Origin of the sequence: Paraburkholderia sp. J76 (genome assembly GCF_905220295.1) — a bacterium.
Classification (GTDB): domain Bacteria; phylum Pseudomonadota; class Gammaproteobacteria; order Burkholderiales; family Burkholderiaceae; genus Paraburkholderia.
In genome coordinates this window covers 170,771-226,398 of sequence record NZ_CAJMZJ010000006.1, presented here as the reverse complement: position 1 = coordinate 226,398, position 55,628 = coordinate 170,771, and the positions used below count along the sequence as shown (strand labels likewise).

The 55,628-nt window shown below is 65.6% G+C and carries 55 protein-coding genes (1 of these 55 cut by a window edge); 23 read left to right on the top strand and 32 right to left on the bottom strand.

What is annotated here, in order from left to right:
* Positions 1–95 precede the first annotated feature (95 nt).
* Positions 96–1,100, top strand: coding sequence for a LysR family transcriptional regulator (locus U5768_RS14220; RefSeq protein ID WP_322031039.1), 1,005 nt, complete (start codon positions 96–98; stop codon positions 1,098–1,100).
* Between the two features lie 196 nt (positions 1,101–1,296).
* The gene (locus U5768_RS14215) at positions 1,297–1,566 is read left to right on the top strand and encodes a DUF4148 domain-containing protein (RefSeq protein WP_322031038.1); all 270 of its coding nucleotides are present in this window, start codon (positions 1,297–1,299) and stop codon (positions 1,564–1,566) included.
* Positions 1,567–1,734: 168 nt separating this feature from the next.
* Here the strand turns inward: U5768_RS14215 and U5768_RS14210 are convergent, their stop codons facing one another.
* The 4 genes from U5768_RS14210 to U5768_RS14195 are packed head-to-tail and all read right to left on the bottom strand — an operon-like array spanning position 1,735 to position 5,540.
* Entirely contained in the window at positions 1,735–2,640 is a 906-nt protein-coding gene (locus U5768_RS14210; protein ID WP_322031037.1) for a cation diffusion facilitator family transporter, read from the bottom strand.
* Entirely contained in the window at positions 2,637–3,704 is a 1,068-nt protein-coding gene (gene selD / locus U5768_RS14205) for a selenide, water dikinase SelD (protein WP_322031036.1), read from the bottom strand. The genes U5768_RS14210 and selD overlap by 4 nt, the downstream gene beginning before the upstream one ends.
* 40 nt (positions 3,705–3,744) lie before the next feature.
* On the bottom strand, positions 3,745–4,509 hold the full coding sequence (locus U5768_RS14200; RefSeq protein WP_322031035.1) for an alpha/beta hydrolase: 765 nt from the start codon (positions 4,507–4,509) through the stop codon (positions 3,745–3,747).
* Positions 4,506–5,540, bottom strand: coding sequence for a M14 family zinc carboxypeptidase (locus tag U5768_RS14195; RefSeq protein ID WP_322031034.1), 1,035 nt, complete (start codon positions 5,538–5,540; stop codon positions 4,506–4,508). The genes U5768_RS14200 and U5768_RS14195 overlap by 4 nt, the downstream gene beginning before the upstream one ends.
* A gap of 269 nt (positions 5,541–5,809) precedes the next feature.
* Here U5768_RS14195 and phnC point away from each other — a divergent pair, with 269 nt between their 5' ends.
* The 4 genes from phnC (at position 5,810) to U5768_RS14175 (ending at position 9,497) form a co-directional block, all read left to right on the top strand.
* Entirely contained in the window at positions 5,810–6,637 is an 828-nt protein-coding gene (gene phnC, locus U5768_RS14190) for a phosphonate ABC transporter ATP-binding protein (RefSeq protein WP_322031033.1), read from the top strand.
* Positions 6,638–6,691: 54 nt separating this feature from the next.
* Positions 6,692–7,669, top strand: coding sequence for a phosphonate ABC transporter substrate-binding protein (gene phnD / locus U5768_RS14185; protein ID WP_322031032.1), 978 nt, complete (start codon positions 6,692–6,694; stop codon positions 7,667–7,669).
* Positions 7,669–8,505, top strand: coding sequence for a phosphonate ABC transporter, permease protein PhnE (phnE, locus tag U5768_RS14180; RefSeq protein ID WP_322031031.1), 837 nt, complete (start codon positions 7,669–7,671; stop codon positions 8,503–8,505). The genes phnD and phnE overlap by 1 nt, the downstream gene beginning before the upstream one ends.
* A 155-nt stretch (positions 8,506–8,660) precedes the next feature.
* The gene (locus tag U5768_RS14175; RefSeq protein ID WP_322031030.1) at positions 8,661–9,497 is read left to right on the top strand and encodes an EamA family transporter; all 837 of its coding nucleotides are present in this window, start codon (positions 8,661–8,663) and stop codon (positions 9,495–9,497) included.
* 15 nt (positions 9,498–9,512) lie between these two features.
* On the opposite strand, the gene U5768_RS14170 is transcribed toward U5768_RS14175, so the two are convergent.
* Positions 9,513–11,156: a PLP-dependent aminotransferase family protein gene (locus tag U5768_RS14170; RefSeq protein ID WP_322031029.1), complete on the bottom strand. Its 1,644-nt coding sequence runs from the start codon at positions 11,154–11,156 to the stop codon at positions 9,513–9,515.
* Between the two features lie 128 nt (positions 11,157–11,284).
* Between U5768_RS14170 and gabT the strand changes: the two genes are divergently transcribed.
* Positions 11,285–12,577: a 4-aminobutyrate--2-oxoglutarate transaminase gene (gene gabT, locus U5768_RS14165; RefSeq protein WP_322031028.1), complete on the top strand. Its 1,293-nt coding sequence runs from the start codon at positions 11,285–11,287 to the stop codon at positions 12,575–12,577.
* A 120-nt stretch (positions 12,578–12,697) separates the two neighbouring features.
* Positions 12,698–14,149 (top strand): NADP-dependent succinate-semialdehyde dehydrogenase, encoded by a 1,452-nt coding sequence (gene gabD / locus U5768_RS14160; RefSeq protein ID WP_322031027.1) that lies wholly within the window; start codon positions 12,698–12,700, stop codon positions 14,147–14,149.
* Between the two features lie 85 nt (positions 14,150–14,234).
* Here the strand turns inward: gabD and U5768_RS14155 are convergent, their stop codons facing one another.
* The 6 genes from U5768_RS14155 to cyoA form a co-directional block, all read right to left on the bottom strand.
* Positions 14,235–14,852, bottom strand: coding sequence for a hypothetical protein (locus U5768_RS14155; RefSeq protein ID WP_322031026.1), 618 nt, complete (start codon positions 14,850–14,852; stop codon positions 14,235–14,237).
* Positions 14,853–15,168: 316 nt separating this feature from the next.
* Positions 15,169–16,371 (bottom strand): 3-oxoadipyl-CoA thiolase, encoded by a 1,203-nt coding sequence (pcaF, locus tag U5768_RS14150; RefSeq protein WP_322031025.1) that lies wholly within the window; start codon positions 16,369–16,371, stop codon positions 15,169–15,171.
* 238 nt (positions 16,372–16,609) lie between these two features.
* Positions 16,610–16,930 (bottom strand): cytochrome o ubiquinol oxidase subunit IV, encoded by a 321-nt coding sequence (cyoD, locus tag U5768_RS14145; RefSeq protein WP_322031024.1) that lies wholly within the window; start codon positions 16,928–16,930, stop codon positions 16,610–16,612.
* Entirely contained in the window at positions 16,931–17,542 is a 612-nt protein-coding gene (cyoC, locus tag U5768_RS14140) for a cytochrome o ubiquinol oxidase subunit III (protein WP_322031023.1), read from the bottom strand. It lies immediately after the preceding gene.
* A complete protein-coding gene (gene cyoB / locus U5768_RS14135; RefSeq protein ID WP_322031022.1) occupies positions 17,542–19,551 on the bottom strand; it encodes a cytochrome o ubiquinol oxidase subunit I in 2,010 nt (669 codons plus the stop codon). The genes cyoC and cyoB overlap by 1 nt, the downstream gene beginning before the upstream one ends.
* A gap of 5 nt (positions 19,552–19,556) precedes the next feature.
* Positions 19,557–20,453, bottom strand: coding sequence for a ubiquinol oxidase subunit II (gene cyoA, locus U5768_RS14130; protein WP_322031021.1), 897 nt, complete (start codon positions 20,451–20,453; stop codon positions 19,557–19,559).
* Between the two features lie 647 nt (positions 20,454–21,100).
* Between cyoA and U5768_RS14125 the strand changes: the two genes are divergently transcribed.
* Positions 21,101–21,925: an IclR family transcriptional regulator gene (locus U5768_RS14125; RefSeq protein ID WP_322031020.1), complete on the top strand. Its 825-nt coding sequence runs from the start codon at positions 21,101–21,103 to the stop codon at positions 21,923–21,925.
* A gap of 42 nt (positions 21,926–21,967) precedes the next feature.
* Here U5768_RS14125 and U5768_RS14120 read toward each other — a convergent pair whose 3' ends face one another.
* From U5768_RS14120 to phnF, 4 genes are all read right to left on the bottom strand, one after another.
* Positions 21,968–22,897, bottom strand: coding sequence for a LysR family transcriptional regulator (locus U5768_RS14120; RefSeq protein WP_322031019.1), 930 nt, complete (start codon positions 22,895–22,897; stop codon positions 21,968–21,970).
* An 84-nt stretch (positions 22,898–22,981) separates the two neighbouring features.
* Complete coding sequence (gene phnN / locus U5768_RS14115) at positions 22,982–23,533, bottom strand: phosphonate metabolism protein/1,5-bisphosphokinase (PRPP-forming) PhnN (RefSeq protein WP_322031018.1); 552 nt, start codon at positions 23,531–23,533, stop codon at positions 22,982–22,984.
* The gene (locus U5768_RS14110) at positions 23,530–24,255 is read right to left on the bottom strand and encodes a DUF1045 domain-containing protein (RefSeq protein WP_322031017.1); all 726 of its coding nucleotides are present in this window, start codon (positions 24,253–24,255) and stop codon (positions 23,530–23,532) included. Before U5768_RS14110 ends, phnN begins: the two co-directional genes overlap by 4 nt.
* Positions 24,252–25,007, bottom strand: a complete 756-nt coding sequence (gene phnF / locus U5768_RS14105; RefSeq protein WP_322031016.1) for a phosphonate metabolism transcriptional regulator PhnF — start codon at positions 25,005–25,007, stop codon at positions 24,252–24,254. The genes U5768_RS14110 and phnF overlap by 4 nt, the downstream gene beginning before the upstream one ends.
* A gap of 220 nt (positions 25,008–25,227) precedes the next feature.
* Here phnF and phnG point away from each other — a divergent pair, with 220 nt between their 5' ends.
* The 9 genes from phnG (at position 25,228) to U5768_RS14060 (ending at position 33,711) form a co-directional block, all read left to right on the top strand.
* Positions 25,228–25,737 (top strand): phosphonate C-P lyase system protein PhnG, encoded by a 510-nt coding sequence (phnG, locus tag U5768_RS14100; protein ID WP_322031015.1) that lies wholly within the window; start codon positions 25,228–25,230, stop codon positions 25,735–25,737.
* Positions 25,734–26,384: a phosphonate C-P lyase system protein PhnH gene (gene phnH, locus U5768_RS14095; RefSeq protein ID WP_322031014.1), complete on the top strand. Its 651-nt coding sequence runs from the start codon at positions 25,734–25,736 to the stop codon at positions 26,382–26,384. The genes phnG and phnH overlap by 4 nt, the downstream gene beginning before the upstream one ends.
* On the top strand, positions 26,384–27,508 hold the full coding sequence (locus U5768_RS14090; protein ID WP_322031013.1) for a carbon-phosphorus lyase complex subunit PhnI: 1,125 nt from the start codon (positions 26,384–26,386) through the stop codon (positions 27,506–27,508). The genes phnH and U5768_RS14090 overlap by 1 nt, the downstream gene beginning before the upstream one ends.
* Entirely contained in the window at positions 27,505–28,434 is a 930-nt protein-coding gene (locus U5768_RS14085) for an alpha-D-ribose 1-methylphosphonate 5-phosphate C-P-lyase PhnJ (RefSeq protein ID WP_322031012.1), read from the top strand. Before U5768_RS14090 ends, U5768_RS14085 begins: the two co-directional genes overlap by 4 nt.
* A complete protein-coding gene (gene phnK / locus U5768_RS14080) occupies positions 28,431–29,201 on the top strand; it encodes a phosphonate C-P lyase system protein PhnK (protein ID WP_322031011.1) in 771 nt (256 codons plus the stop codon). The genes U5768_RS14085 and phnK overlap by 4 nt, the downstream gene beginning before the upstream one ends.
* Positions 29,202–29,211: 10 nt before the next feature.
* On the top strand, positions 29,212–30,012 hold the full coding sequence (gene phnL, locus U5768_RS14075; RefSeq protein ID WP_415913899.1) for a phosphonate C-P lyase system protein PhnL: 801 nt from the start codon (positions 29,212–29,214) through the stop codon (positions 30,010–30,012).
* A gap of 27 nt (positions 30,013–30,039) precedes the next feature.
* Positions 30,040–31,173, top strand: coding sequence for an alpha-D-ribose 1-methylphosphonate 5-triphosphate diphosphatase (locus U5768_RS14070; RefSeq protein ID WP_322031010.1), 1,134 nt, complete (start codon positions 30,040–30,042; stop codon positions 31,171–31,173).
* 409 nt (positions 31,174–31,582) lie between these two features.
* A complete protein-coding gene (locus U5768_RS14065; RefSeq protein ID WP_322031009.1) occupies positions 31,583–32,350 on the top strand; it encodes an ABC transporter substrate-binding protein in 768 nt (255 codons plus the stop codon).
* A 242-nt stretch (positions 32,351–32,592) separates the two neighbouring features.
* Positions 32,593–33,711 carry a succinylglutamate desuccinylase/aspartoacylase family protein gene (locus tag U5768_RS14060; protein ID WP_322031008.1) on the top strand — a complete coding sequence of 373 codons (1,119 nt, stop codon included), beginning with the start codon at positions 32,593–32,595 and terminating at the stop codon, positions 33,709–33,711.
* A gap of 86 nt (positions 33,712–33,797) precedes the next feature.
* Here U5768_RS14060 and U5768_RS14055 read toward each other — a convergent pair whose 3' ends face one another.
* Positions 33,798–34,031 (bottom strand): hypothetical protein, encoded by a 234-nt coding sequence (locus U5768_RS14055; protein WP_322031007.1) that lies wholly within the window; start codon positions 34,029–34,031, stop codon positions 33,798–33,800.
* Between the two features lie 179 nt (positions 34,032–34,210).
* Here U5768_RS14055 and U5768_RS14050 point away from each other — a divergent pair, with 179 nt between their 5' ends.
* Entirely contained in the window at positions 34,211–35,380 is a 1,170-nt protein-coding gene (locus U5768_RS14050) for a porin (protein ID WP_322031006.1), read from the top strand.
* 158 nt (positions 35,381–35,538) lie between these two features.
* On the opposite strand, the gene U5768_RS14045 is transcribed toward U5768_RS14050, so the two are convergent.
* On the bottom strand, positions 35,539–35,880 hold the full coding sequence (locus tag U5768_RS14045) for a zinc ribbon domain-containing protein YjdM (protein ID WP_322031005.1): 342 nt from the start codon (positions 35,878–35,880) through the stop codon (positions 35,539–35,541).
* Positions 35,881–36,047: 167 nt separating this feature from the next.
* Here U5768_RS14045 and U5768_RS14040 point away from each other — a divergent pair, with 167 nt between their 5' ends.
* The gene (locus U5768_RS14040; RefSeq protein ID WP_322031004.1) at positions 36,048–36,494 is read left to right on the top strand and encodes a DUF6232 family protein; all 447 of its coding nucleotides are present in this window, start codon (positions 36,048–36,050) and stop codon (positions 36,492–36,494) included.
* Between the two features lie 31 nt (positions 36,495–36,525).
* On the opposite strand, the gene U5768_RS14035 is transcribed toward U5768_RS14040, so the two are convergent.
* Positions 36,526–38,979, bottom strand: a complete 2,454-nt coding sequence (locus U5768_RS14035; protein ID WP_322031003.1) for a glycogen/starch/alpha-glucan phosphorylase — start codon at positions 38,977–38,979, stop codon at positions 36,526–36,528.
* A gap of 561 nt (positions 38,980–39,540) precedes the next feature.
* Between U5768_RS14035 and U5768_RS14030 the strand changes: the two genes are divergently transcribed.
* Positions 39,541–40,893, top strand: coding sequence for an MFS transporter (locus U5768_RS14030; protein ID WP_415913898.1), 1,353 nt, complete (start codon positions 39,541–39,543; stop codon positions 40,891–40,893).
* Positions 40,894–40,963: 70 nt separating this feature from the next.
* Here U5768_RS14030 and ltaE read toward each other — a convergent pair whose 3' ends face one another.
* Both ltaE and U5768_RS14020 read right to left on the bottom strand, forming a co-directional pair.
* Positions 40,964–41,968: a low-specificity L-threonine aldolase gene (gene ltaE, locus U5768_RS14025; RefSeq protein ID WP_322031001.1), complete on the bottom strand. Its 1,005-nt coding sequence runs from the start codon at positions 41,966–41,968 to the stop codon at positions 40,964–40,966.
* 169 nt (positions 41,969–42,137) lie between these two features.
* Positions 42,138–42,866, bottom strand: a complete 729-nt coding sequence (locus U5768_RS14020; RefSeq protein WP_322031000.1) for a peptidoglycan DD-metalloendopeptidase family protein — start codon at positions 42,864–42,866, stop codon at positions 42,138–42,140.
* Positions 42,867–43,141: 275 nt separating this feature from the next.
* Here U5768_RS14020 and U5768_RS14015 point away from each other — a divergent pair, with 275 nt between their 5' ends.
* Positions 43,142–43,462, top strand: coding sequence for a hypothetical protein (locus tag U5768_RS14015; RefSeq protein ID WP_028202694.1), 321 nt, complete (start codon positions 43,142–43,144; stop codon positions 43,460–43,462).
* A gap of 130 nt (positions 43,463–43,592) precedes the next feature.
* Complete coding sequence (locus U5768_RS14010; protein ID WP_322030999.1) at positions 43,593–44,414, top strand: DUF2968 domain-containing protein; 822 nt, start codon at positions 43,593–43,595, stop codon at positions 44,412–44,414.
* Here U5768_RS14010 and U5768_RS14005 read toward each other — a convergent pair whose 3' ends face one another.
* From U5768_RS14005 to U5768_RS13950, 12 genes are all read right to left on the bottom strand, one after another.
* A complete protein-coding gene (locus U5768_RS14005; protein WP_322030998.1) occupies positions 44,415–45,338 on the bottom strand; it encodes a dihydrodipicolinate synthase family protein in 924 nt (307 codons plus the stop codon).
* A gap of 14 nt (positions 45,339–45,352) precedes the next feature.
* Positions 45,353–47,080, bottom strand: coding sequence for an IlvD/Edd family dehydratase (locus U5768_RS14000; protein ID WP_322030997.1), 1,728 nt, complete (start codon positions 47,078–47,080; stop codon positions 45,353–45,355).
* Positions 47,081–47,397: 317 nt separating this feature from the next.
* Positions 47,398–47,724, bottom strand: a complete 327-nt coding sequence (locus tag U5768_RS13995; RefSeq protein ID WP_322030996.1) for a DUF4148 domain-containing protein — start codon at positions 47,722–47,724, stop codon at positions 47,398–47,400.
* Positions 47,725–47,936: 212 nt separating this feature from the next.
* Entirely contained in the window at positions 47,937–49,346 is a 1,410-nt protein-coding gene (gene gndA / locus U5768_RS13990) for an NADP-dependent phosphogluconate dehydrogenase (protein ID WP_322030995.1), read from the bottom strand.
* Positions 49,347–49,477: 131 nt separating this feature from the next.
* Positions 49,478–50,092, bottom strand: a complete 615-nt coding sequence (locus U5768_RS13985; RefSeq protein ID WP_322030994.1) for a DUF938 domain-containing protein — start codon at positions 50,090–50,092, stop codon at positions 49,478–49,480.
* Positions 50,093–50,106: 14 nt separating this feature from the next.
* Positions 50,107–50,724 (bottom strand): pyridoxamine 5'-phosphate oxidase family protein, encoded by a 618-nt coding sequence (locus U5768_RS13980; protein WP_322030993.1) that lies wholly within the window; start codon positions 50,722–50,724, stop codon positions 50,107–50,109.
* Between the two features lie 28 nt (positions 50,725–50,752).
* Complete coding sequence (locus U5768_RS13975; protein WP_322030992.1) at positions 50,753–51,604, bottom strand: NAD-dependent protein deacetylase; 852 nt, start codon at positions 51,602–51,604, stop codon at positions 50,753–50,755.
* Between the two features lie 33 nt (positions 51,605–51,637).
* On the bottom strand, positions 51,638–51,871 hold the full coding sequence (locus tag U5768_RS13970) for an oxidoreductase-like domain-containing protein (protein WP_322030991.1): 234 nt from the start codon (positions 51,869–51,871) through the stop codon (positions 51,638–51,640).
* 104 nt (positions 51,872–51,975) lie between these two features.
* Positions 51,976–52,740 (bottom strand): SDR family oxidoreductase, encoded by a 765-nt coding sequence (locus U5768_RS13965; RefSeq protein ID WP_322030990.1) that lies wholly within the window; start codon positions 52,738–52,740, stop codon positions 51,976–51,978.
* A gap of 51 nt (positions 52,741–52,791) precedes the next feature.
* Complete coding sequence (locus U5768_RS13960) at positions 52,792–53,745, bottom strand: transporter substrate-binding domain-containing protein (RefSeq protein ID WP_322031184.1); 954 nt, start codon at positions 53,743–53,745, stop codon at positions 52,792–52,794.
* A 223-nt stretch (positions 53,746–53,968) separates the two neighbouring features.
* On the bottom strand, positions 53,969–54,862 hold the full coding sequence (locus U5768_RS13955; protein WP_322030989.1) for a LysR family transcriptional regulator: 894 nt from the start codon (positions 54,860–54,862) through the stop codon (positions 53,969–53,971).
* Between the two features lie 134 nt (positions 54,863–54,996).
* Positions 54,997–55,628: the final stretch of a DUF2252 domain-containing protein gene (locus U5768_RS13950; RefSeq protein ID WP_322030988.1), read on the bottom strand. It continues 778 nt past the right edge of the window; the window shows 632 of its 1,410 coding nt (coding positions 779–1,410); the start codon falls outside the window, past its right edge — the gene reads right to left on this strand; its stop codon occupies positions 54,997–54,999.

Genomic DNA, 55,628 nt, shown 5'->3' with positions numbered 1-55,628 from the left:
ATTCGGCGCACCTGAACAATCTGTCTCCTCTTTCTGCGCGGGCGTTTCCATTCAACGCCGCGCGCCGTGCGACCGAAGCTTTTTGGAGAGTGGCAATGGACCGCCTTCAGGCCATGCAGGTGTTCACCCGCGTCGTCGATACCAACAGCTTCACGCGCGCAGCCGAAACGCTCGACATGCCGCGCGCTTCGGTCACGACGATCATTCAGAACCTCGAAGCATTTCTCGGCGTGCGCCTCATGCATCGCACCACGCGCCGTCTGTCGCTCACGCCGGACGGCGCCGCGTATTACGAACGCTGCGTGCGCATTCTCGCGGACGTCGAGGAAACGGAAACCACTTTCCAGGATCGCAACCGCAAGCCGCACGGCAAGCTGCGCATCGACATGCCCGGCTCGATCGGGCGGATCATCGTGATTCCGTCGCTTTCGGAATTCCACAGCCGCTATCCGGACATCGACCTGCAACTCGGGCTCTCCGACCGCCCCGTCGACATGCTGCAGGAAGGCGTGGATTGCGTGGTGCGCGTGGGCGCGCTGCAGGATTCGTCGCTGGTCGCGCGGCGCATCGGCCTTTTCGAAGGCGTGTCGTGCGCGGCGCCCTCGTATCTGGAGCGCCACGGTACGCCGCAAACGCTCGAGGAACTCGCCGAACACCGCGCCGTGAATTATTTCTCCTCGCGCACGGGGCGCGTGATCGACTGGGCGTTTCTTGTCGACGGCAAGGAAGTGGAGATCAAGCTCAAGAGCATGGTCTCGGTGAACGACGCCGACGCCTACGTGACCTGCGGCATCGAAGGTTTCGGCCTTATTCAGGGCCCGCGCTACATGGTGTTGCCGCATCTGAAGTCGGGCGCGCTCGTCGAGGTGCTGCCCGATTTCAAGCCGCTGCCCATGCCCATTTCGGCGGTGTATCCGCACAGCCGCCATTTGTCGCCCAAGGTGCGCGTGTTCGTGGACTGGATCGCCGAAGTGTTCGACCGCTGCCCGCTGCTTTCCGGCCGCGCCTCGCTCGACAAGGCCTGCACGCTGCGCACGCTCGAAGAGCGCGAAAATGCCCCGGCGCTCGAAACGCCGGTGATTTCGGAATGGGCCGCATAGGCTGGAGAGCGTAACGCCGTAGCGCCGCTACCTCCTCGAAACCGCGCCCGCAAATGCTTTCGCGGGCGCGGCCAGCGATTGTTCCGGAATTTCGACAATTGCTTTCGCGTTCCGGCCGTTTATCGCAAACGGCTGCGCAACTACATTTGCTCCTGTCGCCGCGACCCACGCGGCACCAGTAGAAAAGGAGCAGATGATGAAACGCACTCTCGCAACCGCCATTGGCGCCACGCTCGTTCTCTCGCTCGCCGTTAGCACGTCGGCTTTCGCGCAGGACAACAGCGCCCCGAAAACCCGCGCCGAAGTGAAGGCCGAAATCGCCGCCGCGTATCGCGACGGCACGCTGCCTTCGCTGAACAAGACAAGCTACCCCGAGCAAAGCCTGATCGGCCGCACGCAGGCGCAACGCATCGCGCTGCAGGAGAGCCGCGCGCAAGCCACGAGCGTAGCGCGCGCCGGCGACTGATTCCGTCCACCAGATAATCAGGAGTCCATCATGAATCAGACCGTACCTTCCGAACTCGAACAGTGGGGCAACACCACGCCGGTGTGGACGCCGTTCCGTCATTGAAGATCGAAGCGCGCGCGGCAACGTGAAAAGGCCCGGCGGTTTTACACCCGCCGGGCCTTGGCGTTATCGATTCACGAAATCGGGCTCGAAAAACACCCAGCGCACCACGGGAAAATGCGCCTGCAAATCGGCTTCGATCACGTTGATGGCTTCGACCATCGGGCGGCTATGGTCGAAATCGATCATTTCGCATTGCACGGCAACCATGACTTCCTTGCCCCATTGCAATGTAATCAAACTAATAATGCTGCGAATCTCCGGGCGCGCGCGCAGAAACAATTCGATTTCATGGCGCATTTCCGGGCTCGCCGATTCGCCGACGATCATCGACTTCACTTCGCGCGCGATGAACCACGCAATCAGCATGAGCAGCACGCCCACGCCAATCGATCCGCACGCGTCCCATGCCGGATTGCCCGTGATGACCGTGAGCAGCACCGCGGCGAACGCAATGGCGAGACCGGCGAGCGCCGCGATATCCTCGCCCGCCACGACGAGCAAGTCCGAGTCGCGCGTTTCGCGCGCCCAGCGCCATAGCGATTTCGTGGGCGCGCCCTTGCGTATTTCGCGTATTGCGCCGTAAAGCGAAAACGCCTCCAGCACCACGGAAATGCCGAGCACGACGAGCGCGACATACACGAATCGCAGCGGTTCGCGCGCGATCAGCCGATGCACGCCCTCGTACACCGAGAACGCGCCGCCCACGAAAAACAGCAGCAGCGCGACAAGCAGCGAATAGAAGTTGATCGCGCGGCCCGTGCCCATGGGATGCAGCGGCGTAGGCGGCTCGCGCGACTGGCGCAGGCCGAACAGCAGCAACAGTTGATTGCCGCAATCGGCCGTGGAGTGAATCGCCTCCGCGAACATCGAACCCGAACCCGTGAACGCGGCGGCCGCGTACTTGCAGATGGCAATGCCGAGGTTCGCGGCCAGCGCGTAGAAGATGGCTTTCGGCGACTCCCCGCTCATAGCGCCTCGACGCGCGCCGGGCCTTCGCTCAGTTCGCCGATCGCGCGGGCGTCGGTGAAGCCTTCCGCGCGGAAGATCGCGAGCACTTCGTCCACGCTTTCGGGCGCGCAGGCGACGAGCAGACCGCCTGAGGTCTGCGGGTCGGTGAGCAGCGTACGCGCGCTTTCAGGCAGGCTGGGCGAGAGCGTGACGGCGTCGCCGTACGAGGCCCAGTTGCGGCCCGAGGCGCCCGTGAACACGCCCTCGTCCACGAACTTCTGCACGCCGGGCAGCCACGGCAGATCGGCGTAGCGCACGCGCGCCGTGAGATTCGCGCCGCGTGCGATTTCGAGCGTGTGGCCGAGCAGGCCGAAGCCCGTCACGTCGGTCAGCGCGTGGACGCCTGGCAGGTCCGCGAGCGCCGCGCCCGGCGTGTTGAGCATCGTCGCGGCGCTCACCATCGCCTTGTAGCCCGCATCGCCGAGCAGTTCCTTCTTCAGCGCGGCAGAAAGCACGCCCACGCCGAGCGGCTTGCCGAGCACGAGCACGTCGCCGGCTTGTGCCGAAGCGTTGCGCTTCACGCGCCCGGGATGCACCACGCCGATGGCCGCCAGGCCGTAAATGGGCTCGACGGAGTCGATCGAATGACCGCCCGCCACGGGAATGCCCGCCGCCGCGCACACGTCCTCGCCGCCGCGCAGCACCTGCGCGATCACGTCGTGCGGCAGCACGTTGATGGGCATGCCCACGAGCGCGAGCGCGAGAATCGGCTTGCCGCCCATGGCGTAGACGTCCGAAAGCGCGTTGGTCGCGGCGATGCGGCCGAAGTCGTACGGGTCGTCCACGATCGGCATGAAGAAGTCCGTGGTCGCGACGATAGCCTGCTCGTCGTTGAGCTTGTAGACGGCGGCGTCGTCGGCGGTCTCGGTGCCGACCAGCAGGTTCGGAAACGCGGCGGTGAGCGGCGTGCTGCGCGCGAGCAGCGCGGAAAGCACGCCCGGCGCGATCTTGCAGCCGCAGCCGCCGCCGTGCGAAAGGCTCGTGAGGCGCGGCACGGCCGCGCCGATGGCGGGTTGATCGTTCATGTCTGGAAACCGTCCTGAAAGTGCCGGATGAGTTTTCGTATTATGGGGCAATCGCCGGACGGGCGACGCGGGCGTGGAGCGTGTCGACCAGCCATTGCGGGTCGTCGTGCGGCAGATCGTGCCCCGCCCACGGATGCTCCACGTGCGGCGCTCCCCACGCGCGCGCGAGGCGGCCCGAGCACACGGGATTCACGAGCCGGTCGCCGCGCGACGACACCACGAGCACCGCGCAGTGCGGCACGCCGCACGCCTTGAAGCGCGCGGCGGCCCCTAGCTGGCGCAGCGCGTTCGCGCGGCTCACGTGGGCGCTCTCGCGGATCGCGCGCCACGTTTCGAGATCGGCGGCGAGCGTCTCGCGCCGCGCGCAGGTAAGGCCGTGGATCAGCGTCTCGGCGATGCCTTCGTCATCCTGCCCAGCCCAATGCCGCGCTACGCGCGCGAGCGTGGCCCACGCCGAGGGCCGCAAACGCTCGTACACGCGGCCATGCGGCCGCATGCTCGTATTCACGAGCACGAGGCGCTCGATCTCGTCGGGATAGCGCAGGGCCCACGCCGTCGCCACCATGCCGCCCAGCGACATCGCCAGCACGCGGTATGGCGCGCGCGCGCCGCGACGCTGCGCTTCGGCGCGCAGCGCGTCCACGTAGGCGTCGACTTTGAACGGCGAGCGTTCGGCTGCCATCGCGCCATTGCCCGGCAGGTCGATGGGCAACACGCCTTCGCGCGCGGCGAGCAGCGCGGCAAACGCGCCCCAATGGCGCGATTCGCGCGTGAGGCCGCGCAACAGAAGCCACGGCGCGCTCATACGCCGGGCCTGCGATACCAGTGCGCGATTGCGCTTTGCAGCACCTGTTCGCGCGTCACGCCCTCGGGCAGCCAGCGTTGCGACGAATACGCGGCGCGCGTGAGGAAGTCGAACAGGTTCGCGTGACGCCTCAGGACGCGCGCCGTGCGATGCGCCAATTGCGGATTGAACATGCCTTGGCGCGAGAAAATCTGCCGCGGATTTTTCTTGATCCACAGCCACGAGCCCAGTTCGAGCGTGAGCGGCAGGAAGATGTTGCCGGCGGGCGCGCGATCGTACGCGCAATCCCACAAGTCGCCGTGCAGCAGATATTGATGGCTCTGCGGCTCGAACGTGTAGCCGTGATGCGGATGCGCGCGCTCGAACATCGTCTTGAGCACGTACATTTCGGGCAGATGGCGCATGAGGCGGCGCGTGCGCGCGTATGGGAACCAGATGCTGTCGCTCCATCCGTAGCCCGAATGGCAATCGAGCGCGAACGAGAGCGGGCGCTGCGAAAGTTCTTCGTCCACGATTTTCAAAAGCGCGCTCGCCTCGGTTTCCATCGGCGCGCCGCGCCTGCCGCGATACCACGGCAGCCACGATCCCACACGCTGGCCGCCCGCGAGAAAGGGCACGCGTTCGTCGGCGTCCTGCGGCGCGTTGCGCATGAGATCCACGCCGTTCGGATTCGCACGCGTGGCGAGCCACATTCCGCCCGGATTGACGATGGGCGCAAGCACGATGCGCACGGATTCAAGCTGGCGCATGAGCAGTTCGTCCCACGCGAGACGCCCCACCAACGCGCGCATGTAATCGAGCACCAGTTGCGAGCCGATTCGCTCGAGCCCGTGAATGCCGCCGAAAAAACCGATGGCGGGCGCGGACGGATCGCGCGAGCCGATTGCCGCGACATGCAGCGCAAACGCGCGGCCGCGCACCTCGACTTCGCCCGCGCTGCGAATGTCGAACCAGCGCGCGCCGGCATCGAGGATCGCCTTGAGGTCCTCGTATTCCGCGAAGCTGTCGGGTAGGAAGCTCAGTGCCTGCATATGGCGCCGGGTTTCGTCGCTCGTCAATGAGTAGTCGGCAATATGTCGGGAAAACCAGGGACAGCACGTGTTGCCATCAATATAGCCGCTTACCTCCCTATTGAGCGTGACAGATATTTGGCGTCACGCGGCTGTCACATCCCACGCGTTTTTTTTCTTCGGCGCGAGGTGTCGCTAAACATGTAGTCGTCTAGACGTCGCGACACCTTCACTCAACCGTCACAGTCGCTTCCTAGAATGACCCCTCGACTACACAGCGACGGATTGTTATGGACGCCATACGCATCGAACGCCTCTCGAAAAGCTTCGACAGCGGGCGCAAGGCGCTCGACGAGATCAACCTGCGCGTGGGCGTTGGCGAGATGGTCGCGCTGATCGGCGCATCAGGCTCGGGCAAATCGACTTTGCTGCGCCATATCGCGGGATTTACGGCTTCGGACCCGCAGCCTTCGCGCATCGAGATCCTTGGTCGTCCTATTCAGCAGGACGGGCGCATCGTGCGTGAAGTACGCCGCATTCGCCGCGACATCGGCTTCGTGTTTCAGCAGTTCAATCTCGTGAATCGCCTCACGGTCGAAACGAATGTGCTGATCGGTGCGCTATCGCGGCTGCCGTTGTGGCGACGCCTCACGGGCCGCTTTCCGCGCGCCGAACGCGAGCTGATGTTTGCTGCGCTCGGCGAAGTGGGCATCGCGCACAAGGCCGCCGAGCGCGCGGCGAATCTCTCGGGCGGCCAGCAGCAGCGCGCGGCGCTCGCCCGCGCACTCGTGCAGCGCGCGCGCCTCATTCTCGCGGACGAACCGATCGCCTCGCTCGACCCCGCCTCGTCGCGCCGCGTGATGGACATGATGCGCATGCTCAATCGCGATCACGGCTTGACGGTGGTCGTCTCGCTGCATCAGGTGGATATCGCCATGGAGTATTGCCCGCGCACCGTCGCGCTGCGCGACGGACGCGTGGTGTACGACGGCGCTTCGGCTGCGCTCACGCCCGCCCTGCTGCAACAGCTTTATGGCAGCGCCGCGCGCGAATTGCTCGAACCGGACGCAGCGCCCTCCGCCGCAAAGCGCTTCGGCGCGCAGCCTCGTGCGGCGTGACGGGCTGCGCTTTTTTTTCAACCCGCAACGTTTTCCTTACCCCGGACCGCCCCAATGAAACTGCTCCGCTCCATGCTCTCCTGGTGCGCCGCCGGCGCCGTCGCGTTTGCCTCGCTCGGCAGCGCGGCCGCCCACGCGGAAGACCTCAGCTTCGGCATCATCTCGACCGATTCGTCGGCGGTGCTCAAGCAACGCTGGCAACCGTTCATCGACGACCTGAACAAGCAAACCGGCCTTAACGTGAAGGCATTCTTCGCTACCGACTACTCGGGCATCATCGAGGCGATGCGCTTCAACAAGGTGCAGATCGGCTACTTCGGCAATGCTTCGGCCATGGAAGCCGTGGACCGCTCGAATGGCGAAATCTTCGCGAAGGTGCTCTACGCGAATGGCGACAGCGGCTACAAGTCGGTGCTCATCACCAACGTGAACAGCCGCGTGAAGACGATCGACGATGTATTCAGGAACCCAAAGGATCTCACGCTGGGCTGGGGCGACCCCAATTCGACCTCGGGCACGCTGATTCCGGGTTACTACCTCTTCGCGCAGCACGGCGTTTCGGTGAACGCGACAAACTTCAAGACCGTGCTGCCGTCGAGCCATGAAGCGAACCTGCTCGCCGTGGTGAACAACAAGGTGGATATCGCCACCAACAACACCATCGAGCTTTCCACGCTTCAGGCGAAGCATCCGGATCGCTTTGCCCAGGTGCGCGTGCTGTGGACGTCGCCGCTCATTGCGTCCGATCCGCTCGTGTACCGCAAGGATCTGCCTGAAGCGACGAAGCAAAAGCTGCGCGACTTCTTCTATCACTACGCGAAGACCGATCCGCGTGAGAAGAAGATCATGGCTGACATCACCGGCTATGCAGGCTTCGCGCCCGCGAGCGACGCACAGCTCCTGCCGATCCGTCAGGTCGCGCTGTTCCAGCAGAAAGAGAAGATTGCCGCAGATACGCATCTCTCGGACGACGACCGCAAGAGCCAGATCGCGGCCATCGACGCCAAAATCGGCGCACTCGCGAAACAATAATGGGCGCAATGGATTTCGACAGCTCGCGCGCGGTGCGGCAGGCAGAAGTCGCCAGTAACGTTACGCGAGGCAAGCACGCAGGCAAACGAAGCTGGTCCTCGCTCGCGCTCTGGGCCATTGTGTTCGTGCTGCTCGGCGTGGCGTGGCGCGGGGCCGACATGCGCCCGCTCGACCTCTTCTCCGACTCCGCGAACATGGGCACGTTCGCGCGCGGCTTCTTCCCGCCGGACTTCACGGAATGGCGCACCTATGCCCACGAAATGTGGGTCACGGTCGCGGTGGCGCTGTGGGGCACGGCGCTCGCCATCGTCTGCGCGGTGCCGTTCGGGTTGATGTCGGCGCACAATCTCGCGCCCGCATGGGTGCTGCACCCCGTGCGGCGCTTGATGGACGCGTGCCGCGCCATCAACGAAATGGTGTTCGCGATGCTCTTCATCGTGGCCGTGGGGCTCGGGCCGTTCGCCGGCGTGCTCGCGCTGTGGGTGCACACCACGGGCGTGCTCGCGAAGCTCTTCGCGGAAGCCGTGGAAGCCATCGACCCGCGCCCGGTGGAAGGCGTGCGCGCCACGGGCGCCTCGCCGCTCGACGAGATCATCTATGGCGTGCTGCCCCAGGTCATGCCGCTGTGGATCTCGTACACGCTCTACCGGTTCGAGTCGAACGTGCGCTCGGCGATGGTGGTGGGAATGGTGGGCGCGGGCGGTATCGGCGTCGTGTTGTATGAGGAGATCCGCTCGTTCGACTATCAGCAGACGAGCGCCGTCCTCGTCATGGTGATCGTCGTCGTCACGGCCATCGATCTCATCTCGGCAAGACTGCGTGCGCGCGTGATCTGACGCACTCCCAACGCCGCGCGGGCCGCCTGGCAACACGACAACGGCTCGCACGGCTTTTCGCTATTTCTGGCGGCCACCCGCGTTCGCTGGAATAATCGCACGATTGCGGCCGCAACGGCCCGCATCTTCAACACACCCTTCGATTCGCAATCCCAATGGCCAGTTTCGTCGTCCTGCTGGTCCTGCTCTCGGCACTCATGCACGCGAGCTGGAACGCCTTCCTCCATCTTTCGGGCGACCGCCTCTGGCTGCTCGGCATGTTTTCGGTGCCGTACATCGTCGTCAGCGCGATCGCCGTGTGCGTGCTCCCGCTTCCCGCGCAGGCAAGCTGGCCGTATATCGCCGCGTCGGTGGTGCTGGAGTTCGCGTACTGCTTCACGCTCATCCGCGCGTATCGCAGCGGCGACTTCGGGCAGATCTATCCCATCGCGCGCGGGCTCTCGCCCATGCTCGTGTTCTTCGGCGCGCTCGTGTTCGCGCACGAAGCGCTGCATGCGCTCGCGGCTACGGGCGTTGCGCTCGTTTCGCTCGGCATCATGTCGCTCGCGTTCCGGCGCGGCATGCGCTTTTCGGGCGAGAGCGTGCCGTATGCGCTGCTCACGGGCCTGTTCATCGCGATGTATTCGGTCATCGACGGGCTCGGCGCACGCCTCGCAGGCAACGGCCTCAGCTACGTCATGTGGGTGTACCTGCTCTGGAACGTGCCGCAGTTCCTCGTGGTCTGCAAGCTGCGCGGCGGCGCGGCAAAGATGTTCACGTCGACCTCGGCGGTCATGCGCGGCATGCTCGCGGGCGTGCTCGCGCTCACGGCGTATTGCCTCGTGATCGAGGCGTTCCGCTATTTGCCGATTGCGATGGTCTCGGCGCTGCGCGAACTGTCGTCCATCTTCGCCGTGCTGATCGGCTGGCTTTTCATGAAGGAGAAGCTCACGGCGCGGCGTGTGGTGGCTTGCGTGCTGGTGACTTGCGGGGCGGTGTTGATCCGTATGTGATTGCCTCGAAGTGGCTCACGCGAACGCGGGCAACGTCGTATCAATCGCCTCAGCCAGCGTGTCGAACGCTGGCGCAATCTCCTCGTCGGGCACGCACGCATAACCGATCAGCAAGCCCGGGTTCGCGCGCTCGCGCGACGAGTAATACCCCGAAAGCGGCCGCACCACGATATTGCGCGCGAGCGCGGCTTCGGCCACGGCGCGGTCGTCGCTGCCGTCGGGCAGTTGCATCACCACGTGCAGGCCCGCGTCGCCGCCCATGGCGGGCAGCGCGTCGCCGTAGCGGCGCGAAACGGCGTCGAGCAGCACCTGGCGGCGCTGGCCGTAAAGCGCGCGCATCTTGCGGATATGCGAGGTGAAATGCCCCTCGGCGATGAATTCCGCGAGCACGGCCTGCTGCAGCAATTGCCCCTCGCGGTACAACTCCGCGCTCGCGGTCGCGAAGCTTTCCGCGAGCGCTTGCGGCGCAACGAGATAGCCCACGCGCAAGCCCGGAAACAGCGTCTTGCCGAAGCTCCCCACATAGATCACCTGGCCTGCCGTATCGAGTCCCTGCAATGAGGCTAGCGGACGGCTGCCGTAGCGGAACTCGCTGTCGTAGTCGTCCTCGATGATCCAGCACTGATGCTGGCGCGCGTACTCGAGCAACATGCGGCGACGCGCGAGGCTCATCACCATGCCGAGCGGATACTGATGCGAAGGCGTCACGAGCATGAGGCGCGGCGGCGGCGCGGCGAAGTCGGCGGCCGACGGGTTCAGACCTTCGCTGTCCACGGCGACAGGCCGCGTGTTGAGGCCGGAAACGTGCAGCACGCTGCGCACGCCCCAGTAGCAGGGGTCTTCGGTCCAGATGGTGTCGCCGGGGTCGGAAAGCAGACGCACCGCGAGATCGATCGACTGATGAATGCCCGTCGTGATGATGATCTGCTCCGGCGAGCAACGCACCGAGCGCGAGGTGCGCAGATAGTCGGCCAGCACGTGGCGCAGCAGCGCGAGGCCGCCGCCGGGCGCGTACGTCAGCAGATCGGGGCGCAGGCTGCGCCAGTATTTGTTATGCAGGCGCGTCCAGACGCGCGCCGGGAAGCGCGAGACATCGGGCACGCCGGGCATGAACGCGCCGCCCTGACGCTTCGATACGCCCGCGCTTCCGATCAGGCGCGTGCCGCGAACCGAAAGTGCGCGCGCCGCGGGACGCTGCGTGTGGGAGGCGGCAATGTTTTCCGGGCCGCTCGCCGTCGAGGCTTCCGGCGCCATGGCTGCATGTGCCCTCGTGGGGTCGGCGGCTGGGCTGTTAGTTGCAACTTCTGGGGCGGACAGCACGGCTCCTGAAACATCGATAGTTTTTCGCGTTTGCAGAGAGCCAATTTCCGTCGCGCCGACAATCTCATCGGGCGACGTATCCGCCACGAACGTGCCGCGTCCCGTCGCCGACGTCACATAGCCTTCGAGCACCAATTGTTCGTAGACCTGCGTCACGGTATTGCGCGCAATCCCCAGCTCGGCCGCCAGCAGCCGCGAGGACGGCACTCGCGCCCCCGCCGGCAGTTCGCGCGAAAGAATCGCGTGCTGTAGCAGCTTGTGGAGTTGCCGGTACACCGGCTGGGCGCTGCCGCGGTCGAGCCGTTGGGCCAGCCAATCTGACAGAACACTCGCACGCATCGAAATTGGCTCCTAAATATTGCACTGAATGGCTCTGAAATTTAGAGCCAAACGTGAGTATAGTCGCGACATGGACTGCTTGCCGGTCCGCCAGCCAACTTTAGAACCGACACCGAATTCCACAGGAGATGAACGTGAGCAAGAACGCCGACCTGCAAAGCCGCAAGAACGCCATTACCCCGCGCGGCGTGGGCGTGATGTGCGACTTCTACGCCGAGCGCGCCGAAAACGCCGAGCTTTGGGACGTGGAAGGCCGCCGCGTCATCGACTTCGCAGCCGGCATCGCCGTGTGCAACACGGGCCACCGTCATCCGAAGATCGTCGCCGCGATCAAGGCGCAACTGGACCGCTTCACGCACACGGCCTACCAGATCGTGCCGTACGAGTCGTACGTCTCACTGGCCGAAAAGGTCGCCCAGCGCGCGCCGGGCAGCTTCGCCAAGAAAGCCGCCTTCTTCACGACTGGCGCCGAAGCCGTCGAAAACGCCGTCAAGATCGCACGCGCCCATACGGGCCGTCCGGGCGTGATCGCCTTCGCGGGCGGCTTCCACGGCCGCACGATGATGGGCATGGCGCTCACGGGCAAGGTCGCGCCGTACAAGCTCGCGTTCGGTCCGTTCCCGGCCGACGTGTACCACGCACCGTATCCGAACCCGGTGCACGGCATCAGCACGGCGGATTCGCTCAAGCACATCGACATGCTGTTCAAGGCCGACATCGATCCTAAGCGCGTCGCCGCGATCATCTTCGAACCGGTTCAGGGCGAAGGCGGCTTCTATCAGGCGCCGGCGGACTTCGTGCGCGGCCTGCGCAAGATCTGCGACACGCACGGCATCCTGCTGATCGCCGACGAAGTGCAAACGGGCTTCGCGCGCACCGGCAAGCTGTTCGCGATGGAGCACTACGACGTCACGCCCGACCTCATGACGATCGCCAAGAGCCTCGCGGGCGGCATGCCCCTTTCGGGCGTGGTGGGCCGCGCGGAAGTCATGGACGCGGCGGCGCCCGGCGGCCTCGGCGGCACGTACGCGGGCAATCCGCTGGCTGTGGCGTCGGCGCACGCGGTGATCGAGATCATCGAAGAAGAAAAGCTGTGCGAGCGCGCCACGAAGCTCGGCGACAAACTCAAGGCCGCGCTCAATGCAATGAAGGCCGAAGTGCCGCAAATCGCCGACGTGCGCGGCCCCGGTGCGATGAACGCCGTTGAGTTCTGCAAGCCCGGCACGAACGAAGCCGACGCCGACTTCACGAAGCGCGTGCAAACCGCCGCGCTGAGCCGCGGCCTGCTGCTGCTCGTGTGCGGCGTGTACTCGAACGTCGTGCGCTTCCTGTTCCCGCTGACGATCCAGGACGCCGTGTTCGACGAAGCGCTCGCTATCCTCGAAGAGTCGATCAAGGAAGCCGTGGGCGTGCCGGCGTAAGCCTTCACCGCACCCTGGCTCGCGCCAGGCGGGCCATCCACGAAACGGCACACCGGCGCTTGCCGCTGTGCCGTTCGTTCTTCCAAGCGAATTGAATCAACGCCTACCGGGAGTTCAGGCATGAATCTGAAAGACGCATCGCTGCTGCAACACAACGCTTTCATCAATGGCGAATGGCAAGGCGCCGAAGATGGCGCCACGCTCGAAGTGAAAAACCCCGCCACTGGCGCGCTGATCGGCACGGTCCCGCGCATGGGCGCCGCGGAAACGCGCCGCGCGATCGCCGCCGCGAACGCCGCGTGGCCCGCATGGCGCGCGAAGACCGCGAAGGAGCGCAGCGGCATCCTGCGCAAGTGGCACGACCTGATGATGGAAAACGCCGACGACCTCGCGCTCATCCTCACCACGGAGCAAGGCAAGCCGCTCGCCGAGGCCAAGGGCGAGATCGGCTACGCAGCCTCGTTCCTCGAATGGTTCGCGGAGGAAGGCAAGCGCATTTACGGCGACACGATCCCCACGCCCGCCAACGACAAGCGCATCGTCGTGACGAAGGAACCCGTGGGCGTGTGCGCCGCGATTACGCCGTGGAACTTTCCCGCCGCGATGATCACGCGCAAGGTCGGCCCCGCGCTCGCGGCAGGCTGCCCTATCGTGCTCAAGCCCGCCGAAGCCACGCCGTTCTCGGCGCTCGCGCTGGCCGTGCTGGCCGAGCGCGCGGGCGTGCCGCGCGGCGTGTTCAGCGTCGTGACGGGCGACCCGAAGGCGATTGGCGGCGAACTCACGGGCAATCCGACCGTGCGCAAGCTTTCGTTCACGGGCTCGACGCCGGTGGGCCGCCTGCTCATGAGCCAGTGCGCCTCGACGGTCAAAAAAGTCTCGCTGGAACTGGGCGGCAACGCGCCGTTCATCGTGTTCGAAGACGCCGATATCGATGCGGCCGTAGCCGGCGCCATCGCATCGAAATATCGCAACAGCGGCCAGACCTGCGTGTGCACGAACCGCTTCTATGTGCACAACGCCGTGTACGACGCGTTCGCGGCCAAACTGCGCGATGCGGTGGAAAAGCTCAAGGTCGGTCCCGGCACCGAGGCCGGCGTGACGCAAGGCCCGCTCATCAACGAAGCGGCCGTGCTGAAGGTGGAATCGCACATAGAGGACGCGCTCGCGAAGGGCGCGCAAGTGATCACGGGCGGCAAGCGTCACGCGCTCGGCCACGGTTTTTTCGAGCCGACGATCCTCACCGGCGTCACGCCCGCGATGAAGGTTGCACGCGACGAAACCTTCGGCCCGCTCGCCCCGCTGTTCCGCTTCTCGTCGGATGACGAAGTGATCAGGATGGCTAACGATACCGAATTCGGTCTCGCCGCCTACTTCTACAGCCGCGACATCGGCCGTGTGTGGCGCGTGGCCGAAGCGCTCGAATACGGCATGGTGGGCATCAACACCGGCCTGATCTCGAACGAAGTCGCACCGTTTGGCGGCGTGAAGCAGTCGGGCCTTGGCCGCGAGGGTTCGCACTACGGCGTGGACGACTACGTGGTGATCAAGTACCTGTGCATGGCGGGCATGTAAGCCCCAAACGAACGACGGGCGCCTTCGCAGGCGCCCGCACGGTTCGCGGCAAAGCCGGCGCGACAATGCGCCGGCTTTTTTGTGCTTAGTGCGTGGCGCCGACCGGCGTCACCTGCGTCGCATACGCGGCGACGAACACGGCGTGGATCGTGTCGCCGACCTTCAGGGTCTTGAGATCGACGTCCGGCATGGCCTCGAGCGTGACGGTCTGCCAGGCGCCGCGCAGCGTCACTTCGCGCTTCTTCGCGTTGATGTGCTGCACCGTGGCCTGAACTTCGACCTGACGCGCGGCGTCGTAGCCCGACGACGCCGGCAGATACACATTGGTATCCACGCGCTTGCGAATGCCCTTGTCTTTGCCCGTTACCTTTTCGGCGGTCACGAGCAGCGCGTTTTTGTAGAGCACGTCGACGGTGTCGCCCACATTGAGCTGATCGAAGTTATTGACCTGCTGGCTGAGCGCGATATCGACTTCGTTGCCGCGCGGACCGCGCAGCGTGACGACGCGCGCGGCACGATCGATGCCGACAATCTTCGCCTGGATATGGACGGGCTGCGCGTTGGCGACCATTTCCTGCGCCGCGCTGGCGAGCGGGGTTTGCGCCGGCGGTGCCGAAGCGGGCGCGTTGTTTTGCGCTAACGCCGCCTGCGAAATGCCAACGCCCAACACGCATGCCACCGCCAGAATCGCTGCCTTCGTCATTCGCTTTCTCCTCATCAAACGGGTTTGAATGGGTTGCCGTATTTGCATCGGCGTCCGTCGCGCCGAAGTGCAACCGATTCTACGCGCGGCTTTTAAAGCGAGAACGCTACGGGGCCGGAAGAGGATCAAGTTATATCTAAAGAATATGGCGAATTGTCGCAGAGTTTGCGGCGACTCAACTTCTCCCGTGATTGCCCCTTGAAATGAATCGCGCCATTGTTGCGTGGTGCGAAATGCTCCACTTTCTACGCGGCTGAAGCAAAAAAGCCGCGGATCAAAAGGATCCGCGGCTTCGTCGTTTCAGCGCAATTTATATTCAGACGCGCTCGATAGCAATAGCAATGCCCTGACCCACGCCGATACACATCGTGCAAAGCGCGAAGCGCCCTTGCGTGCGATGAAGCTGATACGTGGCGGTCGTCACGAGCCGCGCCCCGCTCATACCGAGCGGGTGCCCAAGCGCAATCGCGCCGCCGTTAGGATTGACGCGAGGATCATCGTCGGCAATGCCGAGCATGCGCATCACGGCGAGACCTTGCGAAGCAAAAGCTTCGTTCAACTCGATAACGTCGAACTGGTCGATGGTCATGTTCAAACGCGCGAGGAGCTTTTGCGTAGCGGGCGCGGGACCGATACCCATCACGCGCGGCGCGACGCCCGCCGTTGCGATACCCAGCACGCGCGCGCGCGGCACGAGCCCGAAACGCCGGGCGTTTTCCTCATTGGCGAGGAGCAGCGCGCATGCGCCGTCGTTCACACCCGAAGCGTTGCCTGCCGTCACCGAGCCGTCCGGGCGTACAACGCCCTTGAGCCTGGCAAGCGCTTCGAGGCTCGTCTCACGCGGGTGCTCGTCGCGCGAGACGACAATCGGGTCGCCCTTCTTCTGCGCGATCGTCACCGCGACGATCTCCTGCGCGAGCGTGCCGTCCGCCTGCGCGCGCGCCGCCTTCTGCTGGCTGCGAACCGCAAACGCGTCTTGATCGGCACGGCTCACGTTGTAATCGACCGCGACGTTCTCGGCCGTTTCCGGCATCGAGTCCACGCCGTATTGCTGCTTCATCAGCGGATTGACGAAGCGCCAGCCGATGGTCGTGTCGTAGATCGCGGCGTCGCGAGCAAACGCGCTCGCCGCCTTGCCCATGACGAACGGCGCGCGGCTCATGCTTTCCACGCCGCCCGCAATCATCAGCCCCGCTTCGCCGGACTTGAGCGCGCGCGCGGCAATGCCCACGGCATCCATGCCGGAGCCGCACAGGCGGTTCACCGTCGAGCCCGGCACGCCCTGCGGCAAGCCGGCCAGCAGCGACGACATGCGCGCGACGTTACGGTTGTCGTCGCCCGCCTGGTTCGCGCAGCCGTAGATGACGTCGTCGACCGCTGTCCAGTCCACGTCCTTGTTGCGCTCCATGAGCGCCTTCAAGGGAACCGCGCCGAGGTCGTCGGCGCGCACCGGGGCCAGGGCGCCCGCGTAGCGGCCGATAGGCGTGCGAATCGCGTCGCAGATGAATGCTTCCGTCATGTGAGTCTCCTTTTCGATCGCAGACACCGGATGCGACCCCATGCAAAGATGATTGAGATTGTTCGAATTGCGAACCAATGATCGTTTATCGAACAATTTGACGGTCATAATAGGCGTGTCCCGGGACGGGTGTCAAGCACGCGAATCTGGCGCCAAAAGCGAAAAAGCCGCACAGGACAAGGCCCGTGCGGCTTCGCGAGTGTAGACGGGATGATGCGCCCGTCAGTGCGTCAAACGCTTAACGCGACATCATGAGCATGCCGACGTTGTGCATGACCCAGATCGTGCCGAAGATCAGGAACGCGGCGGCCAGCACCGTGTACGCGAGCGACAGCACGTTCCAGCCTTGCCCCGGCGACGCGTTCAGATGCAGGAAGAACACGAGGTGCACGATCACCTGCACGAAGGCGAGCACGGCGATCACGATTATTGCCGTGGTGGCGTCGAGCGTGCCATGCAGGACAACGCCGAATGCGCCTGCGGTAAGCAGCACCGAAAGAATAAAGCCCGCCACATAGCTGCCGAGACTGCCGTGCGACTCTGCATGAGATTGAGCCATTTAGAGCACGCTCCCCAGATAGACAAAAGAAAACACGCAGATCCACACCACGTCCAGAAAGTGCCAGAAGAGGCTCAGGCACGTGAGGCGGCGGATTTCCTGCTCGCCCAGTTCCCGTGCGCGAACGACCTGAATCATCATCACGAGCATCCACACGAGGCCGAAGAACACGTGCAGACCGTGCGTGGCGACCAGCGTGAAGAACGACGAAAGGAACGCGCTGCGCTGCGGGCCGGCGCCTTCGGCGATGAGGTGCGAGAACTCGCGCAGTTCGAGCACGAGGAACGACGCACCCAGGACGAAGGTGACGGCGAGCCAGCCGAGCACCATGCCGTTCTTGCGCTGGTGGGCGCCAAGCATCGCGAAGCCGTACGTGATGCTCGAAAGCAGCAGCACGGCCGTTTCGAGCGCCACGCCCGGAACGTCGAACAGGTCCTTGCCCGTGGGGCCGCCCGCGAACTGATGGCCCAGTACGCCGAAGGTGGCGAACAGCGCCGCGAACAGCACGCAGTCGGTCATCAGGTAAACCCAGAAGCCGAATACCGAGTTCGACTGCGGATGATCGTGGTGATCGAATTCGGCAAGCGTTGCCGTGTTGGTTTTCGTCAACATCAGATTGCCTCCTCGGCGACCAGGTCACGCTTGGCCACGGCGACGCCGGTGCCGAAGCGCCGTTCCTCGATCTCGCGGACCTTCGCGGCCGGAATGTAGTAACCGTCGTTCTTGCCGAAGCTCTTGATGATGATCGTCAGCGCAACGCCGACGAAGCCGAGCACCGCAAGCCAGGTGATGTGCCACACGGCGGCAAAGCCGAGCACGAGGCTGAAGAGGCCGACGACAAGACCCGCCGCGGTGTTGGACGGCATATGAATGTCCGTGTATTTCGCTGCAAGACCGTAACCGCGGCCCGATTCCTTCATATGGGCGAAGGCGTCGATATCTTCAACGTGCGGAATGACCGCGAAGTTGTAGACCGCCGGCGGCGACGACGTTGCCCATTCGAGCGTGCGGCCGTCCCACGGATCGCCATTCACGTCCTTGCACTCGGCCTTGTTGCGGTTCACGAAAGCCATCACCCACAGCAGGACCTGGAACACGACGCCAAGCGCGATGATCCCGGCGCCAATGGCGGCGACGACGAAGTACGGATGCCATTCGGGCACGTCATAGTGGTTGGTACGACGCGTGGCGCCCATGAAGCCGAGCACATAGATAGGCACGAAAGCCACGTAGAAGCCGACGAACCAGCACCAGAACGACGCCTTGCCGAGCTTTTCGCTGGGCTTCAGACCAAACACCTTCGGGAACCAGTACTGCAGGCCCGCGAGGTAGCCGAACACCACGCCGCCGATAATGGCGTTGTGGAAGTGCGCGACGAGGAACAACGAGTTGTGCAGCACGAAGTCCGCACCCGGAATGGCCATCATCACGCCGGTCATGCCGCCAATCGAGAACGTCACCATGAAGCCGATGGTCCAGAGCACCGGCGTGGTGAAGTGGACGCGGCCACGGTACATCGTGAACAGCCAGTTGAAGATCTTCACGCCGGTCGGAATGGCGATGATCATCGTCGCGATGCCGAAGAACGCGTTGACGTCGGCGCCCGAACCCATCGTGAAGAAGTGGTGCGCCCACACGAGGAACGCCAGCACCATGATCGCGCACGAGGCGTAGACCATCGTCTTGTAGCCGAACAGCGGCTTCTTGCAGAACGTGGCCATCACCTCCGAATAGATACCGAACGCCGGCAGCACGAGGATGTACACCTCGGGGTGGCCCCACGCCCAGATCAGGTTCAGGTAGAGCATGGGGTTGCCGCCAAGCTCATTCGTGAAAAAGTGCGTGCCGACGTAGCGGTCGAGACCGAGCAGCGCCACGGCGATCGTGAGAATGGGGAACGTGGCCATGATGAGCACGTTCGAGCACAGCGCCGTCCACGTGAACACGGGCATCTTCATGAGCGTCATGCCCGGCGCGCGCATCTTGATGATCGTGACGAAGAAGTTCACGCCCGTAATCAAGGTGCCGACGCCGGAAAGCTGGACCGCCCAGATGTAATAGTCCACCCCCACGTCCGGACTGAACTGCAACTCGGAGAGCGGCGGATACGCGAGCCAACCCACCTTCGCGAACTCGCCGACCACGAGCGAAAGGTTGATGAGGATCGCGCTGATCGCCGTCATCCAGAACGAGAGCGAGTTCAGGAACGGGAACGCCACGTCGCGCGCGCCGATCTGCAGGGGCACGACGAGGTTGAAGAAACCGACCATGAGCGCCATCGCCATGAAGAAGATCATGATGACGCCGTGCGCCGTGAAGATCTGGTCGAAGTGATGCGGCGGCAGATAGCCGGGCGAATCGAACGCAATGGCCTGCTGGATGCGCATCATGACCGCGTCGGCAAAGCCGCGCACGAGCATGAGCACCGCCACGATCATGTACATCACGCCGATGCGTTTGTGGTCCACGCTCGTGAGCCACTCGGTCCAGATGTACTTCCACTTGCCGGTCACGGTGACGAGACCGAGCACGCCAAGGACGATCAGCGCCATGAACGCCGCCGCGCCCATGATGATGGGCTGATCGAACGGGATCGCCTCTAATGTGAGTTTTCCAAACATGCTGCTTACCCCTTGGTCACGCAAGACGGGTCACTGAAATTCGTGACGTGGCCGTTGTTGTACTTCGCGATGATGTTGTTGAAGAGCTTCGGGTCGACGGTCGAGAAGTACTGCACCGGCGCCTTCTCCTGCGGCTTCGCGACCGACGCGTATTCGTCCATCGAAAGCTGCGTGGACGACGTCTTCACCTTCTGCACCCACGCGTCGAAGTCCTGCTGGCTCGTGGCGAGCGTGCGGAACTTCATGTCCGAGAAGCCCTTGCCGCTGTAGTTGGACGAGAGACCGTCGAAATTGCCCGCTTCGTCGGCGATCAGGTGCAGACGCGTTTGCATGCCCGCCATGGCGTAGACCTGGGTGCCCAGTTGCGGGATGAAGAACGAGTTCATCACCGAGTCCGACGTGATGCGGAAGTTGACCGGCGTGCCAACGGGCACGGCAAGCTGGTTCACCGAGGCAATGCCGAGGTCCGGGTAGATGAAGAGCCACTTCCAGTCGAGCGCGACGACCTCGACGTTGATGGGCTTCACGCTCGACTCCAGCGGCTTGTACGGGTCGAGTTCATGCGACGTTCGCCACGTGAGGATGGCGAGGAACAGGATGATCACGGCCGGAATGGCCCAGACCACCACTTCGATCGCCGTGGAGTGGGCCCACTTCGGCGCGTAGGTCGCGTTGCGGTTCGAGGCGCGGTAGCGCCACGCGAACACGAGCGTCAGGATGATGACGGGCACCACGACCAGCAGCATGGCCCACGTGGCCGTGAGGATGAGCGATTTCTCGGCCGCGCCCACGCTGCCCTTCGGGTCCATCACGGCAAAATTGCCGCTGCACCCCGCAAGGGAAACGAGCAGCCCGCTGCCGAGGGGGATTAACCACCTTTTAAAGGCTTTTCTGTCTTTCATGTTTGCCTGTTCTTCCGTTGTCCACCAAAACCCGTAACACCCAACACATCTGCATCGCAAACTCGCCACGCAAAATGCACCCGTATCGTATTCGGCTCGATTCTACGGAAAGCAATAATCTCGAAATTTGATCTTTGCCAAGGATTCGCAAACAGGACAAAGCTCGCCCGGGCGAGCGCGACGGAAAGCCGCAATTATCTTTCTAACTGCTTTCATCTCGCAAACGCCCACTGCACAATGGTTTCAGCGCGAACTACGCCGCGGAACCAGGCGAAGAAGGGGACCGAAGATAACCATGGCGTAATCGATGAATTGTCAGGGAATGTGCCAATTCGTTCGAATTTCAGCGTCGCCTTTATCCCGTTTTTATTTTCGCGACAGTGCCGATATTCGAATTTAAATAACTGACCTATGCGTCAATCTTTTTTGATCGCAATAAATTGACTGGAATCAAATAATTGAATGTCAAATGATCTTCTGTGCGCATTTGACGCATGTCGTCCGACGCCGCACAATCGACATTCATCGGGGCGCCCAGCCACACGGGTTCGGGCGCGCCTCACCCTCGCCGCTTGTTGGCGAAACCGATCGCTTGCGTTATCTTGCCAGGTTACCCAAGCGCCGCAGCAAGATCGATCGCCACGCCCATGAATTCTGCTTCCAGTGCCTCGCCAGACCGCTCCGCCGACCAGCAGGAGATCCCCGAAAAGCCAGGCGACTCCTATGTGCAGTCGTTCGCGCGCGGGCTTTCGGTGATCCGCGCGTTCAACGCCGAGCATCCCGAGCAGACCCTCACCGACGTCGCCGCCGCCACGGGCCTCACTCGCGCCGGAGCGCGCCGCATTCTGCTCACGCTGCAGACGCTCGGCTACGTCGAAGCCGAGGGACGCCTTTTTCGCCTCACCCCGCGCATTCTCGATCTGGGTTTCGCGTACCTCACGTCGATGCCGTTCTGGAATCTCGCCGAGCCGGTGATGGAAGAGCTGTCGCAGCAGGTGCACGAGAGCTGTTCGGCGGCTGTGCTCGACCGCACCGAGATCGTCTACGTGCTGCGCGTGCCCACGCACAAGATCATGACGATCAACCTCTCGATCGGCAGCCGCCTGCCCGCGTACTGCACGTCGATGGGGCGCGTGCTGCTCGCGTCGCTCGACGACGCCGCGCTGGAAGAAACGCTCGGCTCCTCGCCGCTCTACGCGCATACGCCGCGCACGGTCACGGACGTCGGCGAACTCAAAAAAATCATCGGGCAGGTGCGCCAGCAGGGCTGGGCGATCGTCGATCAGGAACTGGAAGGCGGCCTCATCTCGATCTCCGCGCCCATTCGCAACCGCCAGGGCCGCGTGATCGCCGCGATGAACATCAGCGGCAACGCGCAGCGCACGTCAGCCAGGCAGATGGTGAAGACCTTCCTCGAACCGCTTCAGCAGGCGGCGGCCCGCGTGTCGGGCATGGTCGCGCGGCGCACATAAAGCGACCGCGGGCAACTGCGGACAACCACGCCCGCGCGATTTTCACGCCACCTCGGCAAACACCTGCACGAGCCAGTCGGCGAACGCGCGCACGCGCAACGACAACTGGCGGTTCTGCGGATACAGCACCGAAACCGGCAGGGGCGGCGGCGGATGGGCGGGCAGCACGACGCACAATTCGCCGTTGGCGAGCAGTTCGCGCACGCGATAGCGCGGCACCTGCACGATGCCGAGGCCGGCCAGCGCGCCCGCCGTGTAGAGTTCCGCGCCGTTCACGGCCACCGGGCCCGGCAGCGTCACCTCGACGACACCGGCGGATGTCGTGAATTCGAGCGGCAGCGCGCGGCCGGTGGCCGGCGAAACATAGTTCACGGCCCGATGGCCCGGTCCAGCCGGCTTGCCCGCGTTGTCCGCGCCGGCGCCCGCGAGCGCCTCGATCGACTCGGGGTCGCCGTGCCGTTCGAGATACGCCGGGCTCGCGCAGCTCACCTGCTCCAGCAGCGCCACGCGCCGCGCGATCATCGAGGAATCGGCCAGCTCGCCCGCGCGCAGCACGCAATCCACGCCCTCGCGCACGAGGTCGACGAAGTGGTCGCCCGAGCCGATGAAGAGTTCGATGCGCGGATAGCGCGCGAGAAAGTCGGGCAGGCGCGGCATGACGAAATACTGCGTGAGCGTGCCCTGCATGTTCACGCGCAAGCGCCCCTGCGGATCGGTGTCGCGAAACGCCTCCTCGGTTTCCTCGAGGTCGGCGAGCAGGCGCATGCAGCGCTGATAGTAGGCGTCGCCGTCGAGCGTCGGCTTGACCTGGCGCGTCGTGCGTTCGAGCAGACGCACGCCCAGGCGCGCTTCGAGACGCTTGATCGAATTGGTGACCGTCGCGCGCGGCAGGTTCAGATCCTCGGCCGCCTGCGTGAAGCTGCGGCGGTCGACGATACGCGTAAAAATCTGCATCTCCTGGAAGCGATCCAAAGGGCATTCTCGTTGAGTTCTCGGGTCGCCAGCATCTTCTCATGGCAACCGCGCCCAACAAAAATCCCCCAGTCCGCAACGCGGCTAACCGGCCGCCACCTGCCGCACGAGCTTGACGAACGCCCCGCCCGCTTCCTCCAGATGACCCGAATTGTCGATACGCGCGAACGCCGCGCCCCTGGGCACCTCGAACGGCGCACGCCGCGCGAGCCGCAACGCGACCTGCCCGGGCGTCTCGCGCGCGCGGGAAGCGAGGCGCGCGGCGAGCACGTGCTGCGCCGCTTCGACGTGCACGAGCGTCATGCGCGGGTAGCGCTCGAACGCTTCGCCCGCGTAGGCGCGCGAACCGTTCACCACGACGGTGCAGCCGAGCGCCATCCACTGGTCGATCTCCACGCCCACGCCGTAGCGCAGCGCGTGGCTGCGCCATTGCAGCGCGAAGAGACCGCGCTGCGAACGCGCCTCGAATTCGGCTTCCGTGAGCGCGATGTGGTTCTCGCCGCCGCTGTCTTCGCGTGTGATGTAGCGATGCGCGAACATGACGTCTTCGCCGGACAGGCGTTCGCGCGCGTAACGCAGCAGCGTGTCCTTGCCCGCGCCCGACGGCCCCATGACGTAAATGAGGCCGCCCTTCATGCGCGAGCCTCCGCGAACGGCAGGCGGCGCCACAGCGCGAACGGCGCGCCCGGCCCGGGCTCGACGAAGAGAGCCGCGCCCTCCACGGGCAGCGTGCCCGCGTCGCTCATCTGCGTGTTCCAGGCGTCGACGAGTTGCGCGCACGTTTGCGCGTCGTTCAGCGAATCGGATAGCGTCATGTGAAAGCGGAATTCTTCGAATACGTACGGGTAGCCCCACGCCTCCACGTACGCGCGCTGGCGCGGCGTGAGCGGCGCGTCCAGGCGCTTCGCGAGTTCGGCGGGCGTTTGCGGGGCGCGCAGCGAAGCGAGCGCGCGCAATGCGTTGGCAGCCAGTTCGCGTAGCGCGGTTTCGCCGGCATTGTCGGCGGGGCACAGCGCCACAAAGCGGCCAAGAAGCGCCGCTTCGACGTTGGCCTCCAAACGCGCCTGCCGCTGCGCCCACTGCTGCGCGGCGGCCAGAAGCGCCGCGGGCGTCACGCCCGGCGCGAGACGGAACGGCGGCACGAGCGTACCGTGCCAGCCGTACCGGCGCGGCGCGGCGGTGAGCGTGTCCAGTGGTTGCGGCAAGCCCGCGAGCCACCGCGGCGGCGCGAGGGAATCGCCCGTTTCCGGATCGCGGCCAAGCCACGCGCAGCCCGCCTGCCACCACGCCGACTCGCGCGGCGGCGCATAGTAAAGCGCGAAGCGCGCGGCGTCGCCCCATTCGTGCGGCGCGCTCATAGGTCGTGCTCCACCATCAGTTGCACGCGGTCAGCCGCGAAGTGCGTGATGCCGTACTTGATCGGCACGCCGTCGAGATCGACGTCGACGTTTTCCACCCACAGCACTGGCTGCTGCCGGTTGATGTTCAGGCGCCGCGCCACTTCCGCATCGGGCAGCACGCTGCCGATACGGCTCCACTTGCGCAGATAGTCCGTCACGCCGTATTCGGCGAGCGCTTTCGACGTGCTGTCGACGCGCTCCATCACCACCGGCAGGTCGGCGAAACGCGCGGCGGGATACCAGCTTCGCGCGTAGGTGAGCGGCACGCCGCTGGACTCGTGCAGCGTTTCCAGCCGGTACACGAGTGCGCCCGCGCGCAGGCCGAGCGCCTTGGCGACCGTGGGGTCCGCCTTGCCGCGCGACGAGGCGAGCAGCCTGCCCGCCGCAGCATGCTGATGCCGCTTCAGGTTCTCCGTAAAACGCGTGCGCTTGCCGATGGTGTAGTCGATCGCGCCGGGCTGCACGAAGGTGCCGCGCCCCTGCTCCACGCTCACGAGGCCCAGCGCCGCGAGGCCCAGCATCGCGCGCCGCACCGTGTGACGGTTCACGTCGAAGCGGCGCGCAAGCTCGCCCTCGCTAGGCAGCCGCCCGTCTTCGCCGAAGCCCTTCGCCGCGATCTCGGCCGCGAGGATCTGCTCGATCTGCCGCCACACCGCCACCCCCGCGCCGCGCTCAAGCAGGCTGTACGGCGCCTCGTCGTTCGATGTCATGGTGCTGTCATTCCTCTCGGTTCCAATGGCGTTTTGTGCATTGTAGTGCGCAGGGCGTGATGGAAATATGAAAACCTCCGTTGCGTTCGCGCTAGACGACTGTACCATTAAACGTCTAGACGTTTAGATGAATAGATGGTTCAATCGAGGTCCGGGCAACGCGGTTCGAAAGGCGCGGTTGTCATGTTCGCCCGCATCCGTTCACGACACAGGAACTCCGATGAACGCTTCCTCCATTCCATCCTCCACGGCGGCAACCCGGCGCGCATGGATGGCCGTTCTCGCGCACACCCCGCGCGCCGAGCTTGAGGCGGCGCTCGGCGTCGCGCTCGCCGGGGCGCCCGAGCCCGCTTTCGACTGGCTGCGTTCGCCGCAAACCGGCCTTGCCATGGTTCGCGGGCGCATTGGGGGCACCGGCGACGCCTTCAACCTGGGCGAAGCCACTGTCACGCGCGCCACGCTGCGTCTGTGCCCCTCTGCCACCGATGGCGCCGATGCCGGTCAACCCGGCCCGGTCGGCGTGGCCTGCCATCTGGGCCGCGACAAGCGCCGCGCCGAACTGGCCGCGCTCGCCGACGCGCTGCTGCAACTGCCCGCGCGTCACGACCAGTTGCACGCGCGGTTGATCGAGCCGCTGGCCGCGCGTCTCGCCGCGCGGCGCAACGCGCGCCGCGCCGATGCCGCCAGCACGCGGGTCGAGTTCTTCACGATGGTTCGAGGTGACGCATGAGCAACGAACGCGACACTAACAGCGCCTTGACGCCCGATCTGCTCACGGCGCTCGCGCCCGGTTTCGGCGATCCGGTTCACGACACGCAGACGGTATTTCGCACGCTGCTCGACGCGCTCGCGCGCCCCGGCACCATCGGCGTGATCGAAGCGCCGCTGCCCGCGGCCACGGCTGCGAACGCCTCGCCCGCGCGCGCCGGACTTGCCGCCTTCGCCTCGCTGCTCTCACTCGCGGATTACGCCACGCCGGTTTGGCTCGCTCAAGCCGACGCGGCGCTCGCCGCCGCGTTGCGCTTTCACGCTGGCGCGCCGCTTGCCGTGCAAGCGCACGAAGCCGCGTTCGCCTACGTGCACGACGCCGCCGCGCTGCCGCCGCTCGAAACCTTTGCGAGCGGCACGCCCGAGTCGCCCGAGCAGTCGGCCACGGTTTTCGTGCGCGTCGATTCGCTCACCGGCGGCGCCCCGCTCACGCTGCGCGGCCCCGGCATCGAAACGAGCTGCAGCATCGCGCCGGCCGGGCTGCCGGGGCGCTTCTGGCGCGAACGCGCCGCCCTCGCGCCGCATTTTCCGTGCGGCATCGACTTCTATCTCGTGTGCGGCGACCGTCTGATGGGCCTGCCGCGCACCACGCTCGTGGAGGTGCACTGATGTACGTCGCCGTCAAAGGAGGGGAGCGCGCGATCGAAGCGTCGTGGCGTCTGCTCGACGAAGCGCGCCGCGGCGACCCGGGCGTGCCCGAGTTGAGCGTCGCGCAGATCCGCGAGCAGATGCGCCTGGCCGTCGCGCGTGTGATGGCCGAGGGTTCCGTCTACGACGAAGAACTCGCCGCGCTCGCAATCAAGCAGGCAGCGGGCGATCTCGTCGAAGCGATCTTTTTGCTGCGCGCGTATCGCACCACACTGCCGCGTTTTGGCTACACGCAGCCGGTGGAAACGGAACACATGGCGGTGGAGCGCCGCATTTCCGCCACCTTCAAAGATGTGCCCGGCGGCCAGGTGCTCGGCGCGACCTACGATTACACGCAGCGTCTGCTCGACTTCACGCTGCTAGCCGATGGCGACGATGCCGCCAGCGCCGCGCCGCGCGCGAGCCATGATGCGCCGCCCGAAGAGGCGATGCCGCGCGTGATCTCGCTGCTCGACAGGGAAGGCCTGATCGAGCAGGAAGCGCGCTCGTGCGAAGCGCGCGAGCCTGGCGACCTCTCGCGCGAGCCGCTGGCGTTTCCCGCCGGGCGCACCGTGCGTCTGCAGAATCTCGCACGCGGCGACGAAGGCTTCCTGCTCGCGATGGGCTATGCCACGCAGCGCGGCTACGCGCATTCGCATCCGTTCGCGGGCGAAATCCGTTTTGGTTCGGTGTGCGTAGAAATGATGCTGGACGAACTCGACGAGGCCGTGGAAATCGGCGAAATCGATCTGACCGAGTGCCAGATGATCAACCAGTTCGCGGGCGCGAAAGACGTGCCGCCGCAGTTCACGCAGGGCTACGGTCTTGCGTTCGGGCACGCGGAACGCAAGTCCATGGCGATGGCGCTCGTCGACCGCGCGCTGCGAGCCGAGGAACTGGGCGAGACGATCGCCTCGCCGGCTCAGGACATCGAATTCATGCTCTCGCACAGCGACAACGTGGAAGCTTCGGGTTTCGTTCAACACCTGAAGCTGCCGCATTACGTGGACTTCCAGGCCGAACTGGAACTCGTGCGAAAACTGCGCGCGCAGCATGAAAGCAGCACCGCTACCGATGCGGATACAAGCGACAAGGAGGCCGCATGAACGCGCCCGATACGTTGCCCACGACCGCAGCCGAAGTCGCGTCGCATGAAACGCAGGCTGCTTCGGGCTACAACTTCGCGTACCTCGACGAACAGACCAAGCGCATGCTGCGCCGCGCGCTGCTCAAGGCCGTGGCCGTGCCGGGCTACCAGGTGCCGTTCGCCTCGCGCGAAATGCCGTTGCCGTATGGCTGGGGCACGGGCGGCATTCAGGTGACGGCGGCGATCATCGGCGCGAAGGACACGCTCAAGGTGATCGACCAGGGCTCGGACGACACCACGAACGCCGTGAACATCCGTCGCTTTTTCGCGCGCACCACGGGCGTGGCCACCACGCGCCGCACGAGCGAGGCGTCGATCGTCCAGACGCGGCACCGCATTCCCGAAACGCCGCTCACGGACAAGCAGATCCTCGTATACCAGGTGCCGATGCCCGAGCCGCTGTTCCGCCTGGAGCCGCGCGTGGCCGAATGCAGGAAGCTGCATGCGCTCGCCGACTACGGTCTCATCAGCGTGAAACTGTACGAGGACATCGTGCAGCACGGCAGCATCGCCACGACCTACGATTATCCGGTCACGGTGAACGGCCGCTATCTCACGTCGCCCTCGCCGATTCCGAAGTTCGACAATCCCAAGCTTCACATGAACGCCGCGCTGCAGTTGTTCGGCGCGGGCCGCGAGCGCCGCATCTACGCAATTCCGCCGTACACGCCGGTAAAGAGCCTCGATTTCGACGACCATCCGTTCGAAGTGCAGCGCTGGGAGCATGCATGCGCATTGTGCGGCTCGCGCGAAAGCTTCCTCGACGAGATGATCGTCGACGACGCGGGCAAGCGCATGTTCGTGTGCTCGGACAGCGACTACTGCCACGACCGGCGCGAACAGATCGATGCGCGCGCAACGAACGAAGCGGGAGAAAACGCATGACGCCGCTGTTAAGCGCACGATCGCTCACGAAGCAGTACGGCGGCCGCAACGGCTGCCGCGACGTGAGCTTCGACCTCTATCCCGGCGAGGTGCTGTGCATCGTCGGCGAATCGGGTTCGGGCAAGACCACGCTGCTGAACACACTCGCGCTGCGCGCCGAATCCGACTCGGGCACGCTGCACTACACGAACTCGAACGGCGAAACGCTCGATTTGCGCACGCTTTCCGAGCCGCGCCGCCGTTTGCTTGCGCGCACCGAATGGGGCTTCGTGCAGCAGAATCCGCGTGACGGCCTGCGCGCGGGCGTTTCCGCCGGCGCCAATATCGGCGAGCCGCTGATGGCCGTGGGCGCGCGCCATTACGGGCAAATCCGCAACACGGCGCAGCAATGGATGCAGCGCGTGGAGCTTGACGCCCAGCGCATCGACGAATTGCCTTCGGCGTTTTCGGGCGGCATGCAGCAGCGGCTGCAGATCGCGCGCAATCTCGTCACGGGGCCGCGTCTCGTCTTCATGGACGAGCCCACGGCGGGCCTCGACGTGTCCGTGCAGGCGCGCCTGCTCGACCTGCTGCGCACGCTCACGGGCACGCTGCATCTTTCGGTGCTGATCGTCACGCACGACATTGGCGTCGCGCGCCTGCTCGCGCATCGCTTGATGGTGATGCAAGGCGGCACGGTGGTCGAATCGGGCCTGACCGACCAGGTGCTGGACGACCCGCAACATCCCTATACGCAGACGCTGGTGGCATCCGTGCTGCCGGTCTAGGATGATCGACATGACCCTCACTTCATCATCGGCTCAATCGCCGGCCGCACGCGCTGGCCGCGGCACGCGCGCGTTCATCGAGCGCCCCGCGCTCATGCTGCGCGCCGAAGACGTGCGCAAGACCTTCACGCTGCACGGCCAGGGCGGCATCGGCATCGAAGCGCTCGCGGGCGTTTCGCTCGACGTCGAGCGCGGCGAATGCATCGTGCTGGTCGGGCCATCGGGCGCGGGCAAGAGCACGTTTTTGCGCTGCCTGTATGGCAACTATCTGGCGAGCGGCGGGTCCATTACGATTCGCGACGAAGGCGCGCCGCTCGAACATCTGGAGATCACAGGCGCGGCGCCGCATGACATCCTGCGGCTGCGCCGCAACGTGATGGGCTACGTGAGCCAGTTTTTGCGCGTGATTCCCCGTGTGAGCGCGCTCGACATCGTGGCCGCGCCGCTCGTTTCGCGCGGCGTGGAAGAAGACGAAGCCCGCGAGCGCGCGCAAACGCTGCTGGCGCGCCTGAACGTGCCGCCGCGCCTCTGGCCGCTCGCGCCCGCCACGTTTTCGGGCGGCGAGCAGCAGCGCGTGAACATCGCGCGGGGCCTGATCGCGCAGCACCGCGTGCTGCTGCTCGACGAGCCCACGGCCTCGCTCGACGCGGAAAACCGCGAAATCGTCGCGAGCCTGATCGGCGAGGCGCGCGGGCGCGGCGCCGCGATCGTCGGCGTGTTCCATGACGAGGACACGCGAGAGCGCGTCGCCACGCGCGTACTCGAACTCGCCGCGCCGCGCGCACAAGCACCGCTCACCGCCGCGGCCTGAATACCTGTCTGATAACGGAGCCTGACGATGTTGATCAAGAACGCTCGCATCGTGACGCGAGACGAAGTTTTCACCGGCACGCTATGCGTGGACGACGGCAAGATCCGCGACATCTCGCGCGGCTCGACCGCCGCGCCCGAAGCCGAAGACTGGGAAGGCGACTTCCTGCTGCCCGGTCTCGTCGAACTGCACACCGACAACCTGGAAAAGCACCTCGCCCCGCGCCCCGGCGTGCACTGGAACACCGACGCCGCCTTCGTCATTCACGACGCGCAGATCGCCGCCGCCGGCATCACCACGGTGTTCGATGCGCTCGCCATCGGCACGCGCCTGGCTGTCGGCGTGCGCGGCCGCGACGTGCAACTCGCGAGCGCCAACGCGCTCAAGCGCTTTTCCGAGCGCAACCTGCTGCGCGCCGAACACTTCCTGCACCTGCGCTGCGAAATCGCCACCGAAGACGTGATCGAGCTGTTCGACACGCTGAGCGGTCATCCGCTGCTGCGCCTCGCCTCGGTGATGGACCACACGCCGGGCCAGCGCCAGTGGCACGACCGCGAGCAATGGCGCAAATTCCAGGAGCGTCACGGCAAGTGGACCGACGAGCAGACGAACACCATGCTCGCCGAAATGGCCACCGAACAGGAGCGCTACGCCGACGCGCACCGCCTCGAAATCGTACAGCGCTGCCGCGCGCGCGGCATCCCGCTCGCGAGCCACGACGACACGCTCGTGGAGCACGTCGAGCAGGCCGCCGCCGAAGGCATCGTGCTCGCCGAATTCCCGACCACGCGCGTGGCCGCCGAGGAAGCGAAAAAGCGCGGCATCGCGACGATCATGGGCGCGCCGAATGTGGTGCGCGGCGGCTCGCATTCGGGCAACGTCTCGGCGCTGGAACTGGCGCAGGCCGGTTTGCTCGACATCCTCTCGTCCGACTACGTGCCGTCGAGCCTGTTGACCGCCGCGTTCGACCTCGTGACCAAGGCCGACTGGACGCTGCCGAGGGCGCTCGCCACGGTCTCGTGGGAACCCGCCAGCAAGTCGGGCCTGCACGACCGCGGCGCAATCGAGCCGGGCCTTCGCGGGGACTTCGTACGCGTGACGATGCTCGACACGCTACCGGTGCCGCGCGCGACCTGGCGCGCGGGCGTGCGCGTGGTCTGACGACCCGCCCACCGACGGCGTTCACCAACGATACGCCGTCGTTTTCATTTCAACTTCCCTACGGACGATGCCGGAATGCCTTCCGGCATCCGTCCGACTGTTGCGGCCCAGCATCGTCCGACCCGCCGCGCTCACGCCGCCGCCCCCTTCCCGCATCGCCCCGTAAGCCTTATCCGACAAGGCTTTGCCTTACTTCGTACAAGCGCACGGGCGTACACTTAATGGGCCGCTTTCCCGCTATCCGGTATTACACTAGCGACGCAGCAATTTTGACCTGGTAAGCTTGCCGCGCTTTGCTGGCCGCAGGCCGGCGGGTCCAACAATAATCCGGCGCGAGCCGCGCCGGAAATGCGCCATGGCGGCACAACCGCACGCGGCGCGCCCTGAACCATCTCGAGGAGTACCCATAGTGAAGAAACTGCTTGCCACCCTCACGGTTGCCCTGCTTGCCGTCTCGGCCGGCGTCGCCCACGCGAAGGACTGGTCCACCGTGCGTTTCGGCGTCGACGCCAGCTACGCACCGTTCGAATCCAAAGCACCCGATGGCAAGCTGGTCGGCTTCGACATCGACCTCGGCAACGAAATCTGCAAGCGCCTGAACGCCAAGTGCGTGTGGGTCGAGCAGGACTTCGACGGCATGATCCCGGGCCTGAAGGCCAAGAAGTTCGACGGCGTGCTCTCGTCGATGACGATCACCCCGCAGCGCGAGCAGCAGATCGGCTTCTCGGCGAAGCTGTTCAATACGCCGACGCGCCTCGTCGCCAAGAAGGGTTCGAGCCTCACGCCGACGGCCGACTCGCTCAAGGGCAAGTCGGTGGGCGTCGAACAAGGCACGATCCAGGAAACCTACGCCAAGGAAAACTGGGCGCCGAAGGGCGTGAACGTCGTTCCTTACCAGAACCAGGACCAGGTCTACGCCGACCTGATCTCGGGCCGTCTGGACGCCGCGCTGCAGGACGAAGTGCAAGCGGACCTGGGCTTCCTGAAGACGCCGCGCGGCGCTGGCTTCCAGTTCGCCGGCAAGGAAATCCCGACGGGCGCCGCCGCTATCGGCCTGCGCAAGGAAGACACCGACCTGAAGGCGAAGATCGACAAGGCTATCGCCGACATGATCAAGGACGGCACGTACAAGAAGATCGAAGCCAAATACTTCGACTTCGACGTGTACGGCGGCTAAGCACCGTATCGCGCCAGCGCTGCCTGGTGGCGCGCGAAGCCCGGACTTTCGTCCGGGCTTTTTCTTTTCCCCGATTTATTTCGGATTCCATATTTTTTGACGATGCCGGCCGCGCTTGCGGGCGGCCCGGTTCCGGCGCCGCGCCGAATCGGCTAAGATCGGTCTACGGCCCCCGCGTGCTTTTATGGGGCCATCGTTCATTCCAACACCTTTTGCGGGCCGCCGCGCCTCGCGCATCCATCATGCAAACCCGAAACCATCCGTTGATCGCGCCCGCCCTCGGTACCGCGCGGGAACTTGCCAGTTTCCACTACGGCGAAGCCAGCGGCGGCCAGAAGGTCTACATTCAGTCCTCCCTGCACGCCGACGAACTGCCGGGCATGCTCGTCTCGTGGGCGCTGCGGCGCAAGCTCGCGGAACTGGAAGCCGCGGGCCGCCTGCGCGGCGAGGTCGTGATCGTGCCGGTGCCCAACCCCGTGGGCCTGAATCAGCACTGGCTCGGTCATATGATCGGCCGCTTCGAATCGAATACGGCGCAGAACTTCAACCGCAATTTCCACGAGCTGACCGCACTCGTGCTGCCCGACATCGAACCGCGCCTCGGGCCCGACGAAGCCGCGAACCGCACGGCCATTCGCGCGGCCATGGGCGAAGCCCTGGCCGCGCAGCAACCCAAAACCGAACTCGATTCGATGCGACTCGCGCTCCAGCGCCTTTCGTACGACGCCGACATCGTGCTCGACCTGCATTGCGACTGGGAAGCCGCCATGCACATCTACACAAACCCCGAGCTGTGGCCCGATGTCGAGCCGCTCGCGCGCTATCTCGACGCCAAGGCGTCGCTGCTCGCGCTCAACTCGATCGGCAATCCGTTCGACGAGATTCACAGCTTCTGCTGGTCGGAACTGCGCGAACACTTCGACAAGCGATACCCCATTCCGTACGGCTCGATTTCGGTGACGGTCGAACTGCGCGGCCAGCGCGACGTCTCGCACGAACTCGCCGAACACGACGCGCAGGCCATCGTCGAGTATCTGATCGGGCGCGGCGTGATCGAGGGCACGGCCGCGCCGCTGCCGCCGCTCGCTTATGCCGCCACGCCGCTCGCGGGCACGGAGCCGATCGTGGCGCCCGCCAGCGGCGTGCTCGCGTTCCGCGTGGATTGCGGCACGTGGGTGGAACGCGGCGCGGCAATCGCCGACATCATCGACCCGCTCGCCGACACCGTGACGACGCTGCAAGCGGGCGTAAGCGGCGTGGTGTACGCACGCCATAGCGCGCGCTTCGCCACGGCTGGCATGGAAGTCGCGCGCATTGCCGGCGAAAAGCCCATTCGCAGCGGCTCGCTCCTCTCGCTGTAAACACAATAGCTTTGCGCAAAGGGCTCGCACCACAAGTGCGAGCCCTTTTTCATGGGCTTTCCCGCCATTTCATTTATTTCGGATAGCTAATTTTTCACTTTAACGAATCGATGGCAATCAGCCATGTAAAAGGCGCATTGATCGGCCGTTAATGCGTTCTTGAGATTAATCAATTCCGGCTTGAAACCGGATTCAAAAGATCGATTAGCCGGGCAAATAGAAGAAAGCTTAGAAAAAAATTTTATATGGCCGATTATCGCAATCCGGCCTTTCAAATAGCGGCGAAAATCGCCCGTAAAGCCAATACGGGCGGCCCTCATGCGCCAATTCCCTCGTGCGCAACCCGTGTGTCGCATCCACACAACAGAATAGCGACATTTAGCCTACAAACCCTTACTGTCACATTCCTTTCGTTGTCGACCCTTAAATTGCACCCCCGTCGCATTGACCGGCCCATAAGAGACCGGAGTAGTCATCTTCCCTTTACCCGGAGAAACAATTGAATAAGAAAATTCTGACCACCGCTATTCTTGCCTCGATCGCAGGCGTTGCCCACGCACAAAGCAGCGTGACGCTTTACGGCGTGATCGACGCAGGCGTGAACTACATCAGCAACGTAAAGAACACGACGGGCGGCAGCTCGCACCAGTTCTCGTACGGTGACGGCGTGGCGCAGGGCAGCCGTTGGGGCCTGCGCGGCACGGAAGACCTGGGCGGCGGCCTGAAGGCGATCTTCGTGCTCGAAAACGGCTTCAACAGCGGCAACGGCACGGCAGGCCAGGGCGGCGCGATGTTCGGCCGTCAAGCGTTCGTCGGTCTGACGCAATCGAACATCGGTTCGCTGACGTTCGGCCGTCAATACTCGTTCAACACCGACATTCTCGGCTCGCAGTACTCGACCGGCGGCAACACGGTTTCGGGTAACTGGGCGTACCACTTCAACGACATCGACCAGTTGACCTCGAGCCGCATCAACAACGCGGTCAAGTTCCAGAGCGTGAACTTCGCGGGCTTCACGTTCGGCGGTCTGTACGGCTTCTCGAACTCGACCTCGTTCGCCGGCGCACCGGCAACGGGTCCGGCGGCCAACCCGGTCGCCGGTTCGTCGCGCGCGTACAGCTTCGGCGCGAACTACGGCTACGGCCCGTTCAGCCTCGGCGCTGCGTACACGTACCTCACGTACCCGGGCCAGACCACGCCGGCGACGTCGACCACCCTCTCCAACGTGCCGCAGGGCACGCTGCGCGACCTGCGCTCGTTCGGCGTGGGTGGCCGCTATATCGTCGGCCCGGCAACGCTGTGGGCCCTGTGGACCAACACGCTGCTCTCGCCGATCGCCGGTTCGTCGACGCTCTACAACGCGTACGAAGCGGGCGCCAAGTACGCCTTCACGCCGGCTTTCGCGGCTGGCCTCGGCTACACGTACTCGCGCACGTCGGGCAGCCAGACGGCTCACTGGAACCAGGTCAACGCATCGCTTGACTACGCGCTCAGCAAGCGCACCGACGTCTACGGCCTCGTGTCGTACCAGGACGCATCGGGCACGCTGCCGAACGGCCAGAAGGTTCAGGCGCAGATCGGCGACTCGGGCTCGAACATTTTCCAGCCGTCGGGCACGGGTTCGCAGGATCAAGTCGCGGTTCGCGTCGGTATCCGCCACAAGTTCTAAGCAGCAATCTACGCAACAGCGCAGCCGGCGGCTCATGGCGCCGGCTCCGCCCGGCGCGCCGCAGCCCAGGCTGCGCGCCGCGCCTTACCGGACGGGGCATTCCTTTGGGATGCCCCGCTTTTTTTTGCTTCATCGCGGTCGCTGCACGACGCCTTTTGTCACGCCTTCCTGACGAACTCCGACTTGAGGCTCATCGCGCCAAAGCCGTCGATCTTGCAGTCGATATCGTGGTCGCTGTCCACCAGCCGGATGTTTTTCACCTTGGTGCCCATCTTGATCACGCCGCCCGAACCCTTGAGTTTCAGGTCCTTGATGACCGTGACGGTGTCGCCGTCCTGGAGGACATTGCCGGCCGAATCGCGATACACCTTGCCCGCCGTTTCGGTCTGCGCGGCGGCGTGCCGCGACCATTCGTGCGCGCACTCCGGGCAGATGTAGACGTCCCCGTCTTCATAGGTGAACCCGGAATTACAGTTCGGACAGCGTGGCAATGCGCTCATGGGAAATCCTTGTTGCTGGCAGGGGCAATAAAAGCGCGCAAGTATAGCGGCTCGGGCACGTGGCCCAGCCTGCCGGGCGGCCGGCCTGCGACGTTATGACCGCCGCCACCCCGCCTCGGCCCGGCTTCTGGTACGCTGCGCTCTCTCACCTCGCAGCTATCGAACCGATGGAACTCCCTTTCAACGAAGCCGCCGTTTCGGTCACGCGCAACGCGCTTTCCGCAGCCGGCCAGGTCTTCCCCATGCGCGACATCGATGACGTGCGCATCGTCATCGGGCGGCGCAGCCGCGTCGTGCCCATCGCGATCAGTCTGGTGGGCGCCGCTGGCGCTGTCGTGGGCGGCGTGCTCGGCTCGGCGGCCGGTCTCGCATGCGGCGTGATGGTGATCGTGGTCGGCTGGCTCGCGTGGCTCTGGCAGGAAGCCCTGCACCGTCTTTATGTCGTGACGGGCGGAGAATCGCGCGAGGCGGTCACGAGCCTCGACGCTGCATTTCTCGAACGCGTCGAGCAAGCGGTGCGCACCGCCAAGGCCGCGCAAATGTCTCAAGCATCGCAACAAGCGACGCAAGCGACGCAGCCCGCGAGCGGCGCGACGAAGCCGCCAACGCCCTGACCTCTCGCGGGTAGCACCGCTCGCCCGCGCCTCACTCCATCTCGATCGACTTCACGTGCCAGATATCGCGGGCATATTCCGCGATCGCACGGTCCGAAGAGAATTTCCCCATTCCCGCCACGTTTTCGATCGCGCTCGCGGTCCACGCCGGCACGTCCTTGAAGCGCAGGTCGGCGGCGTCCTGGGCCTCGATGAAGGCCGAGTAGTCCGCCAGCACGAGGTAGTGGTCGCCCCAGTCCACGAGCGTGTGGAAGATGTCCGTGTAGCGCGCCGTATCGCCCGGCGAAAAGAAGCCCGTGCGGATCTGGTCGAGCGCGCGGCGCAGTTCGGCGTTTTCCTCGTACACCTGGCGCGGCCGGTAGCCCGCGCAACGCAACTGGTCGACCTGATCGGACGTGTGGCCGAAGATAAAGATGTTGTCCTGCCCCACGGCCTCGCCGATCTCGATGTTCGCGCCGTCCAGCGTGCCCATCGTGAGCGCGCCGTTGAGCGCGAGCTTCATGTTGCCGGTGCCGGACGCTTCGGTGCCCGCCGTCGAGATCTGCTCGGACAGGTCCGCGGCAGGAATCAGCGCCTCGGCCACGCTCACGCCGTAGTTCGGCACGAACACCACCTTGAGGCGATCGCCCACCACGGGATCGTCGTTGATCTTCGCGGCCACGTCGTTGATGAGGTGAATGATCATCTTCGCCATGCGGTACGCCGAGGCGGCCTTGCCCGCGAACAGCACGACGCGCGGCACCCAGTCGCGCTCCGGCGCTTCGAGAATGCGGTTGTAGCGCGTGATCACGTGCAGCACGTTGAGCAACTGGCGCTTGTACTCGTGAATGCGCTTGACCTGCATGTCGAACAGCGCGTCGGGATTGAAGACGATGCCCGTGCGCTCCAGCGCGCGGTGCGCAAGGCGCACCTTGTTGCTGCGCTTGGCCGCGCGGAACGCGGCGGCGAACGAAGCGTCGCCGCGCAGCTTGCGTAGCGCGTCCAGCTCGAACAGATCGCTGCGCCAGCGCGGCCCGATCGCTTCGTCCACGAGGCGCGCGAGCGGCGGGCTTGCCTGCGCGAGCCAGCGGCGCGGCGTGATGCCGTTGGTCACGTTCGTGAAGCGGTCGGGAAAGAGGCGCGCGAAGTCGGCGAAGATATCGCGCGTCATCAGTTGCGAGTGCAGCTTCGAAACGCCGTTCACCTTGTGGCTCGCCACGATCGCGAGATAGGCCATGCGCACGCGGCGCTGGCCGTATTCGTCCACGAGCGAAATGCGGCGGATCAGGTCGAGATCGTGCTCGCCGCGATCGCTCGCTTCGCGCAGAAAAGCCGCATTGATGTCGAAGATGATTTCGAGGTGACGCGGCAGGAGACGCGCCAATAGTTCGACGTCCCAGGTTTCCAGCGCTTCGGGCATCAGCGTGTGGTTGGTGTACGAGAACACGCGGCGCACGTGGCCCATCGCCTCTTCCCACGGCAGACGATGCTCGTCCACGAGCAGGCGGATCAACTCGGGGATGGCGAGCACCGGGTGCGTGTCGTTCAGGTGCACCGCGACTTTTTCGGAGAAGCGCCCGAACGTGCTGTGCGTGCGCAGATAGCGGCGAATCAGGTCCTGCATCGTCGCCGAGACGAAGAAATATTCCTGGCGCAGGCGCAGTTCGCGGCCGGCCATCGTGGAGTCGTCGGGATAGAGCAGCCGCGAGACGTTCTCGGAAATGTTGCGCGCTTCCACCGCGCGCTGATAGTCGCCCTGGTTGAACGCCGAAAGATCGAGTTCTTCGTCCGCGCGCGCGGACCACAGCCGCAGCGTATTGGTCGCGCTCGTGTCGTAGCCGGGAATCACCGTGTCGTAAGCCATGGCGTTCACATGCTGCGTGTCGACCCATTCCACGTGGCCGTTGTGCTGCATGGTGCGCCCGCCGAAGTGCACCGAATACTGGACCTCGGGCCGCGGAAATTCCCAGGGGTTGCCGTAGCGCAGCCAGTAGTCGGGCGCTTCGACCTGTTCGCCGTTCACGATCTGCTGACGAAACATGCCGTAGTCGTAGCGAATGCCGTAGCCGAAGCCCGGAATGCCGAGCGTCGCCATCGAATCGAGAAAGCATGCCGCGAGCCGGCCCAGGCCGCCGTTGCCGAGCGCGGCGTCGGGCTCGTAGTCGAGCACGGTGTCCATGTCGACACCCACGCTCGCGAGCGCCTCTCTCATCTGGTCGTGAATGCCGAGCGCGATCAGCGCGTTCGAAAAGGTGCGGCCGATGAGAAATTCCATCGACAGGTAATAGACGCGTTTGACGTCCTGATCGTACTGGCGGCGCGTGGTGATCATCCAGCGTTCGACGAGGCGGTCGCGCACGGCGAGCGCCGCAGCGTGCAGCCAGTCTTGCGGCCGGGCCGTCACGGCGTCCTTGCCGACACCGTACATCAGGCGGTTGGAGAGGGAACGGCGCAGCGCTTCGACGCTGCTTTGCAACTGATCGAACTCGAGACCGATGGCTGTCATCAACTGACTCCCTGAAGAAACGGAGCGTCCCAAAATGGTGCAAGACGCGCGGTTGTTCTGGGCCTGCGCCGCGCGCGGCGGACCGGGACGATGACGCGTCGGCGTCGCGGCGCAAAAGGCCGGCACCGCTCGCCAGCGAGCGCAGATCAATTTGCAGAGTAGTGCATTTTCAAATGGCGTGCGGCGACGCGCCAACCGTGCGCGCGGCACGACCGGCGCGCACGCGGAACTTGCCGGCCGCCTCGATCCCTTGCCATGCGGACGGTTCCGCGCGCACAGCGCGGCGGCGCGCCCGCGCGTGACGGGCTTGGCGGTTAGTTGCGATAGACGGCGCTCAAAGACGGTCAATCCCCGCCTGAAGCCTTACAGTCAGCCCACGCTTTGAAGCGTCGCCTGCAGAACCGGGCGGCCTCTGCAACAATCGCGAGATTCGTCCGCGCGGCCCGCGCCGCAGCCTTCCCCGTCCATCCGCCCGAGACTGTCTTGTCCGATACTTTTTCCGCTGCGCGCGAAACCCGCCATTCGCGCGATACCCGCGATTCCGAACCGCCGGACGCGCCCATGTCCGCGAAAAGCCGCCGCGCCATGGGCGCGGTGATGCTCGCGGTCGCGCTCGCGACGCTCGACACCGCCATCGCCAATACGGCGCTGCCCGCCATCGCCACCGATCTGCACGCGGCCCCGGCCGCTTCGGTGTGGATCATCAACGCCTACCAGCTCGCGATGGTCGCCACCTTGCTGCCGCTCGCCGCGCTCGGCGACATCATCGGCCACCGGCGCATCTATATCAGCGGACTCGCGATCTTCACGGTCGCATCGCTCGCCTGCGCGCTCGCGCCCACGCTCACGGCGCTTGCCGGCGCGCGCGTGCTGCAGGGGCTCGGCGCGAGCGCCATCATGAGCGTGAACACGGCGCTGATCCGCTTTCTCTATCCCCCTCACCGGCTCGGGCGCGGGCTCGGCATGAACGCGCTGATCGTGGGCGTTTCGTTCGCCGTGGGTCCGACCATGGCTTCGCTGATCCTTTCCGCGGGCACCTGGCCGTGGCTCTTCGCGATCAACGTGCCGCTCGGCGTGGTCGCCCTCGTGTTCGCGCTGCCCGCGCTCCCGCAGACGGCGCGCGGCAAGCACGCGTTCGATCCCGTCGCGGCGGGGCTGAACGTGATCACCTTCGCGGCGCTGATCTTCGCGCTCGGCGAGGCCGCGCAGCGCGCGCCCGGCATGGAAGTGGGCATCGCGGCCGTGGTGGCGCTGGTGTTCGGCGCGCTGCTGATCCGGCGCGAGGCCGGGCATCCCGCGCCCATGCTGCCCGTCGATCTGTTCCGGCGGCCCGTGTTCGCGCTGTCGTCGGTCACGGCGATCTGCTCGTTCGCGGCCCAGGGCCTCGCGTTCGTCTCGCTGCCGTTCTATTTCGAAACCGTGCTGATGCGCAGCCAGGTGGAAACCGGCTTCCTGATGACACCCTGGCCCGTCGTCGTGGCCGCCGCCGCACCCATCGCGGGACGCCTCTCCGACCGCTATCCGCCCGGCCTGCTCGGCGCGATCGGCCTTGCCATCCTTTCGGCCGGTATGGCATCGCTCGCGCTGCTGCCCGCGCACCCCACGGTGACGGACATCGTCGTGCGCATGGCGATCTGCGGCGCGGGCTTCGGCTTTTTCCAGTCGCCCAACCTGCGGGCGATCATGGCGAGCGCGCCGCCGGAGCGCAGCGGCGGCGCGAGCGGCACCATCGCCGTTTCGCGTCTGCTCGGGCAGACCACGGGCGCGGCGTTGGTCGCGCTGTGCTTCGGGATCGTGGGCCGGCACGGCCCGACGCTCGCGTTGGGCCTCGGCTGCGTCTTCGCGGGCGCGGCGGCCATTGCGAGCGGGCTGCGGCTCTTCGCGCCATCGCACCGGGCGGTGCAGCGCGGGTAATGAAGGCGGCGCGGCGGGTTAAAGGCCGCCGCCGCGGCGCGCCGGTTGAGCGCGCCGCGGTCCGCCAGGCTTAGCGCGCGAAGTAACCCTTCACCGCCGCCACGAACGTGTCGATATCGGCGGCCGTCACGTCGAGGTGCGTCACGAAGCGCGACGCATACAGCATCTGCGTGAGGATGCCGCGCTCCTTGAGATACGCCTCCAGCGGCGCGCAATGTTCCTGCGGGAACTGCACGAACACCATGTTCGTGGCCTGCGACATCACCTTCACCTGATCGATCTGCGCGAGACCGGCGGCCAGACGCGCGGCGTTCGCATGATCGTCGGCGAGACGCGCGACGTTGTGATCGAGCGCGTAGAGGCACGCGGCCGCCAGCACGCCCGCCTGGCGCATGCCGCCGCCGAGCACCTTGCGCCAGCGGTGCGCCACGTCGATGAGCGCGCGGCTGCCCACCAGCACCGACCCGACCGGCGTGCCGAGCCCCTTCGAAAAGCAGATCGACACCGAATCGAAACCCGCCGCGAGCGCTTCGAGCGGCTGGCCCGAGGCGACCGCCGCGTTGTACACGCGTGCGCCGTCGAGGTGCGTGGCGAGCCCGCGCTCACGCGCGAGCTGCGTGGCCTTCGCGACGTAATCCGCAGGCAGCACCTTGCCGCCGATGGTGTTTTCGAGCGCGAGCAGACGCGTGCGCGCGAAGTGGTCGTCGAGCGGCTTGATCGCCGCGGCGATGCGTGCGAGCGGGAGCGTGCCGTCTTCCGCGTTGTCGAGCGGCTGCGGCTGGATGCTGCCGAGCACGGCCGCGCCGCCGCCCTCGTACTTATAGGTGTGCGCCGCCTGCCCGACGATGTACTCGTCGCCGCGCGCGCAATGCGCCATCAGCGCGGCGAGGTTGCTTTGCGTACCGCTCGGGAAAAACAGCCCCGCCTGCTTGCCCGCCTCTTGCGCCACGCGCGCCTGCAGGCGCAGCACGGTCGGGTCGTCGCCCCATACGTCGTCGCCGGTTTCGGCGCGGGTCATGGCGGCGAGCATGGCTTCGCTCGGACGGGTGACGGTGTCGCTGCGCAGGTCGATCATTGCGGTGAAATCCTCGTGGTTAATGCAAGCGGGCACGCGCGGGACGCACGCGCGCGCGCCGTGTCGGGCGCGCGCTGCGCGGCGTGAGAACCATCGAGTGTATTTTCAAACGGCGGCCCAGCGCAATGCCGGACGAGCGCGGGGCGCGCTCCCGCCGTGGGCGCCGAGGCTAGTGCGCGAGCAGCGGCAGCGGATCGACGGGCTTGCCGTCGCTACGGACTTCGAACTGAACGCCGCCAGTGCCCATTTCGGCGATGGGCTGGCCTTGCGAAACGGCGTCGTCTTCCTTCACGAGCAGCTTGCCGTTGCGGCCGTAGGCCGTCACGACCTGGTCGTTATGCTTGATGATGACGAGCGGGCCGTAAGCCTCGATACCGGTGCCCGCATAGACCACGCGGCCGGCCGCCGCGGCCTTGATCTCCTCGCCAGGCGTGCCGCCGATCACGATGCCCGTGGACTTGCCCGGCACGAAGCGCTGCAGGATCGGTCCGCGCGCGGGCCAGGCGAGTGCGAGCGTGGGCGCAACGGGCGCCGGCGCGGCAACCCCGGCGGCGGCGGGCGCGCCGGGAACCTGCGCCTGCCCCGGTGGCGGGAGCGCCGCGTAGTTGGGCGGGGGCGCGACGCGCAGCACCTGGCCTGGCAGGATCTGGGCGTTGGCCGAAGGCAACTGGTTCCAGCTCGCGAGGTCCTGCGGACGCTGGCCGAAGGCGCCGGCGACTCGCGAAAGCGTGTCGCCCGGATTGACGCGGTAGTAACCCGCCGGCACGCCGCTCGTGGACAGAGGGGGCGCGCTCGGCGTTTCCGCCCAGGGCGTGTAGGTGCTGCTACAGGCGCTGCAAACGAGCGTGAGAGCGGCCAGCGCCGCATACGCGCCCGGGTTTCGCCGTTGTCGATTCATCTTGCTGTTCCTCGCTGGGTCCTCGCGTATGACGACATACGCAGATGGGATGCGCGGCGGGCCGCAAGCGTTCGCTTGCGCGCCACATTCCGCGAGTTAAGCCGGAAATGGCGAACGTCCCCCATTATATCTTTCAAGCTCCAATTGCCTTTTTTCGCCTGCATGCGCGGGCGTCCTCCGTTCGCGCGGGCCAACGCCTATACTGGTTCAGGCATTACCCGATAATCAGATGAAAGGCCTCTCGCTGCAGTCCCATGGCCCTGAGGGATCCGAGAATGAACAAAGCCACCTTTCTGTCGCTGCAGCTCAACGTCGAAGATGTCACGTCATCGCCTGGCCTCGTCGAATTGTTGAACAACCACCTCATCTTCGCGGCCGATGTGGCCGAAGCCGCCGACGAACTGGTCCAGCACGCCAGCATCGCCCGGCTTTCCGGCGCCACGCAGGCGTCCGTGGAAATTCCCGCCGTAGTCATCGAGCGTCTGCGCGATGCGCTCGACACCCTGAGCGGCTATGACGAAACCTGGCTTTTCGCGCTCGAACCCGGCCGTGCGCTCTTCGACGACATCGCACGCCGGCCTCGCCTGCTTCACTAGTACGCGAACCCGGAGCGGACGGCGCCCTACCCGCATCGCCCGCCCCATTTGCCTGCGCGCCGGCGCCCGTGTGCCACGCCGCCGCGCGCGGAGCGCCTTGTTGCTGGCGCGCCAAACTGGGGGAACCGCCGTGAAATCCATTCTCAACCGCCGCCACACCGCGCTCTCCGGCGCTCCATCGCGAATTCTCGCCGTGGCCCATGACGCCGCCGCGCAGCGCATCGCCGCGAGCGAAACCGCGAGACGCATCCCGCCATCCGCGAGCGAACTCGCCGATTCCACACTCCCGCCGCCCGAAAGCGCCGGCGAGAACGAGTCGCGCGCGGAGCCCGCCGCGGGCGCGGCAGCCATGCCCGACGGCGCCGGCGGACCGCGCCCGGTTTCCACGCTGCATCCGGTGCCGGTCATGCCCGCGCACCTGAACGGCCGCCCGGTGCAGATCGCCGACGGCGCCGCGTTTGAAGCGCTCCACGCCTCCGACGAACTGATGACCTTTCGCGTTTATCGCTGCTTCGCCTATACGGTCAGCCTCTTCTTCCACGCGCCCACGCTCGGCTACTTCGTCGCGCTACATCAGGAAAGCGTACTGTGGCGCGCGCTGAAAGCCAACGACCTCGACGCAGCCGGCTCGGCGTTTCATTTGATGCAGGAGCAAGCCACGCGCCTCGCCGACGGCGAAACGCGCCGCGTCCAGCTCGTCGCCCAAAATGCGGAGCTTACGCGGCAGATCGAGGAGTCCGAAGCCCAGGCCGAACGCCTGCGCGTGGACCTCCAGCGCCACGCAGAACAGGAACAAACGGTCACGGGCCGCCAGCATCAGGTGCGCAAGGAAGTGGCGCAACTGGAGGCGCAACGCATCGCGGCGCAGGCCCAGTTGAACAAGGCGCACCGGGCGCTGCATCAGCTCAAGGTCGCGACGAGCGAGGGCGTGCCGCATCTGCATGCGCGGTGATCAGGCGAGCGGGCCCAGTTGCCGCGCGAATCGCCGCGCGGCTTCGAGGCCGAACGCGCCTGGCGCCAGTTTCGCGTCGCGGTCGTATTCGACGTCGATACCCATGCGCCAGGCCGCGATGCGCTTGCCATAGCAAATCAGCGTATCGAGCGACTGCATGACGAACACGATGGCGGGCAGCACCTGCTGATACAGGGCTTGTGCACGCTCGATGTCGCCTGAGCGGAACGCCTTGTAAATCTGCTGCTGCCAGTCGAAGCAATCGGGCGCGACGATCATGCCCGCGCAGCCGGCGCGCAGGTTGTCGAGGAGTTCCATGCCACCGCGACCGTTGAGCACGGGCATCAGGTCGCCGATCTGCGCAATCGTTTCGGCGATCGTGATCGCGGGGCCTTCGCCCTTGAGCACGCGGAAGTTCGGGCATTGCGCGGCAAGCGCGCGCAAACTGCCCGGCGAAAGCCCGACGCCCAGATACTCGGGCGCATTCTGAATGCCGACCGTTGCGTCGAGCCCCGCCATCACCTCGGCGAAAAAGTCGAAATAGAACGATTCGGGTTGAGCGCTCTCGCCTGGCGCCCGCGCGGGCGGCTGGAGGATCAGCCACGCCGCGCCGCGTTCGACGGCGTGTTGCGCGAATTCGCGCTGCGCCGCCACCGTGGCGCCGCTCACCGTGACGGCAAGCGGCAGCGCGCCGCCGCTGTCTTCCTGCGCCCAGTCGATTATCTGCTCGCGTTCGGTGCGCGACAGCTTGTTGACCTCGGTCGCGAGCCCAAGCACCGCGATGCCCGGCGCGCCGCCGCGCACGGCCGCTTCGACCTGGCGGCGCATGGGGGCGCGGTCGAGACGGTTATCGCGATCGAAAAACGCGTAGAGGATGGGGTAGATGCCGGCGATGGCGCCGGGGGTTCTGGCAGGCGCGGTCATCGCGGGCTCCGGCATCAGTGGGAATCGCGCGGCACGGCCGCACCGCTTGCGCCAACGAGAAAGTCCAGGTCGGCGCCCTTGTCGGCCTGCAGCACGTGTTCGACGTACAGCCGGTAATAGCCGCGCTCGGGCAGTTCGGGCGCCTTCCATTCGGCCTTGCGGCGCGCGAGTTCTTCGTCGGAAACTTCCAGATGCAGGCGGCGCGCCGCGACGTCCAGCTCGATCACGTCGCCCGTGCGCACGAGCGCGAGCGGACCGCCCGCAGCGGCCTCGGGCGACACGTGCAGCACGACCGCGCCGTACGCCGTGCCGCTCATGCGGCCATCCGAAATGCGCACCATGTCGGTGATGCCCTTTTGCAGCACCTTCTTCGGCAGCGGCATGTTGCCGACCTCCGCGAAACCCGGATAACCCTTGGGCCCCGCGCCCTTGAGCACCATGACGCAATGCTCGTCGATGTCGAGCGAGGCGTCGTCGACCTTCGCGTGCAGTTCCTCGACGTTCTCGAACACCACCGCGCGGCCACGATGACGCAACAGTTCCGGCGTGGCGGCGGAAGGCTTGATGACCGCGCCATCGGGCGCGAGGTTGCCCCTGAGCACGGCGATGCCCGCTTTCGGCTTGAACGGCTGCGCAAACGAAGTAATGACTTCGGCGTTGTAGTTCGGTGCGTCGGCCACGTTGTCCCAGATGGTTTTGCCGTTGACCGTCAACGCGTCGCGATGCAGCAGCCCTTGTTCGCCGAGTTGCCGCAGCACCGCGGGCAGGCCGCCCGCGTAGTAAAAATCCTCCATCAGGTAATGCCCGGAAGGCTGCAGATTCACGAGGCACGGGATGTCCGAGCCGAGTTCCCAGTCCTCGAGCGAAAGCGGCACGCCAATGCGCCGCGCGAGCGCGAGCAGATGCACGACGGCATTGGTCGAACCGCCGATGGCCGCGTTGGCGCGGATCGCGTTTTCGAACGCCGCGCGCGTGAGGATCTTCGACATCGTGAGGTCTTCGCGCACCATCTCGACGATGCGCCGCCCGGCGAGTTGCGCGAGCACCTGGCGGCGCGCATCGACAGCGGGAATGGCTGCGTTGTGCGGCAGTCCCATGCCCAGCGATTCGACCATCGAGGCCATCGTGGACGCCGTGCCCATGGTCATGCAATGGCCGCGCGAGCGGTTCATGCACGACTCCGCCTCGACGAATTCGGCCTGCGACATCGTCCCCGCGCGCACTTCCTCCGACATTTGCCACACGCCCGTGCCCGAGCCGATTTCATGGCCGCGAAAACGCCCGTTGAGCATCGGGCCGCCCGAGACCGCGAGCGCGGGCAGGTCGCACGACGCGGCGCCCATCAACAAGGCAGGCGTGGTCTTGTCGCAACCGACGAGCAGGATCGTGCCGTCGATCGGATTGCCGCGAATCGACTCCTCGACGTCCATCGAAGCGAGGTTGCGAAACAGCATCGCCGTGGGCCGCAGGTTCGACTCGCCAAGCGACATCACGGGAAATTCGAGCGGCAGGCCGCCGGCTTCGTACACGCCCTTCTTCACGTACTCCGCGAGTTCACGGAAATGCGCGTTGCACGGCGTGAGTTCCGACCACGTATTGCAGATGCCGATGACGGGGCGGCCGTCGAATGCGTCGTGGGGAATGCCCTGATTCTTCATCCACGAGCGGTGAATGAAGCCGTCCTTGTCGGCTTTGCCGAACCAGGCCTGGCTGCGCAAGGGCTTGCGGGTGGAGCGGGTCATGGCGGGGCGTCTCCTGTCGCTGACAACTGTCATGGAAACTGCCGCCCGATCATAGGAGTGACGTCCTGGCCCGTCAATCCTGGCGCCCCAGGATCTGGATAAACGCGCCACAAAAAAATACGGGCCGGTGGAGAACCGGCCCGCTGGACTGCTTACTGCAACAACGTACTGCTACTGCACGGCTGCACCTCTCACTGCGCCAGCCAACTTCTACTACCTTCTGCTCTCTGCGTACTGCAACTTCTACAGCCACTACTCACTGCTACTACTCACTGCTACTGCGTACTGCCACTGCCCACTACGTACAGCACCTGAACTCAGTGACCGAAATAAACGCGCTGGTTAGGAGCGGCTTGCGCCGGTTGCACCGCTGCACCCGACTGCGACGTGCCGGCCGCCGGAGCGCCGTAGCCACTCGTATCGCCGGCCGCGAGCTTTTCCTGGGTCACGCGGGCTTGAGCAGCCTGCAGGTTGTCCGGGTAGTTCACATGGTCAGCCGACGGGTTGTAGCCGGCGTGCTCGAGTTGAACCAGTTCCGCGCGCACTTGAGCGCGGGTCAGGCCTTGTTCGCTCGACTGGGCGAACGAAACCGCCGGGATAGCGAGAGCGGCGGCAACGGCAACTGCGGAAATGAGCTTGTTCATGATTGGACCTCCATCTGTTTTATTTCAGCTTCGGAACACCGTGTTCGTCAGCCGTTGAATACAGTGTAGGCGTCGGGCATCTCTAGGGAAAACCCTAGTTCATCAAAACACCGTTGCAATTTCGGCAATAAAAAAAGGTGAGTCCTAGGGACTCACCTTACGATTCCGACAAAGAACGCAACGACAATGCGGCGTTTTGACTTGCGATTGCCTTACGACCAGTCGGCGTGGAAGCTGCCCGGCTTGTCGATGCGCTCGAACGTGTGCGCACCGAAGAAGTCGCGCTGCGCCTGCACGAGATTGGCGGGCACCCGCTCCGAGCGATAGGCGTCGAAGTACGCAATCGCCGAGGAGAACGCCGGCACTGGCACGCCCGCCGCCACCGCCTGGGTGACCACGTCGCGCAACGCCGCCTGATAGTTGGCCGCGATGTCCCGGAAGTAGGGGTCGAGCAGGAGATTGTCGATTTGCGGGTTCTTCTGATAGGCGTCCATGATCTTCTGCAGGAAGCGCGCGCGGATGATGCAGCCCGCGCGGAAGATTTTGGCAATCGTGCCGTATTGCAGATCCCACTTGTATTCGTCGGAAGCCGCGCGCAGTTGCGCGAAGCCTTGCGCGTACGAAATGACCTTCGAGAAGTACAACGCGCGGCGCACCGACTCGATGAACGCCTTGCGGTCGCCCGAGAACGGCTTCGCGTCCGGGCCCGAGAGCACCTTGCTCGCGGCCACGCGCTGGGTCTTGAGCGACGACAGCACGCGCGCGAACACCGCTTCGGTGATGAGCGGCAGCGGCGCGCCGAGATCGAGCGCGTTCTGGCTCGTCCACTTGCCGGTGCCCTTTTGCGCGGCGCGGTCGAGAATCACATCGACGAGATCCTTGCCCGTTTCTTCGTCTTTCTTGCCGAAGATCTTCGAGGTGATTTCGATCAGGTAGCTGTCGAGTTCGCCCTCGTTCCATTCGGTGTAGACCTTGCCCAGTTCCTCGTTCGAGAGGCCGAGCACCTGCTTGAGCACCGCGTAACTTTCGGCGATCAGTTGCATGTCGCCGTACTCGATGCCGTTGTGCACCATCTTCACGAAGTGGCCCGCGCCGTCCGGACCCATGTAGGCCACGCACGGCTCCCCGTCCGGCGCCTTCGCGGCGATTTCGGTCAGGATCGGCGCAACCAGATCGTAAGCGTCGCGCTGGCCGCCCGGCATGATCGACGGGCCCTTCAACGCGCCTTCTTCACCGCCCGAGACGCCCGTGCCGATGAAATGCAGCCCCGACTTCGCGAGTTCCTGGTTGCGGCGGATGGTATCCGTGAAGTGCGTATTGCCGCCGTCGATGAGGATGTCGCCCTTCTCCAGCAGCGGCTTGAGCGCGGCGATGGTGTCGTCGGTGGGCTCGCCAGCCTTCACCATCATCAGAATGCGGCGCGGCTTTTCCAGCGAATCGACGAACTCTTCGAGCGTGTACGCCGGCACCAGCTTGCGGTCCGGATGCTCGGCGATCAGCTCGTCGGTTCTGGCGCGGCTGCGATTGAACACCGAGACCGCATGGCCGCGGCTTTCGATGTTGAGCGCCAGATTGCTACCCATCACGGCCAGACCCACAACGCCGATTGGCTGTTTGCTCATGTTGTTTCTCCACTTCATTCATAGACGGCGCCGCAACGGGGCGCCAACCGTGCAAGCATAAGGGAAACGTGGAGGCACTGCGCGAATGCGCGCATGCGCCACCGATGCCCAACAATGTTTGCCGACCTGGCTTACTGTTTTCGGAACACCAGACTGAAATTGTTCGCCGGCATCGCCACGCGCGCTTCGCATTCGAAACCTTCCGCCTGCGCCAACGCCTCCACGGCCTCCATGTCGCGCACGCCCCAGGACGGGTCGCGCGCGCGCAAGTCGGCGTCGAAGGCCTCGTTGCCCGGCGCCGTATGCGCGCCTTCGCGCCGGTACGGCCCGTAAAGCACGAGCGCGCCCCCTGACGCAATGCGCGCGCCCGCGCCTTTCATTAACGCTTGCGCGGCTTCCCACGGTGCGATGTGAATCATGTTGATGCAGACGATCGCGTCCACCGCGCCGATGGGCCAGGGTTCGCGGCGCACGTCGATATCGAGCGGCGCGCGCAGATTGGCGAGACCCTTATGCTCGCGCCACGCGTCGATCGAGGCGCGGGCCCGCGCGTCGGCATCGCTTGGCTGCCACACGAGATCGGGAAACGCGGCCGCGAAATGGACGGCATGCTGCCCGGTGCCGCTTGCGATCTCGAGCACCGTGCCCCGCGCGGGAAGCGCGTCGCGCAATACCGCGAGGATAGGCGCGGCGTTGCGCTCGGCGGCAGGCGCGCAAAGGCGTTGGGCGGCTTGCGGGTCGTTCATCGTGTTGCGTTCAATCAGTACAGCGTGGTCTTGATGCGTTCGGCAAGACCCGCTTCGTAGGTTTCGGCGTCGAACGTCTCGCCATATTGCTCCTCGTTCACGCGGCGCAGCATCTCGCCCGCGCTCGGCAGATGCGAGCGTTCGACATGGCGCGACGCGTCCCACAGCTTCGAGCGCACGATGGCCTTCGAGCAATGGAAGTACACGCTTTCCACGTCGATCACGAGCACCGAGCGCGGCGGCTTGCCGTCCACGGCGAAGCTCGCGACGAGCGCGGCGTCGGTGCTCACGCGGGCGCGCCCGTTCACGCGCAGCATTTCGCCCACGCCCGGCACCATGAACAGCAGGCCGACTTGCGACGATGCGACCACGTTGCGCAGGCTGTCCACGCGATTGTTGCCGGGACGGTCGGGCAACGCGAGCGTGTGCTCGTCGAGAATGCGCACGAAACCGGGCGCGTCGCCGCGCGGCGAGCAGTCGAGCCCTTCCGGGCCGCCCGTGGCGAGCACGACGAACGGCGAGCTTTCGATGAAGCGCCGGTAATCCGCGTTGACGTGATCGATTTCCTTGCGCAACGAGCGTTCGTGCGGCGCGCCGTAGTGCGCTTCGAGGTCGGCTAGCGTGGTGAGCATGTTGTCGGTTCCGTGGAGTGGGGGAGTGTCAGGGGACAAGGCGCGCGCCCAGCGCATCGAGCACGGCGGCGCAAGGGGCTTCGAGTTTGAGCGCGAGATGCGGATCGGCGCGCGTCTTGCCCATGTTGATCGCGGCCACGGGCTTGCCGCGCTGCTGCGCCCAGACGCAGAAGCGGTAGCCCGAGTACACCATGAGCGAGGAGCCGACGACGAGCACGGCGTCGGCCTCGTCGAGCGCGTTCGAGGCGCTGGCCACGCGCTCGCGCGGCACGTTTTCGCCGAAGAACACCACCGAAGGCTTGAGCATGCCGCCGCAAGCGGCGCATGCGGGCACGTGGAAAGCGTTCGCGCCGTCGAAGTCGAGGTGGGCGTCGCCGTCGGCGGCGGGTTCCGCGTATGCGCCGGCAACAGCCGGATTGCGCGCCTCGAGTTCCGGCTGGATCGATGCGCGCGAATACTGCGCGCCGCAGTCTAGACAATGCACGTGCGCGATGCTGCCGTGCAATTCGACCACGTCGCGGCTGCCCGCGCGCTGGTGCAGCCCGTCCACGTTCTGCGTGACGAGCGTGCGCGCGTAGCCCGCCGCGCCGAGGCGCGCGAGCGCGCGGTGCGCGGCGTTGGGCTGCGCGAGACCGACCGTTGGCCAGCCGATCAGGCTGCGCGCCCAGTAGCGGCGCCGCATGCTCTCGGAGCCGAGAAATTCCTGCAGCGTGATCGGCGGCGAGCGCTTCCAGACGCCGTTTTCGTCGCGATAGCCCGGAATGCCCGAATCCGTGCTGATGCCCGCGCCAGTCAGCACGAACAGGCGCGGATGGCGCTCGACGAACGCCTGCAGCGCGTCGAGGGCGGGCGCGTTGGGAACGAGGATGGATTCGGTCATGGCGGCAAGAAGCGGGCAGAAAGCGATGCGGTTTCAGCGCGAGGGCTTCTCGCGCGATCCGGCCTGCTTGCGCGGGGCTTTCGCCTGCGCCTCGCGTTCGGCTTCGCGCGCTTCCCACGCAGCCAGCGCGGCGCGATACCGGCCGTACTCCTCGTCGTAGAGATCGAAGATGCAGGGGTCGCAGCCGCTATGGCAGCAGTCGTCGTTGTCGGGACATTCGGGCGGCTGGGGACGCGGATCGTCGTCCGGACGCGGGGGCAAAGACATGGGCGCTCAGGCGTCGTGGTGGTTCAGCGGCCAGTATACGGGACTGCGCGGGACTGCGCCGGCCTGCGCGGGACTGCGCGGAACACCGCGCGGGCACGCTGCGCTCAACCGCGCCCCACGAACGGCATCTTCGTCGCCATGATCGTCATGAACTGCACGTTCGCCTCGAGCGGCAGTTGCGCCATGTGCAGCAGCGCGTCGGCCACGAGTTCCACGTCCATCAGCGGCTCGACGGCAATCTCGCCGTTCGCCTGCGGCACGCCGCGCGCCATGCGCTCGGCCATCTCCGTCGCCGCGTTGCCGATGTCGATCTGCCCGCACGCAATGTCGTAGCGCCGGCCATCGAGCGAAACGGTTTTGGTCAGGCCCGTGATGGCGTGCTTGGTGGCCGTGTAGGCGACGCTGAACGGCCGCGGCGCGTGCGCCGAAATCGAGCCGTTGTTGATGATGCGCCCGCCGCGCGGCGTCTGCCGCTTCATGAGCCCGAACGCCGCGCGCGTGCACAGGAACACGCCGGTGAGGTTGGTATCGATCACGGCGCGCCAGTCGTCGACGGAAAGCTCGTCGAGGTCCACGGCCGGCGCATTGCGGCCCGCATTGTTGAAGAGCAGATCGAGCCGGCCGTAACGCGCGCGGATCGTCTCGAACAGCGCCTCGACCGCCGCCGCGTCGGTCACGTCGCAGGGCGCGGCCAGCGCTTCCTCGCCGCGCGCGCGGGCTTCGTTAGCGAGCGCTTCAAGCGGCTCGGCCCGGCGCCCCGCCAGCACGACGGCGAAGCCGTTGGCGAGCAGCTTGCGCGCGCACGCGCGGCCTATGCCGCTGCCCGCGCCCGTCACCAGTGCGATCTTGCGTTGCTGGGTATCACTCATGGTTGCCTCTTTCTTCCGGTTGGGCCTTGAATCGAGCCTTGAATCGATCCTTCAATCGAGCGGCTGGTCGTTGGGATTCGCGAACAGCGCCTTCATCTGCTCCGAGAGCGGATAGTCGAGGTTCACGCCCGTGGGCGGAATCGGCGACTCGAACCAGCGCCGGTAAAGCGCCAGTGCTTCGCCCGAGCGCTCCATCTTCGAGATGGTGTCGTCGGCGATGCGCTTGAAGGGCGCGTCGCCGCGCCGGAACATGCAGCCGTACACTTCCGATCTGGCCGGCTTGCCGACGATCGCGTAAAGATGCGCGTCGCTCGTGCTGTGCGCGCTCTGCGCCACGGGCGCACCCGGCGTGTTGCCGGGCGTGTAACCGGTCGCGAGCGCGGCGTGCAGCAGCGGCTCGTCCATCACGAAGGCAACGGCGCGCCCCGCGCGCACGGCTTCGACGGACTCGCCATGAGTCTTCGCGACGATGATATGCATGTTCATCGCGCGCTCCACGTTCCATCGGCGCAAGAGGCGTTCTTCCGACGTGCCAGCGGTCGTGACCACCGTACGGCCCGCGAGATCGCCGAAGTCCTGCACCGGCGAGCCGCGCTTCACGAGCATGCGCATGCCGTACTCGAAAATGCTGTCGGAAAACGCCACATCGTTCTCGCGCTCCCGCGTATGCGTCGTCGTGCTGCATTCGAGATCGATCGTGCCGTTCTGCACGAGCGTGATACGGTTTTGCGGCGTGACCGCGAGTTCGCGCACGCGCAGCGCGGGAAGCTTCAGCGTCTCGCGCACGTTGACCACGATGCGTTGCGCGGTCTCGTACGAGTAGCCGGTCGCGTGGCCGCCGCCGGCCATATAGGAGAACGGCACGGCCGCTTCGCGCACGCCGATGACGATCGTGCCGGTGTCGCGGATCTTGCGCAGCGTGGGGCTGTCCAGTTCATCGGCATGCGCCGCGCCCGCGAACGTGCAGGCGCCTGCAAGCGCGATGCGCAAGACGGCCGGGAACACGCGAGCCACGACGCTGCGGCGCGCGCCGCCATGCAGCGTTCCGGCGATGCAGGAAGGCTTCAACACCGGCTTTGACTCGCGCTTCAACGGTGTCTCCCGTGGATGGCTCGTTCGTTTGCATGAAGCGCGCGCAGCGGCGCTTCTCCCGTGAGTGCGATTGTACCGGCGAGGCTTGCCGGCTCGCCTTACGCCGTATTGTCCGCGTGCTGGGCGGCGGCCGCGTTCACGCCGCGCACGTCGCGGCGAGGCAGCCGCGCAGCACATCCACGAACGCGGTGCCTGCCTGCGAATCCATGCCGCCTTCGCGCCACATGGCGAACACGCCGACCGTGAGCGCCGGTTCGACGCGCCGGATCGCCACCGGCTCGCCCGCCCCGCGCGCGCTGAGTTCGTCGAGCAGCACGCGGCCAATGCCGCGCGCCGCGAGCGCGCGCGCGACGTGCCACGTCTGCGCCTCGACAGCCGCGAAACGGTCGTCCACGCCCTCGGCTTCGAGCAGGTTGCCGATCGCCTCGCCAAGCGGATCGACGTTGCCGATGCTGATCCACTCTCCGTCGAGCAGATCGCGCAACGCGAGCGGCGCGTGCTCCGGCGAGGGCTCGTCGGGCGGCGCGACGCAAACGACGGCCGTGCGCGCCAGTTCGACCGCGGCAATGCCGGGCCGCGCGGGCGGGTTGAGCGCGACGCCCAGATCGAGTTCGCGCGTGAGCAGCGCGTTGAGCAGTTCCGCGGTGTGGCGCGTCTGGATCTTGAGCGATACATCGGGATAGCCCGCGCGAAACGTCTGCACGGCGGCCGGTATCAGGCTCATGCCAAGGCTCGGCAGGCAGCCGATGCGCAGCAGCCCTTGCGGCCGCAGCGCGAGATTGCGCGCGAGATCGCGGATGCTGTCGAGGTTCGATTGCAGCTTCTGCGTTTCGGCGAACAGCAATTCGGCCTCGCGCGTGGGCTGCAAACGGCCGTGCGCGCGGCTGAACAGCTTGAGGCCCGCGCTGCGCTCCGCATGCGCGAGCACCTTGCTGACGGCGGGCTGCGAAACGCACAGCAGTTCGGCCGCTTTGGAGAGCGAGCCGGTACGCATGATCGCGTGAAAAACTTCGATATGACGTAGACGCATGGGGCGCGTGCCGGGCATGCAAGCAAGGCTCACGCGCGGCGAGATGAAAGAAAGACGCAAGGATAGCGCGTTCGGCTGCGCGCTTCGTTGGCGGCCCGAAGCGAAACGCCAGGTTAAACGCTCACACTAAACGCTCACACGCGGAAATCGGCCGCCATGTCCTCGTCGCTGCGCGCGACGATCGCGCCGCTGCGTGCGGCCTTGATGAACACGTCGTAATCGCGCTCCACCTGGTCTGCATAGCCGAACGCGTAGCTCGTGAGCGCCTCGGCGAACTGGTCGCTGCGGCCAATGTACGAAGCGATTTCGATGGCCGCGCTGCCCGACTTGGCATGCGCGCGCGCGAGCGCCCAGCCGCACAGCCGCGCGTAGCCACAGAGGAGCGTGCTGTCGAGCAGTTGCAGATCGACCGAAAGTTTCATGTCGCGCAACTGGCGCACGTAGAAATGCCGTGCGCCGGGCCCCGTGGTCCAACCAAGAAAGATATCGCTCGCCGCCTGCAAAAGCCGCTGGCCGTGCACGACGCGCGCGCCCTCGTGCTTGATCGAAGGCGATTTGAAGTACTGCGAAACAACCGAGCGCCGTGCCTCCTTCACCTGCAGGAAGAGCGGCTTCTCATGATGATCGACTAGCAGCACCACGAGGCAGCGCGTGCCCACGCTGCCCACGCCCACCACCTTGAACACCAGATCCTGAATGACGAAGTGATCGAGCAGTTCGCGCCGGTCGGGCGCGAGGGTCTTCGCGTAGTCCGCGTACATTGGCT

What these genes read in the sequence shown, in the direction of transcription:
- U5768_RS14220 (WP_322031039.1), top strand. Translation starts at nt 96, where the DNA reads ATGGACCGCCTTCAGGCCATGCAGGTGTTCACCCGCGTCGTCGATACC.
- U5768_RS14215 (WP_322031038.1), top strand. Translation starts at nt 1,297, where the DNA reads ATGAAACGCACTCTCGCAACCGCCATTGGCGCCACGCTCGTTCTCTCG.
- U5768_RS14210 (WP_322031037.1), bottom strand. Translation starts at nt 2,640, where the DNA reads ATGAGCGGGGAGTCGCCGAAAGCCATCTTCTACGCGCTGGCCGCGAAC.
- selD (WP_322031036.1), bottom strand. Translation starts at nt 3,704, where the DNA reads ATGAACGATCAACCCGCCATCGGCGCGGCCGTGCCGCGCCTCACGAGC.
- U5768_RS14200 (WP_322031035.1), bottom strand. Translation starts at nt 4,509, where the DNA reads ATGAGCGCGCCGTGGCTTCTGTTGCGCGGCCTCACGCGCGAATCGCGC.
- U5768_RS14195 (WP_322031034.1), bottom strand. Translation starts at nt 5,540, where the DNA reads ATGCAGGCACTGAGCTTCCTACCCGACAGCTTCGCGGAATACGAGGAC.
- phnC (WP_322031033.1), top strand. Translation starts at nt 5,810, where the DNA reads ATGGACGCCATACGCATCGAACGCCTCTCGAAAAGCTTCGACAGCGGG.
- phnD (WP_322031032.1), top strand. Translation starts at nt 6,692, where the DNA reads ATGAAACTGCTCCGCTCCATGCTCTCCTGGTGCGCCGCCGGCGCCGTC.
- phnE (WP_322031031.1), top strand. Translation starts at nt 7,669, where the DNA reads ATGGGCGCAATGGATTTCGACAGCTCGCGCGCGGTGCGGCAGGCAGAA.
- U5768_RS14175 (WP_322031030.1), top strand. Translation starts at nt 8,661, where the DNA reads ATGGCCAGTTTCGTCGTCCTGCTGGTCCTGCTCTCGGCACTCATGCAC.
- U5768_RS14170 (WP_322031029.1), bottom strand. Translation starts at nt 11,156, where the DNA reads ATGCGTGCGAGTGTTCTGTCAGATTGGCTGGCCCAACGGCTCGACCGC.
- gabT (WP_322031028.1), top strand. Translation starts at nt 11,285, where the DNA reads ATGAACGTGAGCAAGAACGCCGACCTGCAAAGCCGCAAGAACGCCATT.
- gabD (WP_322031027.1), top strand. Translation starts at nt 12,698, where the DNA reads ATGAATCTGAAAGACGCATCGCTGCTGCAACACAACGCTTTCATCAAT.
- U5768_RS14155 (WP_322031026.1), bottom strand. Translation starts at nt 14,852, where the DNA reads ATGACGAAGGCAGCGATTCTGGCGGTGGCATGCGTGTTGGGCGTTGGC.
- pcaF (WP_322031025.1), bottom strand. Translation starts at nt 16,371, where the DNA reads ATGACGGAAGCATTCATCTGCGACGCGATTCGCACGCCTATCGGCCGC.
- cyoD (WP_322031024.1), bottom strand. Translation starts at nt 16,930, where the DNA reads ATGGCTCAATCTCATGCAGAGTCGCACGGCAGTCTCGGCAGCTATGTG.
- cyoC (WP_322031023.1), bottom strand. Translation starts at nt 17,542, where the DNA reads ATGTTGACGAAAACCAACACGGCAACGCTTGCCGAATTCGATCACCAC.
- cyoB (WP_322031022.1), bottom strand. Translation starts at nt 19,551, where the DNA reads ATGTTTGGAAAACTCACATTAGAGGCGATCCCGTTCGATCAGCCCATC.
- cyoA (WP_322031021.1), bottom strand. Translation starts at nt 20,453, where the DNA reads ATGAAAGACAGAAAAGCCTTTAAAAGGTGGTTAATCCCCCTCGGCAGC.
- U5768_RS14125 (WP_322031020.1), top strand. Translation starts at nt 21,101, where the DNA reads ATGAATTCTGCTTCCAGTGCCTCGCCAGACCGCTCCGCCGACCAGCAG.
- phnN (WP_322031018.1), bottom strand. Translation starts at nt 23,533, where the DNA reads ATGAAGGGCGGCCTCATTTACGTCATGGGGCCGTCGGGCGCGGGCAAG.
- U5768_RS14110 (WP_322031017.1), bottom strand. Translation starts at nt 24,255, where the DNA reads ATGAGCGCGCCGCACGAATGGGGCGACGCCGCGCGCTTCGCGCTTTAC.
- phnF (WP_322031016.1), bottom strand. Translation starts at nt 25,007, where the DNA reads ATGACATCGAACGACGAGGCGCCGTACAGCCTGCTTGAGCGCGGCGCG.
- phnG (WP_322031015.1), top strand. Translation starts at nt 25,228, where the DNA reads ATGAACGCTTCCTCCATTCCATCCTCCACGGCGGCAACCCGGCGCGCA.
- phnH (WP_322031014.1), top strand. Translation starts at nt 25,734, where the DNA reads ATGAGCAACGAACGCGACACTAACAGCGCCTTGACGCCCGATCTGCTC.
- U5768_RS14090 (WP_322031013.1), top strand. Translation starts at nt 26,384, where the DNA reads ATGTACGTCGCCGTCAAAGGAGGGGAGCGCGCGATCGAAGCGTCGTGG.
- U5768_RS14085 (WP_322031012.1), top strand. Translation starts at nt 27,505, where the DNA reads ATGAACGCGCCCGATACGTTGCCCACGACCGCAGCCGAAGTCGCGTCG.
- phnK (WP_322031011.1), top strand. Translation starts at nt 28,431, where the DNA reads ATGACGCCGCTGTTAAGCGCACGATCGCTCACGAAGCAGTACGGCGGC.
- phnL (WP_415913899.1), top strand. Translation starts at nt 29,212, where the DNA reads ATGACCCTCACTTCATCATCGGCTCAATCGCCGGCCGCACGCGCTGGC.
- U5768_RS14070 (WP_322031010.1), top strand. Translation starts at nt 30,040, where the DNA reads ATGTTGATCAAGAACGCTCGCATCGTGACGCGAGACGAAGTTTTCACC.
- U5768_RS14060 (WP_322031008.1), top strand. Translation starts at nt 32,593, where the DNA reads ATGCAAACCCGAAACCATCCGTTGATCGCGCCCGCCCTCGGTACCGCG.
- U5768_RS14055 (WP_322031007.1), bottom strand. Translation starts at nt 34,031, where the DNA reads ATGAGGGCCGCCCGTATTGGCTTTACGGGCGATTTTCGCCGCTATTTG.
- U5768_RS14045 (WP_322031005.1), bottom strand. Translation starts at nt 35,880, where the DNA reads ATGAGCGCATTGCCACGCTGTCCGAACTGTAATTCCGGGTTCACCTAT.
- U5768_RS14040 (WP_322031004.1), top strand. Translation starts at nt 36,048, where the DNA reads ATGGAACTCCCTTTCAACGAAGCCGCCGTTTCGGTCACGCGCAACGCG.
- U5768_RS14035 (WP_322031003.1), bottom strand. Translation starts at nt 38,979, where the DNA reads ATGACAGCCATCGGTCTCGAGTTCGATCAGTTGCAAAGCAGCGTCGAA.
- U5768_RS14030 (WP_415913898.1), top strand. Translation starts at nt 39,541, where the DNA reads ATGTCCGCGAAAAGCCGCCGCGCCATGGGCGCGGTGATGCTCGCGGTC.
- ltaE (WP_322031001.1), bottom strand. Translation starts at nt 41,968, where the DNA reads ATGATCGACCTGCGCAGCGACACCGTCACCCGTCCGAGCGAAGCCATG.
- U5768_RS14020 (WP_322031000.1), bottom strand. Translation starts at nt 42,866, where the DNA reads ATGAATCGACAACGGCGAAACCCGGGCGCGTATGCGGCGCTGGCCGCT.
- U5768_RS14015 (WP_028202694.1), top strand. Translation starts at nt 43,142, where the DNA reads ATGAACAAAGCCACCTTTCTGTCGCTGCAGCTCAACGTCGAAGATGTC.
- U5768_RS14005 (WP_322030998.1), bottom strand. Translation starts at nt 45,338, where the DNA reads ATGACCGCGCCTGCCAGAACCCCCGGCGCCATCGCCGGCATCTACCCC.
- U5768_RS14000 (WP_322030997.1), bottom strand. Translation starts at nt 47,080, where the DNA reads ATGACCCGCTCCACCCGCAAGCCCTTGCGCAGCCAGGCCTGGTTCGGC.
- U5768_RS13995 (WP_322030996.1), bottom strand. Translation starts at nt 47,724, where the DNA reads ATGAACAAGCTCATTTCCGCAGTTGCCGTTGCCGCCGCTCTCGCTATC.
- gndA (WP_322030995.1), bottom strand. Translation starts at nt 49,346, where the DNA reads ATGAGCAAACAGCCAATCGGCGTTGTGGGTCTGGCCGTGATGGGTAGC.
- U5768_RS13985 (WP_322030994.1), bottom strand. Translation starts at nt 50,092, where the DNA reads ATGAACGACCCGCAAGCCGCCCAACGCCTTTGCGCGCCTGCCGCCGAG.
- U5768_RS13980 (WP_322030993.1), bottom strand. Translation starts at nt 50,724, where the DNA reads ATGCTCACCACGCTAGCCGACCTCGAAGCGCACTACGGCGCGCCGCAC.
- U5768_RS13975 (WP_322030992.1), bottom strand. Translation starts at nt 51,604, where the DNA reads ATGACCGAATCCATCCTCGTTCCCAACGCGCCCGCCCTCGACGCGCTG.
- U5768_RS13970 (WP_322030991.1), bottom strand. Translation starts at nt 51,871, where the DNA reads ATGTCTTTGCCCCCGCGTCCGGACGACGATCCGCGTCCCCAGCCGCCC.
- U5768_RS13965 (WP_322030990.1), bottom strand. Translation starts at nt 52,740, where the DNA reads ATGAGTGATACCCAGCAACGCAAGATCGCACTGGTGACGGGCGCGGGC.
- U5768_RS13955 (WP_322030989.1), bottom strand. Translation starts at nt 54,862, where the DNA reads ATGCGTCTACGTCATATCGAAGTTTTTCACGCGATCATGCGTACCGGC.